At 52.2% G+C, this 57,671-nt stretch carries 54 protein-coding genes and 1 other annotated feature (2 of these 55 cut by a window edge); of the genes, 22 read left to right on the forward strand and 32 right to left on the reverse strand.

The genetic code is table 11. The annotated features are described in order from the left end of the window. The 5 genes in view from surA to apaH are tightly spaced (at most 14 nt apart) and all read left to right on the forward strand, a layout consistent with a single transcriptional unit that may run on beyond the window. A protein-coding gene (gene surA / locus DDT52_RS05570) for a peptidylprolyl isomerase SurA (RefSeq protein WP_136155479.1) crosses the window boundary here: on the forward strand, positions 1-408 show its 3' portion. Its footprint begins 885 nt before the window's first position; the window shows 408 of its 1,293 coding nt (coding positions 886-1,293); the start codon falls outside the window, past its left edge; the stop codon is at positions 406-408. After that, entirely contained in the window at positions 408-1,409 is a 1,002-nt protein-coding gene (gene pdxA, locus DDT52_RS05575; RefSeq protein ID WP_136155480.1) for a 4-hydroxythreonine-4-phosphate dehydrogenase PdxA, read from the forward strand. Before surA ends, pdxA begins: the two co-directional genes overlap by 1 nt. Beyond that, on the forward strand, positions 1,402-2,220 hold the full coding sequence (gene rsmA, locus DDT52_RS05580) for a 16S rRNA (adenine(1518)-N(6)/adenine(1519)-N(6))-dimethyltransferase RsmA (protein ID WP_136155481.1): 819 nt from the start codon (positions 1,402-1,404) through the stop codon (positions 2,218-2,220). Before pdxA ends, rsmA begins: the two co-directional genes overlap by 8 nt. 14 nt (positions 2,221-2,234) lie before the next feature. Continuing rightward, positions 2,235-2,612, forward strand: coding sequence for a Co2+/Mg2+ efflux protein ApaG (gene apaG / locus DDT52_RS05585; protein ID WP_136155482.1), 378 nt, complete (start codon positions 2,235-2,237; stop codon positions 2,610-2,612). 2 nt (positions 2,613-2,614) lie between these two features. Next, a complete protein-coding gene (gene apaH / locus DDT52_RS05590; protein ID WP_136155483.1) occupies positions 2,615-3,433 on the forward strand; it encodes a bis(5'-nucleosyl)-tetraphosphatase (symmetrical) ApaH in 819 nt (272 codons plus the stop codon). 73 nt (positions 3,434-3,506) lie between these two features. Here apaH and DDT52_RS05595 read toward each other — a convergent pair whose 3' ends face one another. From DDT52_RS05595 to DDT52_RS05610, 4 genes are all read right to left on the reverse strand, one after another. Further along, positions 3,507-3,692, reverse strand: a complete 186-nt coding sequence (locus tag DDT52_RS05595) for a hypothetical protein (RefSeq protein ID WP_136155484.1) — start codon at positions 3,690-3,692, stop codon at positions 3,507-3,509. Positions 3,693-3,915: 223 nt separating this feature from the next. After that, complete coding sequence (folA, locus tag DDT52_RS05600) at positions 3,916-4,398, reverse strand: type 3 dihydrofolate reductase (RefSeq protein WP_136155485.1); 483 nt, start codon at positions 4,396-4,398, stop codon at positions 3,916-3,918. Between the two features lie 107 nt (positions 4,399-4,505). Further along, positions 4,506-4,979, reverse strand: a complete 474-nt coding sequence (locus DDT52_RS05605; protein ID WP_136155486.1) for a threonine/serine exporter — start codon at positions 4,977-4,979, stop codon at positions 4,506-4,508. Beyond that, complete coding sequence (locus DDT52_RS05610; protein WP_136155487.1) at positions 4,967-5,746, reverse strand: threonine/serine exporter family protein; 780 nt, start codon at positions 5,744-5,746, stop codon at positions 4,967-4,969. The genes DDT52_RS05605 and DDT52_RS05610 overlap by 13 nt, the downstream gene beginning before the upstream one ends. Positions 5,747-5,910: 164 nt before the next feature. Between DDT52_RS05610 and DDT52_RS05615 the strand changes: the two genes are divergently transcribed. After that, positions 5,911-6,525: a LysE family transporter gene (locus DDT52_RS05615; RefSeq protein ID WP_136155488.1), complete on the forward strand. Its 615-nt coding sequence runs from the start codon at positions 5,911-5,913 to the stop codon at positions 6,523-6,525. Between the two features lie 188 nt (positions 6,526-6,713). Here the strand turns inward: DDT52_RS05615 and carB are convergent, their stop codons facing one another. The 8 genes from carB to ribF form a co-directional block, all read right to left on the reverse strand. Next, positions 6,714-9,938 carry a carbamoyl-phosphate synthase large subunit gene (gene carB / locus DDT52_RS05620; RefSeq protein WP_136155489.1) on the reverse strand — a complete coding sequence of 1,075 codons (3,225 nt, stop codon included), beginning with the start codon at positions 9,936-9,938 and terminating at the stop codon, positions 6,714-6,716. A gap of 14 nt (positions 9,939-9,952) precedes the next feature. Beyond that, positions 9,953-11,101: a glutamine-hydrolyzing carbamoyl-phosphate synthase small subunit gene (gene carA, locus DDT52_RS05625; protein ID WP_136155490.1), complete on the reverse strand. Its 1,149-nt coding sequence runs from the start codon at positions 11,099-11,101 to the stop codon at positions 9,953-9,955. Between the two features lie 447 nt (positions 11,102-11,548). Beyond that, the gene (dapB, locus tag DDT52_RS05630) at positions 11,549-12,370 is read right to left on the reverse strand and encodes a 4-hydroxy-tetrahydrodipicolinate reductase (RefSeq protein WP_136155491.1); all 822 of its coding nucleotides are present in this window, start codon (positions 12,368-12,370) and stop codon (positions 11,549-11,551) included. 336 nt (positions 12,371-12,706) lie between these two features. Then, complete coding sequence (ispH, locus tag DDT52_RS05635; protein ID WP_136155492.1) at positions 12,707-13,657, reverse strand: 4-hydroxy-3-methylbut-2-enyl diphosphate reductase; 951 nt, start codon at positions 13,655-13,657, stop codon at positions 12,707-12,709. Then, positions 13,638-14,111: an FKBP-type peptidyl-prolyl cis-trans isomerase gene (gene fkpB, locus DDT52_RS05640; RefSeq protein ID WP_136155493.1), complete on the reverse strand. Its 474-nt coding sequence runs from the start codon at positions 14,109-14,111 to the stop codon at positions 13,638-13,640. The genes ispH and fkpB overlap by 20 nt, the downstream gene beginning before the upstream one ends. Next, entirely contained in the window at positions 14,111-14,620 is a 510-nt protein-coding gene (gene lspA / locus DDT52_RS05645; protein WP_136155494.1) for a signal peptidase II, read from the reverse strand. Before lspA ends, fkpB begins: the two co-directional genes overlap by 1 nt. Further along, entirely contained in the window at positions 14,620-17,460 is a 2,841-nt protein-coding gene (gene ileS / locus DDT52_RS05650) for an isoleucine--tRNA ligase (RefSeq protein WP_136155495.1), read from the reverse strand. Before ileS ends, lspA begins: the two co-directional genes overlap by 1 nt. A gap of 32 nt (positions 17,461-17,492) precedes the next feature. Beyond that, positions 17,493-18,434, reverse strand: coding sequence for a bifunctional riboflavin kinase/FAD synthetase (ribF, locus tag DDT52_RS05655; protein WP_109052418.1), 942 nt, complete (start codon positions 18,432-18,434; stop codon positions 17,493-17,495). A 528-nt stretch (positions 18,435-18,962) separates the two neighbouring features. Between ribF and rpsT the strand changes: the two genes are divergently transcribed. Next, the gene (rpsT, locus tag DDT52_RS05660) at positions 18,963-19,226 is read left to right on the forward strand and encodes a 30S ribosomal protein S20 (protein ID WP_109052417.1); all 264 of its coding nucleotides are present in this window, start codon (positions 18,963-18,965) and stop codon (positions 19,224-19,226) included. Positions 19,227-19,409: 183 nt separating this feature from the next. On the opposite strand, the gene dnaJ is transcribed toward rpsT, so the two are convergent. From dnaJ to DDT52_RS21370, 3 genes are all read right to left on the reverse strand, one after another. After that, positions 19,410-20,534, reverse strand: coding sequence for a molecular chaperone DnaJ (gene dnaJ / locus DDT52_RS05665; RefSeq protein WP_136155496.1), 1,125 nt, complete (start codon positions 20,532-20,534; stop codon positions 19,410-19,412). Positions 20,535-20,645: 111 nt separating this feature from the next. Further along, complete coding sequence (dnaK, locus tag DDT52_RS05670) at positions 20,646-22,559, reverse strand: molecular chaperone DnaK (RefSeq protein WP_136155497.1); 1,914 nt, start codon at positions 22,557-22,559, stop codon at positions 20,646-20,648. Between the two features lie 260 nt (positions 22,560-22,819). After that, positions 22,820-22,948, reverse strand: a complete 129-nt coding sequence (locus tag DDT52_RS21370; protein ID WP_281728900.1) for a hypothetical protein — start codon at positions 22,946-22,948, stop codon at positions 22,820-22,822. Between the two features lie 84 nt (positions 22,949-23,032). On the opposite strand from DDT52_RS21370, the gene satP reads away from it, so the two are divergent. After that, positions 23,033-23,605, forward strand: coding sequence for an acetate uptake transporter (gene satP, locus DDT52_RS05675; RefSeq protein ID WP_136155498.1), 573 nt, complete (start codon positions 23,033-23,035; stop codon positions 23,603-23,605). A gap of 73 nt (positions 23,606-23,678) precedes the next feature. On the opposite strand, the gene DDT52_RS05680 is transcribed toward satP, so the two are convergent. Next, on the reverse strand, positions 23,679-25,025 hold the full coding sequence (locus tag DDT52_RS05680; protein WP_136155499.1) for an MFS transporter: 1,347 nt from the start codon (positions 25,023-25,025) through the stop codon (positions 23,679-23,681). A gap of 127 nt (positions 25,026-25,152) precedes the next feature. After that, positions 25,153-25,740 carry a molybdopterin adenylyltransferase gene (gene mog / locus DDT52_RS05685; RefSeq protein WP_136155500.1) on the reverse strand — a complete coding sequence of 196 codons (588 nt, stop codon included), beginning with the start codon at positions 25,738-25,740 and terminating at the stop codon, positions 25,153-25,155. A 406-nt stretch (positions 25,741-26,146) separates the two neighbouring features. Here mog and DDT52_RS05690 point away from each other — a divergent pair, with 406 nt between their 5' ends. After that, the gene (locus tag DDT52_RS05690) at positions 26,147-27,238 is read left to right on the forward strand and encodes a GGDEF domain-containing protein (protein ID WP_136155501.1); all 1,092 of its coding nucleotides are present in this window, start codon (positions 26,147-26,149) and stop codon (positions 27,236-27,238) included. Positions 27,239-27,346: 108 nt separating this feature from the next. On the opposite strand, the gene tal is transcribed toward DDT52_RS05690, so the two are convergent. Beyond that, positions 27,347-28,300, reverse strand: coding sequence for a transaldolase (gene tal / locus DDT52_RS05695; RefSeq protein WP_136155502.1), 954 nt, complete (start codon positions 28,298-28,300; stop codon positions 27,347-27,349). 254 nt (positions 28,301-28,554) lie between these two features. Between tal and yaaA the strand changes: the two genes are divergently transcribed. Next, positions 28,555-29,328, forward strand: coding sequence for a peroxide stress protein YaaA (gene yaaA / locus DDT52_RS05700; protein WP_136155503.1), 774 nt, complete (start codon positions 28,555-28,557; stop codon positions 29,326-29,328). 53 nt (positions 29,329-29,381) lie between these two features. Here yaaA and thrC read toward each other — a convergent pair whose 3' ends face one another. The 5 genes from thrC to DDT52_RS05725 all read right to left on the reverse strand — a co-directional run bounded on the left by thrC (position 29,382) and on the right by DDT52_RS05725 (position 35,112). Beyond that, positions 29,382-30,671, reverse strand: a complete 1,290-nt coding sequence (gene thrC, locus DDT52_RS05705; protein WP_136155504.1) for a threonine synthase — start codon at positions 30,669-30,671, stop codon at positions 29,382-29,384. Between the two features lie 3 nt (positions 30,672-30,674). Beyond that, positions 30,675-31,604: a homoserine kinase gene (gene thrB / locus DDT52_RS05710; protein WP_136155505.1), complete on the reverse strand. Its 930-nt coding sequence runs from the start codon at positions 31,602-31,604 to the stop codon at positions 30,675-30,677. Between the two features lie 2 nt (positions 31,605-31,606). Further along, entirely contained in the window at positions 31,607-34,066 is a 2,460-nt protein-coding gene (gene thrA, locus DDT52_RS05715; protein WP_136155506.1) for a bifunctional aspartate kinase/homoserine dehydrogenase I, read from the reverse strand. Positions 34,067-34,093: 27 nt separating this feature from the next. Beyond that, positions 34,094-34,208: a sequence feature (Thr leader region), on the reverse strand. Then, positions 34,147-34,215, reverse strand: coding sequence for a thr operon leader peptide (thrL, locus tag DDT52_RS21465; RefSeq protein WP_014916714.1), 69 nt, complete (start codon positions 34,213-34,215; stop codon positions 34,147-34,149). It overlaps the preceding feature by 62 nt. A gap of 195 nt (positions 34,216-34,410) precedes the next feature. Continuing rightward, positions 34,411-35,112 (reverse strand): tRNA/rRNA methyltransferase, encoded by a 702-nt coding sequence (locus DDT52_RS05725; protein ID WP_136155507.1) that lies wholly within the window; start codon positions 35,110-35,112, stop codon positions 34,411-34,413. Positions 35,113-35,761: 649 nt separating this feature from the next. Here DDT52_RS05725 and arcA point away from each other — a divergent pair. Continuing rightward, complete coding sequence (gene arcA, locus DDT52_RS05730) at positions 35,762-36,478, forward strand: two-component system response regulator ArcA (protein WP_109052404.1); 717 nt, start codon at positions 35,762-35,764, stop codon at positions 36,476-36,478. Positions 36,479-36,559: 81 nt separating this feature from the next. Here the strand turns inward: arcA and creA are convergent, their stop codons facing one another. Beyond that, positions 36,560-37,030: a protein CreA gene (gene creA / locus DDT52_RS05735; protein ID WP_425591536.1), complete on the reverse strand. Its 471-nt coding sequence runs from the start codon at positions 37,028-37,030 to the stop codon at positions 36,560-36,562. Positions 37,031-37,253: 223 nt separating this feature from the next. Here creA and robA point away from each other — a divergent pair, with 223 nt between their 5' ends. After that, complete coding sequence (gene robA, locus DDT52_RS05740; RefSeq protein ID WP_136155509.1) at positions 37,254-38,141, forward strand: MDR efflux pump AcrAB transcriptional activator RobA; 888 nt, start codon at positions 37,254-37,256, stop codon at positions 38,139-38,141. On the opposite strand, the gene gpmB is transcribed toward robA, so the two are convergent. Then, on the reverse strand, positions 38,130-38,780 hold the full coding sequence (gpmB, locus tag DDT52_RS05745) for a 2,3-diphosphoglycerate-dependent phosphoglycerate mutase GpmB (protein ID WP_136155510.1): 651 nt from the start codon (positions 38,778-38,780) through the stop codon (positions 38,130-38,132). The two genes, robA and gpmB, sit on opposite strands and share 12 nt — an antisense overlap. Positions 38,781-38,831: 51 nt before the next feature. Between gpmB and yjjX the strand changes: the two genes are divergently transcribed. Then, positions 38,832-39,368: an inosine/xanthosine triphosphatase gene (gene yjjX / locus DDT52_RS05750; RefSeq protein ID WP_109052400.1), complete on the forward strand. Its 537-nt coding sequence runs from the start codon at positions 38,832-38,834 to the stop codon at positions 39,366-39,368. Here yjjX and trpR read toward each other — a convergent pair. Beyond that, entirely contained in the window at positions 39,365-39,718 is a 354-nt protein-coding gene (gene trpR / locus DDT52_RS05755; RefSeq protein ID WP_136155511.1) for a trp operon repressor, read from the reverse strand. The two genes, yjjX and trpR, sit on opposite strands and share 4 nt — an antisense overlap. A gap of 72 nt (positions 39,719-39,790) precedes the next feature. After that, on the reverse strand, positions 39,791-41,719 hold the full coding sequence (gene sltY, locus DDT52_RS05760) for a murein transglycosylase (protein ID WP_168709738.1): 1,929 nt from the start codon (positions 41,717-41,719) through the stop codon (positions 39,791-39,793). A gap of 449 nt (positions 41,720-42,168) precedes the next feature. Between sltY and ettA the strand changes: the two genes are divergently transcribed. After that, positions 42,169-43,836 carry an energy-dependent translational throttle protein EttA gene (gene ettA, locus DDT52_RS05765; RefSeq protein ID WP_136155512.1) on the forward strand — a complete coding sequence of 556 codons (1,668 nt, stop codon included), beginning with the start codon at positions 42,169-42,171 and terminating at the stop codon, positions 43,834-43,836. Positions 43,837-43,958: 122 nt separating this feature from the next. Here the strand turns inward: ettA and serA are convergent, their stop codons facing one another. Together serA and rpiA are read right to left on the reverse strand one after the other, a co-directional pair. Continuing rightward, positions 43,959-45,191 (reverse strand): phosphoglycerate dehydrogenase, encoded by a 1,233-nt coding sequence (serA, locus tag DDT52_RS05770; protein WP_136155513.1) that lies wholly within the window; start codon positions 45,189-45,191, stop codon positions 43,959-43,961. 294 nt (positions 45,192-45,485) lie between these two features. Then, on the reverse strand, positions 45,486-46,145 hold the full coding sequence (rpiA, locus tag DDT52_RS05775; protein WP_136155514.1) for a ribose-5-phosphate isomerase RpiA: 660 nt from the start codon (positions 46,143-46,145) through the stop codon (positions 45,486-45,488). A 215-nt stretch (positions 46,146-46,360) separates the two neighbouring features. Between rpiA and DDT52_RS05780 the strand changes: the two genes are divergently transcribed. Continuing rightward, positions 46,361-47,254, forward strand: a complete 894-nt coding sequence (locus DDT52_RS05780) for a LysR family transcriptional regulator ArgP (RefSeq protein WP_109052393.1) — start codon at positions 46,361-46,363, stop codon at positions 47,252-47,254. Between the two features lie 30 nt (positions 47,255-47,284). On the opposite strand, the gene DDT52_RS05785 is transcribed toward DDT52_RS05780, so the two are convergent. The 3 genes from DDT52_RS05785 to DDT52_RS05795 all read right to left on the reverse strand — a co-directional run bounded on the left by DDT52_RS05785 (position 47,285) and on the right by DDT52_RS05795 (position 49,823). Further along, the gene (locus DDT52_RS05785; RefSeq protein ID WP_136155515.1) at positions 47,285-48,010 is read right to left on the reverse strand and encodes an oxidative stress defense protein; all 726 of its coding nucleotides are present in this window, start codon (positions 48,008-48,010) and stop codon (positions 47,285-47,287) included. A gap of 225 nt (positions 48,011-48,235) precedes the next feature. Beyond that, positions 48,236-48,847, reverse strand: coding sequence for an arginine exporter ArgO (gene argO / locus DDT52_RS05790; protein ID WP_136155516.1), 612 nt, complete (start codon positions 48,845-48,847; stop codon positions 48,236-48,238). Positions 48,848-49,004: 157 nt separating this feature from the next. Further along, positions 49,005-49,823, reverse strand: coding sequence for an IclR family transcriptional regulator (locus tag DDT52_RS05795; RefSeq protein ID WP_136155517.1), 819 nt, complete (start codon positions 49,821-49,823; stop codon positions 49,005-49,007). A 431-nt stretch (positions 49,824-50,254) separates the two neighbouring features. On the opposite strand from DDT52_RS05795, the gene DDT52_RS05800 reads away from it, so the two are divergent. The 7 genes from DDT52_RS05800 to DDT52_RS05830 all read left to right on the forward strand — a co-directional run. Continuing rightward, positions 50,255-51,784: a sugar ABC transporter ATP-binding protein gene (locus DDT52_RS05800; RefSeq protein ID WP_136155518.1), complete on the forward strand. Its 1,530-nt coding sequence runs from the start codon at positions 50,255-50,257 to the stop codon at positions 51,782-51,784. 137 nt (positions 51,785-51,921) lie between these two features. Then, positions 51,922-53,019 (forward strand): ABC transporter permease, encoded by a 1,098-nt coding sequence (locus tag DDT52_RS05805; RefSeq protein WP_109052388.1) that lies wholly within the window; start codon positions 51,922-51,924, stop codon positions 53,017-53,019. 141 nt (positions 53,020-53,160) lie between these two features. Next, entirely contained in the window at positions 53,161-54,261 is a 1,101-nt protein-coding gene (locus DDT52_RS05810) for an ABC transporter substrate-binding protein (RefSeq protein WP_136155519.1), read from the forward strand. A gap of 13 nt (positions 54,262-54,274) precedes the next feature. Continuing rightward, positions 54,275-55,117: an SMP-30/gluconolactonase/LRE family protein gene (locus DDT52_RS05815; protein ID WP_136155520.1), complete on the forward strand. Its 843-nt coding sequence runs from the start codon at positions 54,275-54,277 to the stop codon at positions 55,115-55,117. Between the two features lie 282 nt (positions 55,118-55,399). Further along, positions 55,400-56,398, forward strand: coding sequence for a 3-dehydro-L-gulonate 2-dehydrogenase (gene yiaK, locus DDT52_RS05820; protein WP_136155521.1), 999 nt, complete (start codon positions 55,400-55,402; stop codon positions 56,396-56,398). Positions 56,399-56,430: 32 nt separating this feature from the next. Further along, the gene (locus tag DDT52_RS05825; RefSeq protein ID WP_136155522.1) at positions 56,431-56,904 is read left to right on the forward strand and encodes a NanQ anomerase/TabA/YiaL family protein; all 474 of its coding nucleotides are present in this window, start codon (positions 56,431-56,433) and stop codon (positions 56,902-56,904) included. A gap of 242 nt (positions 56,905-57,146) precedes the next feature. Beyond that, on the forward strand, positions 57,147-57,671 hold the 5' end (the start) of the coding sequence (locus tag DDT52_RS05830) for an FGGY-family carbohydrate kinase (protein WP_136155579.1). Its footprint extends 954 nt past the window's final position; 525 of the gene's 1,479 nt are visible here — the first part of the coding sequence; it begins with the start codon at positions 57,147-57,149; its stop codon lies off the right edge, out of view.

Raw genomic sequence — 57,671 nt, forward strand, 5'->3', positions numbered from 1 at the left:
GTTGTAATGACCGACAGCCAGGCACAAGCCAGACTGGAAGAGGTTGCACAGCAGATTAAGAATGGGACGACGGATTTCGCTACCCAGGCCAGACAGCTTTCACAGGATCCCGGTTCGGCCAATCAGGGCGGCGATCTCGGCTGGGCGTCTCCGGATATGTACGATCCCGCATTCCGTGATGCCTTGTTGAAACTGAAAAAAGGCGAAGTCAGCCAACCTATTCATTCTTCTTTTGGCTGGCATCTGATCCAATTGCTGGATACCCGTCAGGTTGATAAAACCGATGCGGCGCAGAAAGAACAGGCATACCGTATGATCTTTAACCGTAAATTCGCCGAAGAGGCGCAAACCTGGATGCAGGAACAGCGTGCCGCGTCTTACGTGAAAGTCATCAATGGCGCAGACTGATGCAGACTGAGAGCGGTATCCCGCGCATTGCGATCACCCCCGGCGAACCCGCCGGGATTGGTCCCGATTTGGTCATTGCGCTGGCGCAACAGTCATGGCCGGTTGAACTGGTGGTGTGCGCCGATCCCGATCTGTTGTTGAGCCGCGCGCTACGGTTGAATTTGCCGTTAACCTTACGCCACTACCAGCAACAACAACCGGCGAAGCCACAACAGGCGGGAAGTTTAACCGTTCTGCCCGTTACGACGCCGGCAACGGTGATGGCAGGCCAGCTTAATGTCAGCAATAGCGCTTATGTTATCGAGACGCTGGCGCGGGCATGCGACGGCTGCCTGAGCGGAGAATTTGCCGCGCTGGTTACCGGCCCTGTGCATAAAGGCATTATTAACGATGCCGGCGTTCCCTTCAGCGGCCATACCGAATTTTTCGCCGACCGTAGCGCTTGCGATCGGGTTGTCATGATGTTGGCAACAGAAGAGTTGCGGGTAGCGTTGGCCACCACCCATCTGCCGTTATCTGAAGTAGCAGGCGCGATCACCCGGCAAAGTCTGCATGAAGTCATCACGATTTTGCATCGCGATCTACAGACCAGGTTTGGACTCGCCCAGCCGCAGATCTACGTTTGCGGCTTGAATCCGCATGCCGGCGAAGGCGGTCATATGGGCCGGGAAGAACTGGATATCATTACGCCGGCGTTGGACGAACTGCGCCAGCAAGGTATTACGCTGGTTGGCCCGCTGCCTGCGGATACGCTCTTCCAGCCCAAGTATTTGCAACACGCTGATGCGGTACTGGCGATGTATCACGATCAGGGCCTGCCGGTGCTGAAATATCAGGGATTTGGGCGTGCGGTCAATATCACGTTGGGGCTGCCGTTTATCCGAACGTCGGTCGATCATGGTACAGCCCTGGAGCTGGCGGCGACCGGCCGTGCCGATCACGGCAGCTTTATCACGGCATTAAATCTTGCCATTAAAATGACACAACACATTAATGAATAATCGAGTACACCAAGGTCACTTCGCCCGTAAACGCTTTGGGCAAAACTTTTTAAGCGATCATTTCGTGATCGACAGTATTGTTTCAGCCATTCATCCGCAATCCGGACAGGCGATTGTCGAGATCGGTCCCGGCCTTGGCGCGCTGACGGCTCCGGTTGGCGAACGTATCGATCGCTTTACGGTGATCGAACTGGACAGGGATCTGGCGGCCAGACTAGAAACGCATCCGACGCTGAAAGACAAGCTGACCATCATTCAACAGGACGCGATGACGATTGATTTTTCGGTTCTGGCGGAGCAAGCTGGACAGCCGCTGCGGGTATTTGGCAATTTACCGTATAATATTTCAACGCCGCTGATGTTCCATCTGTTCAGCTATACTCAGTCTATCCGTGACATGCATTTTATGTTACAGAAAGAAGTGGTTAACCGTCTGGTTGCCGGGCCTAACAGCAAGGCTTACGGTCGTCTGAGCGTGATGGCGCAATATTACTGTCAGATCATTCCGGTGCTGGAAGTACCGCCTACGGCGTTCAAGCCGGCGCCCAAAGTGGATTCCGCCGTGGTGCGTCTGGTTCCTCACGCTCTGGTTCCTCATCCGGTGAACGACATTCGCGTGTTAAGCCGCATCACGACAGAAGCCTTTAATCAACGTCGTAAAACACTGCGTAACAGCCTGGGTAATCTCTTTACTCCGGAACAGCTGACTGAACTGGGCGTTGATCCGGGCTGCCGGGCGGAAAACGTTACCGTTGAGCAATATTGCCGGTTGGCAAACTGGCTGACCGAGCATCCTGCAACACAGGAATAACTGGAGTCGTTGTGATGATTAATGCGCCCCGAGTTTGTGTACAGGTCCAAAGTTTCTACGTCGAGTCACAGTCACAGCCTGATGAAGAACGTTTTATCTTTGCCTATACGATTACCGTCCGCAATCTGGGGCGACATCCGGTGCGCTTGCTTGGCCGCTACTGGCTCATTACCAACGCCAACGGCCGTCAGACGGAAGTTCAAGGCGAAGGCGTGGTCGGCGAGCAGCCCCTGATACAACCCGGCGGTGAATTCCAGTATACCAGCGGTACGGTGCTGGAAACCCCGCTGGGAACCATGGAAGGTCACTACCAGATGATCGATCATCAAGGCGATACATTTCAGGTCAGCATCCCTGTATTTCGTCTGGCAATTCCCTCACTGATACATTAATTATGTCTACCTATTTAGTTGGCGATGTTCACGGCTGTTTAGTTGAACTTCAGGCGCTATTGGCGCAAGTTTCTTTTCATCCCGAGCAAGACACGCTGTGGTTGACCGGCGATCTGGTGGCACGCGGACCGGATTCGCTGGGCGTGTTGCGTTTTGTCCGTTCACTTGGCCCTGCCGTCCGTCTTGTTCTGGGTAATCACGATCTGCATTTACTGGCCGTGTATGCCGGGATCAGCCGCAGTAAGCCGAAAGATCGCCTGGCGCCATTGCTGGCCGCGCCGGATGCGGACGTACTGATTAACTGGCTGCGTAAACAACCGCTCTTGCAGATTGATGAAGATTTAAAGCTGGTGATGGCGCATGCCGGCATTACCCCACAGTGGGATCTGGCTACCGCGAAAATGTGTGCCCGTGAAGTCGAATCCATTCTGAGTAGCGATAGCTACCCTTTGTTTCTGGATGCTATGTATGGCGATATGCCAAATCACTGGCTCCCTGAGCTCAGCGGTCTCCCTCGCTTACGCTTCAGTACCAATGTCTTTACCCGCATGCGCTATTGCTTCTCTGGCGGCCAGTTGGACATGCTCTGCAAAGAGCCTCCCGGTCAGGCCCCTTCCCTGCTGAAACCCTGGTTTGACCTACCGGGGAAAATCGCCGGAGAATACGCCATCGCTTTCGGACACTGGGCCTCGCTGGAAGGGAAAGGTACGCCAGAGAACATCTATGCGCTGGATACCGGATGTTGCTGGGGAGGCGAACTGACCATGTTGCGCTGGGAAGACAAACGCTACTTCACGCAAAAATCCGTCATAGCCGAATAGATGTTGAAAAACGCTCCCGGCGTTTTTTATGGCGGGCTATCCTGACCGCCACCCTTCAGGCCCTGCAATTAATTCATTGCGGCGGCGTGGGGGAATCGACCTTACATTGCTTATCCTGCCCGCCGTTATCCACCGGGACAGACCAGATACCGCCAAGCATGCCTGCCAGACCCGCTATTTCCACGCCGCCAGCCGGTAATTCCCGACGCCTGGGTTCAATCAGGCGATCGGCATTTAAATTGTGATTCCTGTTGGTCATCAGTGCCGCTTCCTCGGTTAAAAATTCAGGTTCTGTAGATCCATCGCTTGAATGCGCATATTACCGATGTGGTATGACGATATTGTGACTTGTCGAACCGTAGCGGGTCCGGGAATGAGCGAGCCACAATAAGCCGATCAGAAAAGAGAGGTCAGACATGACAAGAGACAAAAAACCCGCCATCAATAGCGGGTTCAAACATCAGTGCGGGGAAAACCAGAGACTAGCGGCGCTCTAAAATCTCAAAACAGTAGCTGTGTGAATTACGTTCATCGGCATCATGGAACTCGCTGAAAGTGGATAGCCACTCGTCAGGCTCGTAATCGGGGAAATGCGTATCGCCTTCCACTTCGGCATCAATGTGGGTCAGATACAGACGATTGGCCCTGGGAAGCATCTGCTGGTAGATACTGCCGCCGCCAATGACCATCACCTCTTCCACCTCGCCTGCCGCGGTCAAGGCTTCCTCCAGCGAAGAAACCCAGGTCACACGGTCGTCATCGCCAGGGTGTTTACTGACGACGATATTATGTCTGCCCGGCAACGGCTGGCCAATAGAGCGGAAAGTATTGCGCCCCATGACGATCGGCTTATCTAATGTATTGCGCTTAAACCACGCCAAATCGGCCGGTAAATGCCACGGCATGGCATTTTCCATGCCGATAACGCGATCTACTGCCAATGCAGCAATCAAACTAATAACCATGGTGAAACCCTGTAGGTCGGAAAATTGCTGACACTATACGGAAAGCCCTTTCACTCGTCGATACAGATACTCGCCGGATCCACAATATAAGAGAGCTCCGATTCAGGCTAGACGCCCGGGCGTTTGCGATACAGCCATATCCCCGGCAACGACAGCCCGATAGACAGCGCCCCCACAATGAAGCTGGCCTTCAGGAAATTGGTCATCATGACGCGCATCAGTTCTTCGCTATAGCCAAGATGCGAAATTTCCACGACCGAGATCATCGCCGTATAGGCCGAAATACCAGGAAACATCGGGATCACCGCGGCAACCGTAAATACTTTCGGGTGCGCCAATAGCCATCGCGACCAGCGAATACCGATGATGCCGATCATGATCGCCGCCAGAAATGACGCCCACTCAATATTCATACCGAAATGGATCGCCAGAAAACGCACGCCATGCCCCAACGCCCCAAGCAGCGCGCAATAACGTAGCGCTTTGATCGGCACATTAAACACCATGGCAAACCCCAGAGCGGGAACCGCAGCCAGCGCCATATCCTGCAACAGCGCCCACAACAGACTTAATGAGCCCATCCGCGTAGCCCCCACAGCGACAGCGCCATTATCACGCCGATACAGGTCGACAGCGTCAACAGGCTGGCGACCGTCCAACGGGCCAGACCGGTGTTCACATGGCCCTTAAACATATCGGCAACCGCGTTAATTAATGGAAACCCCGGTACCAGCAGCAAGACGCTCGCCGCCATCGCAACGCCGGAGGTATGCTGAAACACAGGCAGCCGCATCAACAGCCCGGAAGCCGATGTGGCGACAAATGCCGTAATACAAAAGTTAATCAATGGGTTGAGGTGCCGGGCGGTAAACACCTGCCGGACGTACATCGCCAGACCGCTGGCAATCATCGTCACAACAAAAGCATCCCATCCGCCACCGTTCAATCGGCTGAAACAACCGCAGGAAAGCGCAACGATAGACACCATCAGCCAGCGCGGGTAGCGGAGCGGCCTGATATGCGAAAGCCTTTTCTCGACCCCTTCAACATCCAGCAATTTATGCTCGGCCATGATCACCGCATGCTGCACCTCAATGACCACATGCATATTGATGCCGCGATCCACATTCTTACGCGTAGATGTCAGGCAATGCCCTTGCATAATGGTTGTCAGCACAATGGCATTCGCCGAGATCGAACTTTCAACGCTATCTGCGCCCAATGCCACCCCCAGGCGGGAAGATAGCTGCTCCACAACCATACTTTCGGCGCCGTGCTGTAACAGTAAAAGCGCACACTGAATACACAGCCGGGTAATTTCCCGTTGCTGTGTTGTTTCACTCACCATGATGTTATCCCAACCCCAACCCAAGAAAAAACGACCACAAGTAAAGAAAGGAAACTTGTTAGCACATTGCGAACGAATAGCCAACAATGAAGATGCCAATTAATGATTCTGGCGTTATCATTCTACCCGGTTATTCCTTCTATTTTCTCCATCTGGAACACATCATGTTAGAAACGTCGTTATTTGTCGCTACGATTGCCACGCTGGGTATGCTTTCTCCCGGCCCTGACTTTTTTCTGGTAATCAAAAATGCTGCCCGCTATCCACGCATCGAGGCGCTGATGACAGCATGCGGCGTTATCTGCGGGGTGGCCACGCACATGGCTTACTGCGTGGCAGGGTTGGCGGTGGTGATTACCACTACGCCGTGGCTGTTCAACTTGCTGAAGTATGCCGGTGCGGCCTATCTGATCTGGATAGGTATTCAGGCCCTGTTGTCCCGTGGCGGGAGTAAAATGGATGTCTCAAATTTAGCGAAACAGCGCGTCAGCATGAAGAAGGCCTTTTGGCAGGGTTACTTATGCAATCTGCTGAACCCGAAGGCAACGCTGTTCTTTCTGGCGATGTTCACCCAGGTGCTGAGCGTTAACTCCGGCGTCGGTGAAAAGCTGTGGTATGCCATGATTATCTGGGTCTTAGCCGTAATCTGGTGGCCGCTGCTGGTGATTATTTTCCAGAGCGGCCCGGTACGTCAGGTGCTGGCGAAAATTCAGAAGCTGGTGGATAAACTGCTGGGAACCGTTTTGATCGCACTGGGCATCAAAGTTGCGCTGGGATAACCCTTCCCGGAGCGTTGTTTACCCCATTGAGTAAACGCGGCGTTCTACCCGGTTTCTGGCATGGAGATTCTGCTCAATCTTTCTCCGTAAGCGCATCTCAGGCTAAGTACAAAAAAGAAAAAAGCCAGCGTTTGTGATAAACGCTGGCTTTTACTATGGGCCCTGCCGTAATGCTACAACGGCGTGAATCAGCCTTTAATCATGGCATGCATTTCCTGTACGGACGTCACTCGCTCCGTCGGATCCGCCGTCAGGGACATTGCCGTGGCAAAGCCGCCGTTCATGGTCGTATCGTAGTGGACCTTGTACTGCAACGCGCTGCGGCGAATCAGTTTGGAATCCTCAATCGCCTGACGTCCTGCCGTGGTGTTGACGATATAGGTATATTCACCATTTTTGATACGATCCTGAATGTGTGGACGGCCTTCATGAACCTTGTTCACCAGACGAGGATTAATACCTGCTTCACCCAGCTCAACCGCCGTGCCGTGCGTCGCATCCAGTTCAAAACCGTGCTTCAGCAATTTAGCGGCCAAATCCACCACCCGCGCTTTGTCGCCTTCACGCACCGACAGCAGCGCACGACCGGATTTCTTCATCTGCGAATTGCTGCCCAGCATCGCTTTGGCAAAGGCTTCGGCAAAGGTACGGCCTACACCCATCACTTCACCGGTCGAACGCATCTCTGGCCCCAGGATTGGGTCAACGCCAGGGAATTTGTTAAACGGCAGCACCACTTCTTTCACCGAATAATACGGCGGGATGACTTCTTGCGTTACGCCTTGCTCAGCCAGCGTTTGTCCTGCCATCACGCGAGCCGCCACTTTCGCCAACGGCACGCCCGTCGCTTTAGAGACAAACGGAACGGTACGCGCCGCACGCGGGTTAACTTCAATCAGATAGACTTCATTGTTTTTGACCGCGAACTGTACGTTCATCAGACCACGCACGCCAAGCTCGAATGCCAGCTTTTCAACCTGCTGACGCATCACATCCTGAATTTCCTTGCTCAACGTATAGGCTGGCAGAGAACAGGCTGAATCGCCGGAGTGAACGCCCGCCTGCTCAATGTGCTCCATAATGCCGCCAATCAATACGCGCTCACCGTCACAGATGGCATCCACATCGACTTCAATCGCGTCATCAAGGAAACGGTCCAGCAATACCGGCGCATCGTTGGAGACGCTGACGGCGGTCTGGAAATAACGGCGCAGGTCGATTTCGTCGTAAACGATTTCCATGGCGCGGCCGCCCAGTACATAAGAAGGACGCACCACCAACGGATAACCGATATCGCGCGCTTTTTCCACCGCCTGTTCAATCGCCGCCACGGTGGCGTTCGCCGGTTGTTTCAACCCCAGACGGTTTACCGCCTGTTGGAAACGCTCACGGTCTTCAGCGCGGTCAATCGCATCCGGACTGGTGCCAATCACCGGGACCCCCGCCGCTTCAAGCGCACGGGCCAGCTTCAGCGGCGTCTGACCGCCGTACTGTACGATCACGCCTTTCGGTTTTTCGATCCGAACGATTTCCAGCACGTCTTCCAGCGTCACTGGTTCAAAGTACAGGCGATCGGACGTATCGTAGTCGGTGGATACGGTTTCGGGGTTACAGTTAACCATGATGGTTTCATAACCGTCTTCACGCAGCGCCAGCGAGGCATGTACACAGCAGTAATCGAATTCAATACCCTGACCGATACGGTTTGGACCGCCGCCCAGCACCATAATCTTGTCACGATCCTGGTTCGGATTGGCTTCACACTCATCTTCATAAGTGGAATACATATAGGCGGTATCGGTGGCAAATTCAGCCGCACAGGTATCCACACGCTTGTAAACCGGATGCAGGTCAAACTTGTCGCGCAGCTTACGAATTTCACTTTCGGCGACGCCGGCCAGCTGCGCCAGACGCGCATCGGCAAAGCCTTTACGCTTCAGCAGACGCAGGAAGTCAGCATCCAGCGCGGTCACGCCTTTTTCCGCTACCTGCTCTTCCAGACGCACCAGTTCTTCAATCTGCACCAGGAACCAGCGATCAATATTCGTAAGGTTAAACACGCCATCGACAGACATTCCCGCACGGAATGCATCGGCGATATACCAGATACGCTCGGCGCCAGCGTCTTTCAGTTCACGACGGATTTTAGTCAGCGCTTCCGGATCGTCCAGATCGACTTTCGGATCAAAACCGGTAGCGCCGACTTCCAGCCCGCGCAGCGCTTTCTGTAATGACTCCTGCTGCGTGCGGCCAATCGCCATCACTTCGCCCACGGATTTCATCTGCGTGGTCAAACGGTCATTGGCACCGGCGAATTTCTCGAAGTTAAAACGCGGGATCTTCGTCACGACATAGTCGATGGACGGTTCAAACGACGCCGGGGTACGACCGCCGGTGATGTCATTCATCAGTTCATCGAGCGTATACCCCACCGCCAGCTTGGCGGCGATTTTTGCAATCGGGAAACCCGTTGCTTTAGAAGCCAGTGCGGAAGAACGAGAAACACGCGGGTTCATTTCGATAACGATCAGGCGACCATTTTTCGGGTTCACCGAGAACTGGACGTTCGAACCGCCGGTTTCCACCCCGATTTCACGCAGTACCGCCATCGAGGCGTTACGCATGATTTGATATTCTTTGTCAGTCAGGGTTTGCGCCGGCGCAACCGTAATGGAGTCACCGGTATGAATCCCCATGGCGTCGAAGTTCTCGATGGAACAGACGATGATACAGTTGTCGTTCTTGTCGCGAACCACTTCCATTTCATACTCTTTCCAACCAATCAGGGATTCGTCGATCAGCAGTTCTTTGGTGGGGGAAAGATCCAGACCGCGCTCGCAAATCTCTTCAAACTCTTCACGGTTGTAAGCAATACCGCCACCGGTGCCGCCCATGGTAAAGGAGGGACGGATAATACAAGGGAAGCCCACGTCTGCCGCCACGGCCAGCGCTTCTTCCATATTATGTGCAATACCGGAGCGCGCCGTATCCAGGCCAATTTTCTTCATCGCGACGTCAAAACGACGGCGGTCTTCGGCTTTATCGATCGCATCCGCGGTCGCGCCAATCATCGTGACGCCAAATTCGGCCAGTACGCCCTGACGTTCCAGCTCCAGCGCGCAGTTAAGCGCCGTCTGACCGCCCATGGTCGGCAGCACCGCATCCGGACGCTCTTTCTCGATGATTTTACGCACCACTTCCCAATGAATCGGCTCAATGTAGGTCGCATCGGCCATTTCCGGGTCGGTCATAATGGTGGCCGGGTTGGAGTTCACCAGAATGACGCGGTATCCCTCTTCACGCAGCGCTTTACACGCCTGTGCGCCAGAGTAGTCAAATTCACACGCCTGACCGATAACAATCGGACCGGCGCCCAGAATCAGGATGCTTTTAATATCTGTACGTTTTGGCATTTTCTCGCTCCTGATTATTTCGCTGAAGAACGGTAAGTCTGAATCAATTCAATAAAGTGGTCGAAAAAGGGCGCCGCATCGTGCGGGCCGGGGCTGGCTTCCGGGTGCCCCTGAAAACTGAACGCCGGTTTATCGGTGCGATGAATACCCTGAACCGTATGGTCAAATAATGATTTGTGCGTCACGCGCAGCGTGTCAGGCAGGTTATTTTCATCAACCGCAAAACCGTGGTTCTGCGCGGTAATCATCACGCGATTGTTATCCAGATCTTTTACCGGGTGGTTGCCGCCGTGGTGACCCAGTTTCATTTTAATCGTCTGTGCGCCGCTCGCTAACGCCAGCAGTTGGTGACCCAGGCAGATACCGAAGACCGGAATGTCCGTATCCAGGAAGGTTTTAATCGCGCGGATCGCATAATCACAAGGCGCCGGATCCCCCGGACCGTTAGACAGGAAAATGCCGTCCGGGTTAAGTTTCAGCACGTCTTCCGCGGAGGTTTGCGCCGGAACGACCGTCAGACGGCATCCTCTGTCCACCAGCAGACGCAGGATATTGCGCTTCACGCCATAGTCATAAGCGACCACGTGGAAAGGCAGTTCGCTTTCCTGCCTGGCGGCGGGTAAATCTCCCTCCAACGTCCAGCTACCTTGCAACCAGCTATAGCTTTCCGCCGTGGTGACCTCTTTTGCCAAATCCATATCTTTCAGCCCGGGAAACGCCCTGGCTTTTTCCAGCGCCAGTGCCGCATCCGGCGTATCGCCCGCGATAATGCAGCCGTTCTGAGCGCCTTTTTCACGCAGTAAACGGGTCAGCTTGCGGGTATCGATATCGGCGATGGCCACGATATTGTTGCGCTTGAGGTAATCGGACAGGGTTTCTTCACTACGGTAATTACTGGCAATCAGCGGCAGGTCACGAATAACAAGGCCCTGAGCATGTACGGAAGGTGATTCTTCGTCGCTGGCATTAGTGCCGACATTACCAATATGGGGATAAGTGAGAGTGACAATCTGGCGGGAATAGGAAGGATCAGTAAGGATTTCTTGATAACCGGTCATCGACGTATTGAAGACCACTTCCCCCACTGCCGTTCCTTCCGCCCCGATGGCCCGACCGTGGAATTGGGTTCCGTCTTCCAGAACCAATAGCGCTGACTTAATCAAAACACCCTCCAAGGAATAAACAATCATGTTATTTGCATATTAATTCAGATTCACCGATCTAAATCAATGCAAAAACCACCTGTAAGGTAAATTTTTGGCAAATTGGGCGCATTTTAATGATGGCCTGCCAACTTGTCTACTCCAACCGTCTTTTTTCTCACCTTTTTATGCTTTCTACCGTGAATAACCGCTCACGACCTTAAAAAGAGATATCAACTAGGCTAAGTAAACGGTTGCTAACCGACATTGTTAAAACATGGGTGATAATCAACCAACATAGTCTGTTTGTTGGTTCAGACCGGGTAAATCAGGCATGAAAAACGAATAAAATCAGATAAAAAAGCAACTATAGCACGATGCTAAATCAATAACCCGATTAATAAAAGCAACGATAAAAATCGTTACTTTTATCATTAGGTTATGAATTATAAAAAATAAAAAATTTTATTATAAATCATCAATGGAAAGCACATCCCTCATATCAAAAAGACCATTTTTTACATTACTTATCCAAATAGCCGCCCTTACCGCACCATTTGCAAAAGTCATGCGACTGGATGCCTTATGGGTAATCTCGATGCGTTCACCGATATCAGCAAACATTGCCGTATGCTCGCCAACAATATCGCCCGCCCGGACAGAGGCAAAACCAATACTTTTTGGATCGCGTTCGCCGGTATGGCCTTCGCGCGCATACACCGCGCACGTTTTCAGATCGCGCCCCAACGCACCGGCAATCACCTCGCCCATCGCCAGCGCCGTACCTGAAGGCGCATCCACTTTATGCCGATGGTGCGCTTCAACGATCTCAATATCGGTGTAGTCGCCCATGACTTTGGCCGCTTTCTCCAACAGCTTCAGCATAACGTTGACACCCACGCTGAAGTTGGCCGCGAAAACAATGCCGATATCCTGAGATGCCTGTGCAATAGCCGCTTTACCTTCATCATCGAAGCCCGTTGTGCCGATAATCATGGCCTTACGATGCTGACGACAAAAGGCCAGATGCGCCAGCGTGCCTTCTGGACGAGTAAAATCGATCAAAATATCAAAGTCATCACGGACGGCCTCCAGACTATCGTTGACCAACACGCCCGTTTTTCCCAATCCGGCCAGTTCACCTGCATCAGTCCCGACCAGGGATGAGCCGGCTCGCTCCAGCGCTGCGCCCAATACCGCGCCTTCAGTTTGATCAACCGCCTGAATCAGCTGACGCCCCATACGGCCACCTGAGCCCGCAATCGCGATACGAATGGATGAATCCTTCATAATGTCTCTCTCTGTAATACTTCCAACGAATCATGTCAGGTTAACGGGCGTGAAGCGCTATCGCCAGCGGATTTATGGTCAGATTAGAAAATTATGTGAGAAGAGAGATAAAATCAGTAAAACTACCCGATCAATATCCTGAAAAACCGTGGCTAAAAACGTAAGCGGCAACAAAGGTACTCGCAGGATAAGTCGCCGCGCCGAAAGCCACTTAATGTAGTAACGCATAAACATGCATTTTTATCACATCGTTATCAGTGGTGAATCGTACAATTCGCAGACAAAAGAAGACGCAAATGGAGAGGACGGCGGTGCAGACCGCACCGCCGTCAGTAATTAATCGATCTGTTTTACTTCTACACGCAGCTCTTTCGGTACTTCAAAAACGATATTCTCTTCACGTCCCTGCATTTCAACGGCAATCTTGCCGCCTAACGCCCGCAAACGTTTAATGACCTGCTGAACCAGAATATCCGGTGCTGATGCGCCGGCGGTGACGCCGACCTGTGACACGCCAGTCAACCAGCTTTCCTGAATGTCTTCTGCCGCATCAATCAGGTAGGCGGCTTTGCCCGCCCGCTGAGCCAGTTCAGCCAAACGATTGGAGTTGGAAGAGTTCTTGGAACCCACCACCAGCACCACGTCCGCTTCTGCCGCCAGATTACGTACCGCTTCCTGACGGTTCGTGGTGGCATAACAGATATCATCTTTGCGCGGACCAACAATTTTCGGGAAACGCGCGCGCAGCGCGTCAATCACCGCCGACGTATCATCAACCGACAACGTCGTCTGTGTCATAAAGCAGAGGTCGGTTTCATCCTTCACCTGCAATTGCCAGACATCCTCGGGCGACTCGACCAGATACATTCCGCCCCTGACGTTATTGTACTGCCCCATCGTGCCTTCCACTTCCGGGTGGCCCGCATGCCCAATCAGAATCGCTTCGGTCCCTTTACGGCTGGCGCGGGCCACTTCCATATGCACCTTGGTCACCAGAGGACAGGTGGCATCAAACACTGTCAGGTCGCGGCTTTTTGCCTCGGCACGCACCGCCTGTGACACGCCATGCGCAGAGAAAATCAGAATCGAACCATCCGGTACTTCATTAATCTGCTCAATGAATATCGCCCCGCGTTCACGTAATCCGTTAACCACATAGCGATTATGAACCACTTCGTGACGAACGTAGATTGGCGTACCGTATATCTCCAGCGCGCGTTCAACAATGCTGATAGCCCGATCGACCCCCGCACAAAAACCGCGTGGGTTAGCCAGCAAGATTTGCATGAGGAACCTCCTGCCGTAAGGGATCGATCTCCAACACTTCCAGATCGAACGTAATAGCCTGGCCTGCCAGCGGGTGATTGAAATCCACGGTGATGGACTCTTCCGCCACTTCGCGGATAATTCCGGGCATATCATTACCGCCCATGCCGCTGAACAACATAATCGTGCCCACATCCGGCACGCCGGTCCCGGCGAAATCACGACGCAGGAAGAACTGAATCAGATCGGGATTGGTCAGCCCAAACGCAGATTCCGGCGGTAACGTGAACTTACGCCTGTCGCCGCGCCTGAGCCCCAGCAGGTTCTGTTCCAACTCATTGGACAAACTGCCATCCCCCAGGCGGAACAACGCGGGCTTACCGCTTTCGCGGGTAGACTCCGCCGCAGAACCATCCGCCAACGTCAGGATAAAGTGCACCAGCACCTCGCTGTTGCTCTGTACAGTCTCAGACATCAGTGACCCTTTTGTTTGACGGTATCATCATGCGTATTGAAAAAACCTTCCAGTACGATCAGCGCCGCGCCAACACAGATCGCGCTGTCTGCCAGATTAAAGGTGGCGAAGTGCCAGTCCCCCATATAGAAGTCGATGAAGTCCACAACAAATCCATGCCATGTCCGGTCAAACAGATTGCCTAACGCACCGCCGATGATCAGCGCGTAAGCAATGTTATTTAACTTTTGCCGCGCACTGCCGCGATACATCATCACCAGCAAGGCGACCACAATCGTTACCGCAATACCCGCAAAGAACCAGCGCTGCCAGCCGCCTTTATCTGCCAGAAAACTGAATGCCGCACCATAATTCCGCGCATAGTGCAGATTCAGAGAAGGAAACAGAGGCTGCGTCTCCCCCAGCGCAAAGTGAGTGAGAATCCACTGTTTGCTGCCAAGGTCGATAACCAAAACCAGTAGCGCCAGCCAAAGCCAGCGCAATCCGCTCGAACAGATCGATTTATTCATCAGACAAATTTACGCTCTTCTCCATTGCCGCCGACGTTAGTTGCACAGCGACCACAAATGTCAGGATAATCGGCGTTAATGCCGATATCTGGCTCATAGTGCCAGCAGCGAGGACACTTGTGCCCTTCCGCCTTGCTTAAGGCAATTTTCAGTCCGGAGAGTTCCGTAGCTTGCGCATCGGCAGGCGCGTCTTCATAACGCGCAACCAGCGCTTTCGAGGTCAACAGCGCAAAATGCAGTTCCTGATGCAGTCGATTCAATTTACCCGCCAGATTGGCATCGGCATAAAGGGTGACGGAGGCTTCCAGCGATCCGCCGATACGCTTGTCATTACGCGCCTGCTCAATCACTTTGTTTACTTCACTGCGCACTTTCAGGATGTCCGCCCAGAAAGCGTCATTCATGGTCTCGGCCGAATCCAGGCCGAACAAGCCGTCATACCACTCCTCGGTAAAGACATACTGAGCGCGAGCGCCCGGCAGGTAGCCCCAGATTTCGTCTGCGGTGAATGACAGAATCGGCGCCATCCAGCGAACCAACGCTTCACAGATATGATACAGCGCCGTCTGACAGCTGCGACGGGCAACGCTGTCGCCTTTCGCGGTGTATTGACGGTCCTTGATGATATCAAGATAGAACGAGCCCATTTCAATGGAGCAGAACTGCATCAGCCGTTGTACGACACGGTGAAAATCATAGCTCTCGTAGGCTTCGATAATTTCTTCCTGCGCCGCTTTCGCACAGCCGACCGCCCAGCGATCCAGCACCACCATTTCTTCGGGTTTCACCATATGCTGCTGCGGATCAAATCCGTTCAGGTTAGCCAGCAGGAAACGTGCGGTGTTACGAATACGACGATAAGCATCGGCCGAACGTTTCAGAATCTCATCAGAAACGGCGATCTCGCCCGAATAATCAGTTGAACCGATCCACAGACGCAGAATATCGGCCCCCAGTTTATCCATCACGTCCTGCGGGCTGACGGTATTGCCGATCGACTTGGACATCTTGCGCCCCTGACCATCAACGGTGAAACCGTGAGTCAGAACCTGACGATAAGGTGCTTTACCTTTGATCGCGGTAGAGATCATCAGTGAAGACATAAACCAGCCGCGATGCTGATCGGAACCTTCAAGGTACATATCCGCGGAATGACCGCCAAACTCAGGGCGAACATCAACCACCGAAGCATGCGTTGACCCGGAGTCGAACCATACGTCCAGCGTATCCGGCACCTTAACGTAATGCTCGGCATCGGCTCCCAATACATCGGCCGGATCAAGATCCCACCATGCCTGAATACCATCCTGCTCAACGCGTTTGGCAACGGCCTCAATCAGTTCGCTGGTGCGCGGATGCAGTTCTTCCGTTTCTTTGTGAACGAACAGCGACATCGGTACGCCCCAGGTACGCTGACGGGAAATACACCAGTCGGGACGGTTAGCGACCATCGCTTCAATACGTGCCTGACCCCAGTCAGGGATCCACTGCACGCCTTTGATTTCAGCCAGAGACTGCTGACGCAGACCTTTCTGATCCATGCTGACAAACCACTGCGGGGTGGCACGGAAGATGATAGGCGTTTTGTGACGCCAGCAGCACGGATAGCTGTGCAGCAGTTTTTCCACGTGCAGCAGAGCGCCCTTTTCACGCAGAATCTCAACAATGAGATCATTGGCTTTAAAGACAAACTTACCGTCCAGTCCAGGATAAGTTCCGCTCAGGTAGCAGCCGTTCGGCCCCACCGGATTGGCGACTTCCAACCCATACTGCTGACCGATGACATAATCGTCCGGACCATGCCCCGGCGCGGTATGCACCGCACCGGTGCCCGCGTCCAGCGTCACGTGTTCGCCCAGAATAACCGGAACGTCAAAGCCCATGAACGGGTGTTGGAAACGCAACAGTTCCAACTCGCTGCCTTTTACCTTATTTTCGGTTAATTCAATAAACGTCGCGTCGCCGTTAGCATCTCCCGCGATACGCTGGGCGACAGCGGCGGCTAATCCATCCGCAACAATAATGTTTTTCCCCGCCACCTGAAGCAGGACATACTCAAAATCAGCATTAAGCGCAATCGCCCGGTTGGCAGGCAATGTCCAGGGCGTAGTCGTCCAAATGACCAGCGAGACATCGCCTTGCACCGCATCAGCAGACAGACCGAATTTCGCCAGCACCGCATCGCGATCAACGGCATTGAACGCAACATCGATGGAAGGCGAGGTTTTATCGTAATATTCCACTTCGGCTTCGGCCAGCGCAGAACCACAGTCGGCGCACCAGTGAACCGGTTTCGCCCCTTTATGCAGGTGGCCGTTTTCAATAATACGGCCCAGCGCCCGAATAATGTTCGCTTCGGTCTGGAAATCCATCGTCAGATAAGGATGTTCCCAGTCACCTAATACGCCCAGGCGAATAAAGTCTTTCTTCTGACCTGCGACCTGTTCGGCTGCGTATTTACGGCACTCGGCGCGGAATTCCGCCGCGCTCACCTTCTCTCCCGGCTTACCGATCAACTGTTCGACTTTCAGTTCGATAGGCAGGCCATGGCAGTCCCAGCCCGGCACATAAGGAGAGTCATAGCCAGACAGGCTTTTAGACTTAACGATAATATCTTTAAGAATTTTGTTAACCGAGTGACCAATATGAATGCTGCCATTCGCATATGGGGGGCCATCATGCAGAATGAAGGTTTTTTTACCTTTTTTGGCATTACGAATAATCCCGTACAGATCCTGCTCATACCAACGTTTCAGCATGTCAGGTTCACGCTTGGCCAAATCGCCACGCATCGGGAACCCTGTTTCCGGCAAATTCAGGGTAGTCTTATAGTCACTCATTAGATTCTCGATTTCGTCTTCGGCTAGAAAAATTAAACCGGTGTCTTTAACCCAAAAAATATCCGGGCCGTCACCACATCATCGGCGATTTGCTGCTTTAAGGCTTCAAGCGAGGCAAAACGCTGTTCATTACGTATCTTTTTACGCAGTACCACTTCAATATGACGACCATACAGATCCATCGTCACGTCCAGTAGATGCACTTCAAGCTGCTGGCGCCTGTCTCCCGTTACCGTCGGACGAGTGCCGATATTGGCAACGCCCGGCAACGGTTCATCGCCCAGACCATATACACTGACAGCATAAACGCCGCTGACTGGCGAAACCTGACGTTTTAACGGCAGATTGGCGGTCGGAAAACCGATGGTCCGCCCTAATTCATTTCCATGCACTACGCGCCCGGAAATACTGTAGGGATGGCCCAACAGGTTTTCCGCCAGCGCGAGATCATCATGGCTGAGCGCTTCGCGAACGGCCGTGCTGCTCACCCGTTTACCGCTATTACAGAATGAGTCGGTACTGATGACATCAAACCCGGCCTTAAGCCCGGCATCTTGTAATAACAGGAAATCGCCCTGCCGACCAGCCCCGAAACGAAAGTCGTCTCCGACCACCAGAAACCGGACGCCCAGTTTTTCCACCAACAGCGTGGATACAAACGTTTGGGCATGATTGGCGGCAAAATGCGCATCAAACTTCACGCACAATAGGTAATCTACCCCCGCCTTCGCCAGATAATTCACTTTATCGCGCAGGCGAGTCAAACGCGCAGGCGCTTTTTCGGCAGAAAATAATTCCAGCGGCTGCGGTTCAAAGATCATCACCATAACGGGCAAACCGCGCGCCTGTCCTTCCTGCTTCAAGCGCTCCAGCAACATTTGATGTCCGCGGTGCACGCCGTCAAAATTACCAATAGTGAGCACACAGCCATAATGGTGTGCCCGAAGATTGTGTATACCGCGAATTAGCTGCATGGCTGGCTCAGAACAAATGGGTTAAATAATGGAAATCGGCGGATTATACCTTGTACAGCGAGTAAGGTTAACCCGCGATTCACGCCTTTTGCTGCCGCAATGCCCGATACGTTCTCCATTTCTGCTATTTTTGGCTGAATCGTCGGTAGATCGCCGCAACATACCGGATATTCAGACCGGGTTTTATATGATGAATTGTTTCATCACGCGCGCGCCATTGGGGGATATCCAGGTGCGGTAAAGTGACAATCAAATGAATCATCAGGAACTTGGTTAACGCGATGGCCTGCGTCACGAGGAAGCGCCAACACGATCGCAAACTGAAAGATGACAGGTATAATCAATTTATGATGCGAAAAGCTGTATTCCGGCGCGTGAAGCTGTTAAAATCCTGCGCCATCACAACGTAACAAGCGTCGACGTACAAACGGCGCTTATTTGCACAAATCCATTGACAAACGAAGGCTAAAAGGGCATATTCCTCGGCCTTTGAATTGTCCTCGATAGAATATATTTGGGAGTTGGACCTTGGCTAATATCAAATCAGCTAAGAAACGCGCCGTACAATCTGAGAAGCGCCGTAAGCATAACGCAAGCCGTCGTTCCATGATGCGTACTTTCATCAAGAAAGTATACGCGGCGATCGCTACTGGCGATAAAGAAGCGGCACAGAATGCGTTTAATGATATGCAACCGATCGTGGATCGTCAGGCTGGTAAAGGCCTGATCCACAAAAATAAAGCTGCACGTCATAAATCCAATCTGGTTGCGCGCATTAACGCTATGCAATAATCGCGTTTCGCGTATTGTATTGTTGTTAAAAAAACCGGCTCAGGCCGGTTTTTTTGCGTCTTCAGCAGGAAATATTTTTCCCCTGTTATTCACGGTATAGCCGATCCCGACGCAGGCAGGATATGCAATCCGGCTGGTAGCAACACCAGCCGGATTCTTGTTTTGCCCAAAGCCAACTTCAGATTAGATCAGATCGTCAAAAAACTTCTTCACACCATCGAAAAAGCTCTTGGAACGCGGGCTGTTTCTTTCCCCTGATGGGCCGCCAAAGCTTTCTTCCAGTTCTTGCAGCAGTTGCTTTTGACGCTCGTTCAGGTTAACCGGCGTTTCCACCACAACCCGACACAACAAATCGCCCTGAACGCCGCCGCGAACAGATTTCACGCCCTTGCCGCGCATACGGAACAGTTTCCCGGTTTGCGTTTCCGCAGGGACTTTCAGCTTAACCCGGCCATCCAGCGTCGGCACTTCAATTTCCCCGCCCAGCGCCGCCATGGCAAAATTAATCGGCACTTCACAGTACAGATTGTTTTCTTCACGCTGGAAAATCGGATGCGGTCTCACCTGAACCTGAACGTACAAATCGCCGGCTGGTGCGCCGTGTTCCCCCGCTTCCCCTTCTCCTGACAAACGGATGCGATCGCCCGTATCCACTCCGGCAGGGATCTTCACCGACAGCGTTTTGCTCTTTTCTACGCGGCCATGACCGTGACATTTCGTGCAGGGATCTTTAATGATCTTCCCACGGCCATGACAGTGCGGACAGGCTTGTTGAACGGTGAAAAAGCCCTGACGCATCTGTACCTGACCGTTACCATGACAGGTCGGACAGGTGACGGGCGAGCTGCCAGGCTTAGCCCCGCTGCCATGGCAAACATCGCACTCTTCCAGCGTAGGGATACGGATCTCTTTGGAAACCCCGCGGACAGCCTCTTCCAGCGACAGATCCATGTTATAGCGTAAATCGGCGCCGCGACTCGCGCGCTGGCGACGACCGCCGCCAAAAATATCACCGAAGACGTCGCCAAAAATATCACCAAAATCGGCTCCGCCGCCAAAACCACCGCCTCCCATACCACCTTGTTCAAATGCAGCATGGCCGTACTGATCGTAGGCGGCACGTTTCTGTGAGTCGGTGAGGATCTCGTAGGCTTCCTTAATCTCTTTAAATCGTGCTTCGGCTTCTTTATCACCAGAATTACGATCCGGGTGATACTTCATCGCCAGACGCTTATAAGCCTTCTTGATCTCACGCTCTTCCGCACCTTTAGCAACGCCTAAAATCTCGTAATAGTCTTGCTTCGCCATTCTTTTTTTCCTGCCCTCAACATGCGTGCACGGGCGCAGAGTTTCCTCAACGCCCGTGCTGGTTGCCAGCAACAGTTAATAGTTACCGTTACTGCGCCCGCTCAAGGGCGATTATTTTTTATCTTTTACTTCTTCAAATTCGGCATCAACTACGTCGTCGTCTTTACGAGCGGAAGTATCACCGGCCGCACTTTCAGTACCCGCCTGAGCCTGCGGCTGAGACGCTTCCAGCAGCTTACCGGAAGCCTGAACCAGCGCCTGGATTTTCGCTTCGATATCCGCTTTGTCTTCACCTTTCAGCGCGCTTTCCAATGCTTTCAAGGCGTCTTCAACAGCGGTTTTATCATCAGCAGCCAGATTATCACCCACTTCTTCCAGCTGCTTGCGAGTGCTATGCAACAGGTGATCGCCCTGGTTACGGGTCTGAACCAGTTCTTCAAACTTACGGTCAGATTCCGCGTTCGCCTCGGCATCGCGAACCATTTTCTGGATCTCGTCCTCATTCAGACCAGAGGACGCCTTGATAGTGATTTTCTGCTCACGACCGCTGTTCTTATCTTTCGCGGAAACATGCAGGATACCATCCGCATCGATATCAAAGGTCACTTCGATCTGCGGCATACCGCGCGGCGCAGGCTGGATACCATCCAGATTGAATTGGCCCAGAGACTTGTTGTCATGCGCACGTTTACGTTCACCTTGCAACACATGGATGGTTACCGCAGACTGGTTATCTTCCGCTGTCGAGAATACCTGGCTGTGCTTGGTCGGGATAGTGGTGTTTTTGGCAATCAGCGCCGTCATCACGCCACCCATGGTTTCGATACCCAGAGACAACGGGGTCACGTCCAGCAGCAGCACGTCTTTCACATCACCCGACAGAACGCCGCCCTGAACCGCAGCACCAATAGCAACGGCTTCATCCGGGTTCACGTCTTTACGTGGTTCTTTACCGAAGAAGTCAGCCACTTTCTTCTGTACCAGTGGCATACGAGTCTGACCACCCACCAGAATCACGTCCTGGATTTCAGACACGGACAGTCCGGCATCCTGCAAAGCAACTTTCAGCGGCTCCAGAGAACGATTCACCAGATCTTCTACCAACGACTCCAATTTGGCGCGCGTCACTTTGATGTTCAGGTGCTTCGGCCCCGTTGCATCCGCGGTGATGTACGGCAGATTCACGTCAGTTTGTTGTGCAGAAGACAGTTCAATCTTGGCTTTTTCTGCGGCTTCTTTCAGACGCTGCATAGCCAGCGGATCGTTACGCAGATCGAAACCCTGATCTTTCTTGAATTCATCAACCAGATAATTAATCAGACGGCTATCGAAATCTTCACCACCCAGGTGGGTATCACCGTTGGTTGCCAGAACTTCGAAGGTTTTTTCGCCATCAACCTCATCGATTTCGATGATAGAAATATCGAAAGTACCGCCACCCAGGTCATATACCGCAATGGTGCGGTTACCCACTTCTTTATCCAAACCATACGCCAGCGCCGCCGCCGTCGGTTCGTTAATGATACGTTTTACTTCCAGACCTGCGATACGTCCCGCATCTTTGGTTGCCTGACGCTGAGCATCGTTGAAGTAGGCCGGAACGGTAATCACCGCTTCAGTGACCGCTTCACCCAGATAATCTTCAGCCGTTTTCTTCATTTTCTTCAGCACTTCAGCTGAAATCTGCGGCGGAGCCATTTTCTGGTCTTTCACTTCCAACCAGGCATCACCATTATCGGCCGCAATGATTTTGTACGGCATAATATTGGTGTCGCGCTGTACCTCTTCGTCTTTAAAACGACGACCAATCAGACGCTTAATCGCAAACAGGGTATTTTTCGGGTTAGTAACCGCCTGACGTTTAGCCGGTTGGCCAACCAGAGTTTCACCGTCCTGCGTATAAGCAATGATTGAAGGTGTCGTGCGATCGCCTTCGCTGTTTTCCAGTACTTTAACCTGCGTACCGTCCATAATCGCTACACAAGAGTTGGTCGTACCCAGGTCGATACCAATAATCTTACCCATCTAAACATCTCCACTAATAAAGTCATATTCGGTGTGGTAGTTCAACCTACTATGCGGGCGGTATGTCGTTTTTCAACGTCATGACCTCGTTTTTCTTTTGCATCGCCGTCTATTTAGAGATGGCGATACAAATTTAACGATCCCACATAAACCTTTCTGGCATGGTCAAACTGTTTTGGTTGGAAATAAGATGGGGTCAACAATTCTATCATCAAGGGGGGACATGAAAAAAAATGACCGTTATCCCCTGTGGGATCAAACTATTCTTTCTTCGCCATGTTGTGTCCGTTCAACGCGCCCGATATGATGCCGCGCTCGCTGTAAAAAATAATTTTCAGGAAAAATTTTGACGTTGCGCCGCAACGTCCCGTCAGGGGATTGCCAGCCACAAAAAAGGGAAATCCCCGGCGTTATGGCGGGCAATAACACCTTAAACAACACCTATTTTGATGATCTGTTATTGCAGAGGATTTATGCATACGAACACGTTGGCGAATCCCGGTCCGTTAGGACTGATGGGCTTCGGGATGACAACTATTTTACTGAACTTGCACAACGCAGGCTTTTTCCCGCTTTCTTCTATTATTCTCAGCGTGGGCATTTTTTACGGCGGTATTGCCCAAATTCTGGCAGGACTACTGGAATACAAAAAAGGGAATACCTTCGGCATGACCGCGTTCACCTCTTACGGCGCGTTCTGGCTGACACTGGTCGCTATTATCATGCTGCCTAAAATGGGTCTGGCAGACGCCAGCGATGCCCAGTTCCTGGGGGTATTTCTTGGTCTGTGGGGCGTTTTCACGCTGTTTATGTTCTTTGGAACATTGCGTGCCAACCGCGCGCTGCAATTTGTTTTTGCCAGCCTCACCGTTCTGTTTGCCTTGCTGGCAATCGGTAATTTCACCGGAAACCATGCACTGCTGACTTTTGCCGGTTTCGAAGGCATTATCTGCGGTGCAAGTGCGATTTATCTCGCGATGGCCGAAGTGCTGAACGAGCAATATGGCCGTACCGTTCTGCCAATTGGCGCGCGCGGTACACACTGAGTTTCACGATTATTCAGTGATAAAAGAAGCCCGGTCAAAATGACCGGGCTTTTTACAGTTACAGGCAACCGCCTTAAATACTGACGGGTGAACGGGAATCCTCTTCCCCCGCCAGTTTGTCGCGCTGTTCGCTATTCAAATCACGATGCAAATAAATCCCCAACAGCAGACCGACGCCGGATAGCGTCAGCACATAAAATGCCGGAGCCAGCGGCGTTACCTTCATAATCAACGTGACAAAGATCGGCGTTAAGCCGCCGAAGATCGCATAGGAAACATTATAAGAAAACGAGATCCCCGAGAAACGGACTTCCGCCGGGAAAGCGCGCACCATCACATAAGGAACCGCGCCAACAACGCCGACGCTTAAGCCGACAATCGCGTAGCCGATAAAAAGCAGATCCGGATTGCCCGCCGCCGTGCTGTAAAAGAACCAACTGCATACGGCCAGCGACAAACTGCCCAGGATAAACATTTTACTGGCGCCGAAGCGGTCAACAAACAGGCCGGCGCCGATGCAGCCCACCATCAGCATAATCGTCGCCAGACAGTTTGCCTGTAATGCGAGTGCGGCAGAAATGCCATGTACTTTTTGCAGATACGTCGGCGCCATAAGAATCACCACGACAATGCAAGCGGACAGCATCCAGGTCAGCAGCATGGAAACCACCACCGCTTTCCGGTGATTCACCACCACCGATTTCAACGGTAACTCTTCCGCCAATTTCTTTTGGGCCTGCATTTCCATAAAGATCGGCGTCTCCTGCAACCAACGGCGTAAATACATCGCCACCAGCCCAAAGATCCCGCCAATAAAGAACGGCAAACGCCAGCCGCCGGCCAACATCTGATCGGAAGTCAGTACCGTATTCAGCAAGGTGGCCACCAGCGACCCCAACAAAATCCCCATGGTCAGCCCTGCGGTCAGGATGCCGCAGGCAAAACCGATGCGCGAGCGTGGAACATGCTCTGAGACGAATACCCATGCCCCGGGCACTTCACCGCCAATTGCCGCGCCTTGCAGCACTCGCATCAATAGCAGAAGCAGCGGTGCCGCGATGCCGATAGCCTCATAGGTCGGCAGCATCCCCATGGCCAGCGTGGGCAAAGCCATCAGCAAGATGCTCAGGCTGAACATCTTTTTACGCCCGACCAGATCGCCAAAGTGGGCCATGACAATGCCCCCCAGCGGACGCGCGAGATAACCGGCGGCAAAGATGCCAAAGGTCTGAACCTGACGCAGCCACTCGGGAATATCCGACGGGAAAAAGAGATCGCCAATGACGGCAGCGAAAAAAACGAAAATGATGAAATCATAAAACTCCAGCGCGCCACCCAGCGCAGCCAGAGACAGCGTTTTATAATCCTGCCGATTTAATCGGCGATGTTGTGAATGAAGGTGAAGATGCTCGTTCGCCATAAGTTACCGTGCAGTGCAAGAGTGAGATCAATAAAATTCCGCCGCTTTATGTAAAGCAAAAATTACTATAGCGGCAAAATTATGATACACCAGCAAAGCTGAATCTTATGTTTGAAATCGCCTAACTTCAGTTTTTTATTTCACGTATGGCATTTTTAGGACGAAAAGCTGCTACCACCTTCGGATCGGTCTCGATATAAGGGCCTTCCAGTAACTGAATGCAATAAGGCACGCTGGCAAAAATTCCCGCCATCACCACTTTGCCGTGCTCATCTTTCAGTCCTTCCAGCGTTTCTTTAATCGATTTGGGTTGTCCCGGCAAATTGAGAATCAACGCCTGTTTACGAATGACGCCAACCTGTCTCGACAGAATGGCTGTAGGAACGAATTGCAGGCTAATCTGCCGCATCTGCTCCCCAAACCCTGGCATTTCGCGATCGGCTATCGCCAGCGTTGCATCGGGCGTCACATCGCGGCGGGCTGGCCCAGTGCCTCCCGTGGTCAACACCAGATGGCAGCCGCGTTCATCCACCAGTTCACACAGCGTTTGTTCAATCAGAGTCTGTTCATCGGGCACCAGGCGGGTTTCAATCTCAAAGGGCGTGGTCAGGGCGCTGGACAACCATTCTTTCAGTGCGGGGATTCCTTTATCCTGATAAACACCGCTGGATGCCCGGTCAGAAATAGATACCAGACCAATACACAATCTGTTCATAAACACCTCGCTGAAAACCTAGTCTTATCAGAATATTATCTGATTTACGCCACCAAACCATCATGCAGACAAGAAATTTGTGCAACCGAAGCTTTTCTGGCTGTTCTCTCCATACTGCTTACATGATAATAGTTATTAAATAGCATCTCGAAAATACGACAAAACTGGCCAGTCAATAACTAACTGAAACAGAAAATGAAAATTAGATAATGGAAATATAATGAGGAACCTTTTCAAAGGCAGAGTCCAATCTCTGATGTTTATGTAATAAAACATCACGTATGGAGAGGAAAAATAACGAGATAGGCTATGATTAATCATAACCTGCATTTAAATCATATGATAAAATCAACGCGCTTTTGCAGTACCTTGAGAAATAGAAAAAGCCACACCAAGGAAGTACCCTATGAGCACAATTAAGTATAAGATATTAAATATATTTTCCCATCCAATCCCTGCTTTCTTTCTGTTCGGCACGCTGGCTTTTTTTATCACCGTTGCTTTTATGCATGAATCAGACAAAAACGTCTGGAAGATTGAAAAACACAATCTTGATACAACCATTAAAGCCTATTCATCTTATAGTTCCGGGGCGGAAGTTAAAGATAGTGACGTTACCCATCAAACGGGGAGCTATGTTTCCGCCCGCATCAGAACCTTTGCTTTTAATACCGGCGATACGCGCAGTGAATGTATTGGCCGGCTCTCAGAGACAGAGCTGCATTTTAATGATATGTCGATCATCAGAATCTGTCAGAATAAATTACCGTCTATCGGTGAATATGCCGGGAAGGATACGTTAACAAGCATTTTTCCCATTTTATCGCCTACGGATGAGCTGCTGGGCATTCGCATAAGAACCAATTCGGAAACGCCGCCCCCTTCGCTATTCGATACGTTTAATTCGTTGTCCGGCATCATCGGCATACTGAGCATTGTTCTGATTTCCGCTATTTTAGGTAGTCTTCTGTCTGTATTAGCCAAAAAGTACCTGATCGAATTACCCACCATCGCCAGATATGACGATCTAACGGGATATCTGCGGCGAGATGCCTTCTTTATGGCGGCGAATAAAGCCCTGAACATTTCCGATTTTACCAAACATCCCGTTTGCATGATTTTAATTGATATCGATCACTTCAAGAAGGTGAATGATACATTTGGCCATAGCGCGGGGGATTACGCCTTGAAGTTTGTCGCCGATATTTTAAAAAGATCATTTCGTCGTGAAGATATTTTTGGGCGTATTGGCGGCGATGAGTTCGCCATTGTTTTACCCAATATTGGCCTGGATGATGCTTACATGGTGGTGGAGCGGGCCAGAGCCCGGATCAACGATAGCCATTACGAGACGCCAAATGGAGATAGAATAAATCTGACGGTCAGCATCGGGTTGGTTGAATACAATATTGCCAAAGAAGGGTTAATAGACATCATGAAGCGTGCTGACGAAAATCTTTATATTGCCAAAAAAAACCGCAATACCGTTGCCAAATAATCATCATCATCTATTTAAATACCAAGTGAACGAATAGCAAACGCGCCCGCAGCGCAAAAAAATAGCCGGACATCATTCTCATCCGGCTATTTCAACACTCAGGAACAATTACAGTAAGTCAGCGATCATTTTTTCAAGTTTCACCTGGTCAACAGCAAATTTGCGGATACCGTCAGCCAACTTATCAACAGCCATGGGATCCTGATTATGCTGCCAGTAGAACTGCGCTTCAGTCATCTTCGCCGGACGCGCCTTCACATCACCGGTATAAGAAAGCTTGCGGACAACGTCGCCTTCGCTTTCAGACAGCTCTTTCAGCAGCGCCGGGGCGATAGTCAGACGGTCACAGCCAGCCAGTTCCAGAATTTCGCCTACGTTACGGAAGCTGGCGCCCATAACCACAGTTTCATAGCCATGTTCTTTGTAGTAACTGTAGATTTCACTAACAGAAACAACGCCTGGATCCTCGTCTGGCGCAAAATCTTTTTTATCGCCATTGGCTTTATACCAATCCAGGATACGACCTACAAACGGGGAAATCAGGAAAACGCCCGCTTCAGCACACGCCCGAGCCTGAGCAAAAGAGAACAATAACGTCAGGTTACAGTTGATCCCTTCTTTTTCTAACTGCTCGGCTGCGCGAATACCCTGCCAGGTAGAAGCCAGCTTGATCAGAATACGGTCATTACTGATGCCGGCATCGTTATACAACTTAATCAGGTGTTTTGCTTTCGCAACGCTGGCTTCCGTATCGTAAGACAGGCGAGCATCGACTTCCGTAGAAATACGGCCCGGGATCAGTTTTAAAATCTCAAGACCAATGTTTACCGCCAGCTTATCGGTGGCATCCACCACCTGCTGCTCACGGTTGCTGCTCTGCAAACGGGCCCAGGCGATCGCTTCATCAATCAGTTTGCGATATTCAGGAATCTGAGCCGCATTCAGAATCAGTGAAGGATTAGTGGTCGCATCTTGCGGCTGATACAATTTCATGGCCGCGATATCGCCGGTGTCAGCCACAACCGTCGTCAATTGGCGTAGGGAAGTCAGTTTATCCGTCATGTTGGCATTTCTCGTTGTTTGTACAGGATTGTTTGTACATGGATTGTTAGTGCATGAATACTGAGTGCATGAACTGGTGGCATCATGTTTTAGCCAGAATCTGATAATAACACGCACGCCCCCCCACGCAAGCCAGCCTTTTCACCTCATACCGCGGTTCTGACGATTGCCCTTTCCTGTTATAACCATCGCCGCTTTCTTGCTGGATATTTGCTACAGTAAAACAACAAAATCGGACCTACAGGACATGGCGCATGCTGATAACCCTTTCACCCGCAAAAACCCTTGACTACACCAGTCCTTTAGCAACACAACGCTATACCCAGCCGGAACTATTGGACTATTCCAGCCAGTTGATTTCTGTTTGCAAAACTCTGACCCCCGCACAAATCGCTTCGCTCATGAGTATCAGCGACAAGCTGGCCGGTTTGAATGCCGCACGTTTCAATGACTGGCACCCTGACTTTACCCCCGATAATGCGCGTCAGGCGCTATTAGCGTTTAAGGGAGATGTCTATACGGGTTTGGCGGCGGAAAACTTCAGCGAAGATGATTTTGATTTTGCCCAGAAGCATTTACGTATGCTGTCCGGCTTATACGGCGTTCTGCGACCGCTGGATCTGATGCAACCCTACCGGTTGGAAATGGGCACCAAACTCAACAATAAAGCGGGTAAGGATCTGTATAGTTTCTGGGGCAGCATCATAACCGAAAAGCTGAATCAGGCCCTGCGCGAACAAGGTGACGACATCCTGGTCAATCTGGCTTCCGACGAATATTTCAAAGCGGTGCAACCGAAAAAGCTGCAAGCGACGCTGATCAAACCCGTATTTTTAGATGAAAAAAACGGCAAATTTAAAGTCATCAGCTTCTATGCCAAAAAAGCGCGCGGGCTGATGAGCCGCTTTATTATCCAGAATCGCCTGACACAGCCGGAACAACTGAAAGACTTTAATCTGGAAGGTTACTTTTTCGAAGAAGAGGAATCATCCGTTCACGAACTGGTGTTTAAACGCCACCAGCAATAAAGCGAATCACCCGACAAGGGCGGAGCACTCCGCCCTTGAAGATTGAAAAGAAGTTATTGCGGCAACGTCATCAGGAACTGACGCAACGCCGCGAAATCATTCGGGAAATGATGAGACAGCAAAGCCAGATCGGCGCGTTTCGCCAACGCTTCAGGCAGTTCCAGTTCTTTACCCAGAATAGCCTCTACGCTTTCCTTGAATTTTGCCGGGTGGGCGGTTCCCAGGAATAAGCCGAATTCACCGGGCTGGAGCTGATCGCGCAACAGACGATAAGCAATTGCAGCGTGTGGCTCAGAGGTATAGCCCAGCGCTTCAAGCTCATGCAGGGTTTCTTTGGTGGTGTCATCGCTCACCGCACCAAAGCCCAGCGTTTTCAACTGCCAGTTTTTACGGCGGAACAATTCCTCCACTCGCGGCCAGTTATTCGGCTGGCTCACGTCCATGGCGTTGGACAGCGTTGCGACCGTTTTATTGGGTTCCCAGGCTCCGCTGCTCAGGAAACGCGGTACCGTATCGTTTGCATTGGTTGCCGCGATAAAACGTTTAATCGGCAGCCCCAGTGATTTGGCCAACAGACCGGCAGTCAGGTCGCCAAAGTTACCACTCGGTACGGAGACGACCAGTTGATTACGCGCTTCCTGCGGCAACTGGGCGACCGCTTCAAAGTAATAGCAGATTTGCGCCAGCAGGCGGCTGATGTTGATGGAGTTGGCTGAATTCAGACCAATCGTCTTTTTCAGCTCTTCATCGTCGAAAGCCTGTTTAACCAGAGCCTGACAGGCGTCAAAATCACTATCGACCGCGATAGTATGAATATTTCCCCCCAGCGTACAGAACAGCTTTTCCTGTAATGGGCTGATTTTGCCACGCGGATAAAGGATTACCACACGGACATTGTCCAGACCATAAAACGCATGAGCGACTGCCGCACCGGTATCGCCGGAGGTCGCAGTCAGAATCGTAATCTTGTCGTCACCGGAGACTTCCGTCAGCATCTGCGCCATAAAACGGCCGCCAAAATCTTTGAATGCCAGAGTCGGACCGTGGAACAGTTCCAGCGCGGCAATGTCTTCTGTGACGGGCGCGACCGGCGCCGGGAACGCGAAAGCCGCTTTCACACGCTGAAATACCGTCTCCGCCGGTATTTCATCACCGATATAGGCAGACAGAATACGGCTGCTGCGGGTGACAAAATCCAGCTTCAGCAGCGCATCGATTTCAGTACGCTCAAACTCAGGCAGTTCCAGAGGAAAGAACAGCCCTTGCTGGCTTCCCAGACCTTGCTTGATGGCCTGAGCAAAGCTGACCTGCTCGTTATGATCTTTAAGGTTGTACAGTTTCATGCATTATCCCAGTTGTCGTGCGCCTGTTGTATCCAGACGGCAAATATGAACAAAACCTTCATCGTTCTGCAAATAGTTATCCCGTAGCCAGTGGGCCAGGTGCTGTGCGCTGTCCATATCATTGCACACGGAAAAGAGTGTCGGCCCTGAACCGGAAATACCACAGGCCAGCGCGCCGATATCTTCCGCGGCTTTACGTGCTGCGGCAAAACCGGGCAGTAGTTTGGTGCGATAAGGTTCTGCTATGACGTCTTTCATCAATTTGGCCGCCAGCGACGCTTGCCCGGTATGACAGGCGTGAATAAAACCGGCCAGATAACGGCCATGGCTGACACAATCCTGACGACGATATTGCGCGGGTAAAATCGCCCGCGCTTCGGCCGTTGACACCTTGATGCCCGGATACGCCATCACCCATAGCCAGTCGTCAAAATCCGGTACCGGCTGGCTGATGATGCCCTCTTCTTCCAGCATCAGTTGGATGCCGCCGAGGAAGCAAGGGGCTACATTATCATAATGCACGCTGCCGGAAATACGGCCTTCCAGCTCGCCCATCAGGGTCAACAGACGGACGTCATCCAGTGGTTTACCACAGAACTCGTTCATTCCCATCAAACCAGCGACCACCGAACAGGCGCTGGAGCCCAGACCGGATCCGATCGGCATGTTTTTTTCGAGCGTCATGGCAACCGGTACGGTTTTACCAATCTCCTGACAAAAACGTTCCCAGCATTGATAAACAATGTTTTGCTTTGGATCGTCTGGCAATTTGCTGACGAATCGGCCTTCACTACGCAAACTGAATCGATCCGCAGCGACAACAGAGACACAGTCCCCCAGCAGTGAGCCGTCTACCGGAGAAACAGCCGCACCCAGCACATCAAACCCGACGCTGACGTTGCCAATCGATGCCGGTGCATAAACCTTAACCATAATTAAGCTCCCAACTTCCATGACAGGGTACGCAGCAAATCTGCAAATACACCAGCGGCGGTAACATCATTACCGGCGCCATACCCTCTTAATACCAACGGCAGCGGCTGATAGTAACGACTGTAGAATGCCAGCGCGTTCTCGCCATCTTTGACTTTGAATAACGGATCGTTGCCACCCACTGCGCTGATCTGCACTTTACAGCGCCCTTCTTCGATCATGCCGACATAGCGTAACACTTTACCTTCATCCCGCGCCTGCGCGATACGGCTGGCGAACTCATCATCGACTGACGGCAAACGGCGCATGAAGCTATCCACATCACCAGAGGCATCAAAACCGGTTGGCAGGACAGACTCGACTTCAATATCATCCAGCTCCAGTTTATACCCTGCTTCACGCGCCAGAATCAGCAGCTTACGCGCGACATCCATACCGGACAAATCGTCACGGGGATCGGGCTCGGTATAACCTTTCTCTTTGGCCTGCGCCGTCGCTTCGGATAAAGACATGCCTTCGTCCAGCTTACCGAAAATGAAGGATAGCGAACCCGACAGAATACCGGTGAAGCGAATCAGTTCGTCCCCTGCGTTCAGCAAGTTCTGAAGGTTTTCAATGACTGGCAGACCGGCGCCTACGTTAGTGTCGTACAGGAAGCGGCGGCGTGATTTCGCAGCGGCGCTGCGCAGCAATTGGTAGTAGCTCATGGGACCGGTATTGGCTTTCTTATTCGGCGTAACCACATGGAAGCCGTCCGCCAGAAAGTCTGCATACTGATCGGCGACGGCCTGATTCGACGTACAATCGACAATCACCGGATTCAGCAAGTGATACTCTTTTACCAGACGAATCAAACGGCCCAAATTGAAAGGTTCGCGGGCTTTTGCCAGTTCATCACGCCAGGTGTCCATCGGAATACCGTTGATATTGGTCAACAGCGCCCGGGAGTTGGCAATCCCGACAACCCGCAGGTCGATATGCTTCTGTTTAAGCCACGGTTGCTGGCGGTGAATCTGCTCCAACAACGCGCCGCCGACGCCCCCCACGCCGATGACGAATACATCGATCACCTGATCGGTATTAAACAACATCTGGTGAGCGACACGGACGCCGGTTGTCGCCATATCATTGCTGACCACAACCGAAATGGAACGTTCGGATGACCCCTGAGCGATGGCGACGATGTTGATATTGGCGCTCGCCAGCGCGGAGAACAGGCGGGCAGACAGGCCACGCAGCGTACGCATGCCATCACCCACCACGGAAATGATAGCCAGACGCTCCATGACATCCAGCGGTTCGAGCACGCCCTCTTTCAGTTCCAGATAGAATTCATCTTCCAGCGTCTTTTTGGCACGCGCCAATTCGCTCTGCGAGACGCAGAAACTGATGCTGTATTCAGACGATGACTGAGTAATCAGCACCACCGAGATACCCGCGCGAGACATCGCCGCAAACACGCGCGCCGCCATACCGACCATGCCTTTCATGCCTGGTCCGGAGACGTTAAACATCGCCATATTATTCAGGTTGGTGATGCCCTTGACCGGATATTGCGTATCAGTGCTGTCCATGCCGATCAGCGTGCCGGGAGCCTGGGGATTTTCGGTGTTTTTGATAAGGCAGGGAATCTGGAACTGGGCGATGGGAGCGATGGTTCTGGGGTGGAGGACTTTGGCGCCGAAATAGGATAACTCCATCGCCTCCTGATAGGACATCGACTTCAGCAATCTGGCATCCGGCACCTGACGCGGATCGCAGGTATAAACACCGTCGACATCCGTCCAGATTTCACAACAGTCGGCGCGCAGACAAGCGGCCAGCACCGCGGCAGAATAATCAGAACCATTACGGCCCAGCACCACCAGTTCGCCTTTATCATTACCCGCGGTGAAACCCGCCATCAGGATCACATGGTCTTGCGGAATGGCGCTTTCGGCGATACGGCGAGTAGATTCGTTGATATCAACGGTGGATTCAAGATAGTGGCCCTGAGCCAGCAGCTTTTCCACCGGATTAATGACGGAAACCGCATAACCACGCGCCTGGAATACCGCTTCCATAATGGCGATAGACAGCTTTTCGCCGCGACAAATGATAGCGGCATTCACGCTGTCAGGACACTGCCCCAACAGCGCGATACCATGCAGAACCTGTTTTAACTGGGCAAATTCCTGATCCACCAGCGACTTAAGGCGTGCCAGTTCAAAACCGGGCTGGGACTCGGCAAGACCTTGCAGCAAAGAAGAGAAGATAGCTTCAGCGTCGTTAAGGTTAGGCAGTAAATCCTGTCCGGCGACCGTTTTTTCGATCATCGCGACCAGATGGTTGGTAATTTTTGCCGGGGCTGACAGTACGGTGGCAACCTGTCCCTGGCGCGCATTGCTTTCGATAATGTCGGCAACGCGCATAAAGCGTTCCGCATTTGCCACCGAAGTCCCGCCAAATTTCAACACTCGCATTTTTATTTTTCTCCTGAATTTCTGCCATAAAAAAAAGCCCGCACTGTTCGGTGCGGGCTTTTTCGGATTCGTTGTATGCGTCAGCCCGCACCGTTACTGGTTGTATCGGTGATGGTAATAATCGTGGTGATCAGGCTGATAGTACGCATGAAAAAACTTGTCTCGGTAAATTTAAAAAATTCTGCCCTATTAGTTAGGGCAATCGCCTCTTGAAGTCAATGGATTTCTTTTTTTTCATCCCATCGACCGATACGCGAAAAACGTCAAATCAACTACAAGACAGAGAATAAACCAGAGGATTATTTATTAAAAACCATAAATCAACATGTTTTACTGCAAAAAAATCACTTGTCGCTATCTTCTTTGGATAGCATTTTCTCAACATCATGCAGCAAAGTATGCAGCATTGCCGTGTCGCGATGTTCTAAACGCCCCAGCCGTTGATGGATCCAGTCTCGCAGTTTTTCATCCTCACTAACGCCCAGCGTCATAAGCAACCGTTCCAGACGCTGTCGCAGTGCCGACAACGATCCAACTGGCGGCAGGCTCGCCTTATCCGGTTGGATCTGCATTAATTCCGCCAGTTGATAGCAGTACACCATCACCGCCTGTCCCAGATTAAGAGACGGATAGTCAGCCTTCATCGGCACGCCGGTCAACACATCGGCCAGCTCAAGCTCTTCATTGGTCAGCCCGGAATCTTCACGCCCAAACACCAGCGCGGCAGAGCCGACCCAATGTGCCTTTTCCTGCATAACCCCCAGCAACTCGATCGGCGTGCAGTAATAACGAAAGCGGGCGCGGCTACGCGCAGTCGTCGCAATGGTAAAATCCACATCGGCCAGCGCCTCTTGCAGGGTGGAAAACATCGCGGCCGCGCCAAGAATATCTCCCGAACCGTGCGCAACCCAGCCCGCCGCAGGTTCCTGATGGGCGGTGCTGCCCACAATACGCAAACTACTGAATCCCATGGTTTTCATCGCTCGAGCTGCCGCACCCACGTTCTCGGCGCGCGCGGGGTTAACCAAAATAATATGAAACTGCATAGATATCCTCTATGGCGTAAAAATACGCCGGCGAAAACGTTTCCAATGGGGCAAAAACCGAACCGTCACCACGCGAAAAATTAACAACAACACAACAAAATGCCGGGCATCATTCTGCCGCTGAAAAGAAACGGGGATTGTTTGAAGAAACGCCGTCTTAATTGATTATTTCCAATAAAAATTAGATAATTAATTTCAGCGCCTATCCTTCAGGTTATGAATTTTCAGCCAAACTATCTTATTGCTGTCATCAGCATTTGCTATGCTGAATCGTGTATAAAAGATGCTAAATTGTGACTTAAACTAGCAATCTTGTAAGTCTTTTTCACAAAATAGTTAACGTGCTACAATGAAGTTTGATATATGTCAACGGAACCGTAAATTTGTCAGCAAGCAAAATCAGTGCTTACTGTTATGTTGCTGTTAATAAGGTTAAACTGTGCACCACATTTTGAGCGCTGTCAGATCCGCTCTGCCGTCACCTAATTGCCATTCCTCTGGCCGGTGAAATGTGCACCAGGAACGTATTTACGTACTTTAGTCTAATGTTGAGTGAGATGGTGACCTTTACCTCATATAGCTCCAATGATAACAGCGACTTCTGTACTTCCGATTTCTATATTTTAGTTGGCAATTTTAGGTAGCAAACATGCAGACGCCGCACATTCTTATTGTTGAAGACGAGTTGGTAACTCGTAATACCCTCAAAAGTATTTTTGAGGCAGAAGGTTACATCGTTCACGAAGCCACAGATGGCGCAGAAATGCACCATATTCTGTCGGAAAACGACATCAATCTGGTCATCATGGATATCAACCTGCCGGGTAAAAATGGCTTGTTGCTGGCGCGTGAATTACGTGAGCAGGCCAGTGTTGCATTGATGTTCCTCACTGGCCGTGATAACGAAGTCGATAAAATCCTTGGTTTGGAAATTGGTGCTGATGACTATATTACCAAGCCGTTCAATCCGCGTGAATTGACAATTCGGGCGCGCAACCTGTTGTCCCGCACCATGAATCTGGGCGGTGGCACAGAAGAACGTCGCCTGGTTGAAAGCTACCGCTTCAATGGCTGGGAGCTGGACATCAACAGTCGTTCACTGGTCAGCCCGGCCGGCGAGCAATACAAACTGCCGCGCAGCGAGTTCCGGGCCATGCTGCATTTTTGTGAGAATCCTGGGAAAATCCAGTCTCGCGCAGAATTGCTGAAGAAAATGACCGGACGCGAGTTGAAGCCTCATGACCGCACCGTTGACGTGACGATCCGCCGTATCCGTAAACATTTCGAGTCAACGGCTGATACGCCGGAAATCATCGCCACCATCCATGGTGAAGGCTATCGCTTTTGTGGCGACCTGGAAGACTGAGATCACCCAGCCGAAGCAGTTTGCTGCTTCGGCTCTTTCAGTAGCGTTCCATATCGAATAACGCTACCCGCTTTTCTATTCTCAGTTAGCTGCTTTTTCCCATGGCATCACGGGTACCGCGCTCAAGGCGTTCTTTGGTGACCCATCAACCAGACGATCCGAATAGGTCAAATAGATCAGCGAATTACGCTTCCGATCGTAAAACCGCACAACCTGGAGTTTCTTGAAAACCAGCGATGTCCGTTTCTGGAAAACCACTTCTCCCCGATCGCCAGCGCTCTTGATTTTATCCGTCAACGTAATCGGTCCGACCTGCTGGCAGGAAATCGCCGCATCAGCGGTATCCTCCGCCAGTCCCAACCCGCCCTTGATACCGCCGGTTTTTGCCCGGCTGATATAGCAGGTGACATTATCCACCCCGGGATCGTCAAATGCTTCCACCACAATTTTATGATCCGGCCCCAGCAGTTTAAACACCGTGTCAACGGAACCTATCTGCTCTGCTCGCACTACGCTCGCCGCCGATAACATCAACAAGCCGATACCTGTCATTAACTTTTTGCTCATATTCCAGATTCTCTGATTATCCGTCATAAATTATCCGTCATTGCGTCACCGGGAAGCGCACCATCAAATACATCGCCTTCGTCAGCCATGTTACCCAAATTGCCGGCTGAATACTTTCAAGAATCTTAAGCGGTGACAATGTCAAAAAATTGCTATGATGCAGGATCTCAATACGTTCAGTGCTCAATGTGTTTGACGAGGAAGATCTATGGATCAAGCCGGTATTATACGTGATCTGCTTAACTGGCTGGAAAGCCATCTCGACCAGCCTTTATCACTCGATAATGTAGCGGCGAAAGCGGGTTATTCAAAATGGCATCTACAACGAATGTTCAAAGATGTCACAGGCCATGCTATTGGTTCATATATTCGCGCACGACGGCTTACCAAAGCTGCGGTCGCCCTTTGCCTGACCAGTAGACCCATCCTGGATATTGCTCTGCAATATCGCTTTGATTCCCAGCAAACGTTCACCCGGGCATTCAAAAAGCAGTTTGCCCAGACGCCGGCTTCCTATCGTCGTTCCGATAACTGGAATACCTTCGGCATCCATCCGCCGATTCGATTAGGCGAATTCACCTTGCCCCAGCCCCGGTTCGTCACGCTGCCGGAAACAAAGTTGCTCGGCCTGACGCAAACCTATAACTGCCCTCTGGAACAGATTTGTAATTTCAGAACTGAAATCCGTATTCACTACTGGCGTCAGTTCCTGGGAGAGACTAAAACGATCCCACCAGTACTGTACGGGCTGCATCATTCGCAGCCGAGCAAGGAAAAAGACGACGAGCATGAAGTGCTTTACACCACCGCGCTGGAGCCACAATACCTGCCGGACGACGTGCATACCGGCGAGCCGATCATCTTACCGGGTGGCGATTACGCCATGTTTGTCTATGAGGGGGCGGCTGACGGGCTACAGGATTTTATCATCACGTTGTATGACACCTGTCTGCCGACATTCCAGATCACTCGTCGGAAGGGGTTTGACGCAGAGCGTTTTCACCCCAATTCCGAACAGGGTGAGGATATCCCCAAAATCATTCGCTGCGAATATTTTATCCCCATCCAGCACCCCGAGAATCAATCAGCGCTGTAGCTCATCCAATGCGGGTATATCCAGGTGCGAAATATCTCCGGCGGTTTCCACTACCCAGCCAGGAGCCAGCCACGGGCTTTGCTGATAATCAATGCGCGACAGGGAGCAGTTGCGCAAGCGCAGTCGTCGCTCCGCCGAGGCGGGTAATCCCAGTATCGTGCTCAGCAAGCATCCCAGCGCCATCCCATGGCTGACCAACAACGGCTGGCTGCCTTTCGGCAACGTCAGGCAACGCGCCAACACGCGATGCATGCGTTCGGCCAGTTCGCTCATCGACTCCCCTTCGGGGATCCGACCGTTCGGCGTACCATCCACCAGCTGTTTACGCCAGGCTTCTTCTTGCAGACTCAAGGTGTCAATATCACGTTCTTCAAGAACGCCCATATGCAATTCGCGTAACCCCGGCTCCACGACGATCTGGCAGTCAGCGCAGACGCTGGCGATAATTTCCGTCGTCTGACGTGTGCGCCCCAAATCGCTGGTAAAAATGTGCGTAATGCCCAATGTTCTGATACGTTCAGCCGTCTGATAAGCCTGCTTCTCGCCTCGCGGTGTTAGCGCACTGTCGGATTGACCTTGAATACGCCGCGCCACATTCCATTCTGTTTCGCCGTGGCGAACAAGATATACCTGTAACATGGTTATTTTCCGTTATACTGCGTCAAATTAACTAAAGAGTTCGAAACCGTTATGTATCATGTTGTCGCTGCAACTACCAACCCGGCAAAAATTAAGGCTATTACTTTAGCATTCGCGGATGTCTTTGGTGCAGAACATTGCCGCATCGAAGGTGTTGACGTCGACAGCGGCGTCCCACGCCAGCCTCTCGGTTCGTTAGAAACCCGTACGGGTGCCAGAAATCGCGTAATGATGGCCCGTCAGGTCCGTCCTGAAGCTGATTTTTGGGTCGGCGTTGAAGCAGGGATTGAAGAATGCATGACCTTTGCCTGGATGGTGGTGGAAAACGCCCATCTGCGTGGCGAGTCTCGCTCTGCAAGCCTGGTCCTACCCGAAAGTATATTACACGGCATTCGTGAAGGAAGGGAGTTGGGTGATGAAATGGAACGCCTGACAGGTGTACAGAATATTAAACACAAAGGCGGCGCAATTGGCGTCTTCACGGACGGAAAACTGTCGCGCACCAGCGTTTATCATCAGGCGCTGCTGCTGGCGTTGGTTCCGTTCCATAACCCGATCTATCAGACTCCGGTACAGACCGCCAACTAGCGCCCTCTTTTCTCCGCAGGGGCTTGATCCGCAGACAGCAACTGCGCCTCCAGCCAGCGCTTCAGCGCGGGAGGCGCGGCTTTCAAACTGTTGGAACCACGGGTAATCGTGGCGATTCCGGCGCCAAGCTCGCTTTTCAACTCACGCTGACTCAGCTTTCCACGCATCAGTTCCTGAATAATCCGCACTCGCGTTCCCAGCGCCGTCCGCTCATCTGGCGTCAACAACAACTGCAATAACGGCTGTTGCAGATCTTCATTCACAGACTGTTGCAGCAATGTCACGAAGCGTAGCCAGTTTTCATTGTCTTGTTCAGATAGTGTCGGATCGGTAAGGAATGACGAATTCATCGCAGGCTGCCATACTATTTAACTAGTACAGCAGCATAGCACAAATTGTAGAAAATGATCGCGCGAACCAGACTAATAGCGACGCTGCCACTCCGCATCAGTCAAAACACGCGCCGGCTGATGTAGGAAATAACGGTAAAAGACATCATAGGCCAGCACATTTTTAACGTAGCCACGCGTTTCAGAGAAGGGAATACTTTCAATAAACGCGACGGAGTCAATGCGCCCTGCGCTGTTTTTCAGCCAGGTATTTACGCGGGATGGCCCGGCATTGTATGCCGCTGAAGCCAGGATACGGTTGCGGCCAAACATCTGATAGACATATTCCAGATAGTAGGTACCCAACAGAATATTGGTTTGCGGATCAAACAGCTGGCTGCTGTTCATGTAGGTCGTGATATTACTCATTTGCGCCGTATGCTGTGCGGTAGCGGGCATCAGCTGCATCAAACCAGATGCGCCAACGGGTGAACGCGCCTTGGGATTCCAGGCGCTTTCCTGTCGGGCGATCGCCATCGCATAGCTCTGGCTGATGCCTTTACCCTGCGTGGCGCGTCGGAATTCATCGTTCCAGGCAAGCGGGAAACGCTCCTCCAGATGATCCCACAACTTGCCGACAATCGTGGCCTGTACGCTTAAATCCGGCCAGCGTTGTTCAAACGCGTAGCGAGCCAACGCCTCCTGCTGCGGTTTACTGCTATTGGCGACCAGTCCCACCCACTCACTGCGCGCCAGATTATCCATCTGCCAGAACATCAGCTCCCTTACGCGGGCCATTTCAGGCAACTGTGATAATGAACGGTCAGGTTTAACCGCCGTCATAACGGTGACAGGATAGTTCTCATTAAGCTTTTGTGCCGCCGCCATCGGATAAAAGCCGCGCTCCTTCATCAGTTCACGCAGCAGCGTCTCGCCCTCCTGGCGTTTCCCCTGCTCCAGCATCACCGACGCTCGCCAATAACGCCATTCGTCTTTTTGCAGAACATCCGCCGGCAAACGCGCCATCCAGTTGATCAATCCCTGTCGATCGCCAGCCCCCAGCGCCATTCGCACGCGACGTTCGATCAAGGTTGTCGACGTACTGCGTTGTACCACGCCGTCCCGCCAAAGCGCCTGCTCAGACGTGGCGTCATTCCCCATCAATCGCCAGGCAATGATCTCTTCCATTTCCTGACGTTCGGACGAACTCATTTTTTGCAGACGAACAATCACCGGCAACATTGAGCGGGCGTTCTCGACGTCCTGACGCGCCACGCGACTGAATGCCGATAATGTGACTTTGCGGGTGAAATCCGTTGGTCCGATGGCGCGGGCAAAGCTTTCCAGCGTATTCGGTTCATTCTGTAATTTTATCAATGCATCACTGATCGTCTTGTAATCAGCAGGTAATTGTTTAGCCAGATAATTCACCAGCCCGGTGCTGCCTTCAGCCATTGCTAGACGAATACGCTCCAGCGTCGTCAGCGGAGTTTGTTCCCCCGCCGCTTGCCAGACAGAAAATAGTTTGTCACAGACGGAAGGCAAAGAACGCCCGGTCAGCCAGATATCGCGAGTCGCGTCCCATACCCCCTGACGCTGCCCCGCCACCCATTGGGCATAATAGAAGTTACAGCGCGCGCTGACCGGCTTGGGCGGCTGCGGGCTGAACGCCAATAATCCCTGCCAATCCTGTCGGCGGGCCAGTTCGTTGACAAAGCTGGTATTCAGATTACGCGCTGGCGGTAAAGTCGGGTGGGTGGCAACGAATTGCCTGACCTGAGCGGCGCTGACCTGAGTCAGGTCTTGTGTTAGCGAGCGATATTCAAGATAGGGATATAGTGGGTAGTTGCGTAGCGTCGGCATCAGTTGAGCGACCGTATCCAACTGGTTGCTATCCCATGCCTGTTTAACCTGTTGATAGCGCTGACGTTGTTCATCCAGAGAATCCGCCAGCACATGTCCCGAAGCCCCTGCCAGACAGATTGCCGCAATAGCGTACCGCCAATAACCCGCTTTAACCATAACCTGCACTACCCTCATTCGTTATCGATTCTGCTACCGATACCTTCCACTATACAGGCATCATCAAACCGTGCCGGTCAAAACGCCTGTACTATCATTTTCATCCGGCACGGCCCCATCAAGTGTGGCACATCATGCCGTACAACGATACGCCAATCGGGGGAGACAGGCTGAACCAACCATGCCTTTTTGCCGCCAGGTCTGTTCACTTCGCATCCTGACAACCTCAAATCGCCGGATAGCTGGGATCAGACACCGAAACCAGCTACACTCCGTTATCAGCATTACCGATCCGCCGAAGAGGGTTTTATCGCCATTCATATGGTCGCTATCTTCGGCAATAAGCCCCAACATGGCCACCCGGCGTGGCACAGAAACAATGATGTCAATTACAATTTATCGATAACAATTATCGACAACAACCAGACAGAAAGAGGCGAAGTCGCAACGTGGCTCAATATGTTTATACCATGCATCGCGTCGGTAAAGTCGTTCCGCCGAAGCGTCATATTCTGAAAAACATCTCCCTCAGTTTCTTCCCTGGCGCCAAGATTGGCGTATTGGGCCTGAACGGAGCCGGTAAATCTACGCTGCTGCGCATTATGGCCGGCATTGATAAGGACATTGAAGGCGAAGCGCGCCCGCAACCCGGTATTAAAATTGGCTACCTGCCGCAGGAACCGCAGTTGAACCCGGAACATACCGTTCGTGAATCGGTTGAAGAAGCCGTTTCTGAGGTGGTTAGCGCGTTGAAACGTCTGGACGAAGTGTACGCGCTGTACGCCGAGCCTGATGCGGATTTCGACAAGCTGGCGGCAGAGCAGGGCAAACTGGAAGAGATCATCCAGGCCCATGACGGTCATAACCTGAACAACCAACTGGAACGTGCGGCAGATGCCCTGCGTCTGCCGGAATGGGAGGCGAAAATCGCCAACCTTTCCGGTGGCGAACGTCGCCGCGTCGCGCTGTGCCGCCTGCTGCTGGAAAAACCGGACATGCTGCTGCTCGATGAACCGACCAACCACCTGGATGCGGAATCCGTGGCCTGGCTGGAACGTTTCCTGCACGACTTCGAAGGTACCGTGGTAGCCATCACCCATGACCGTTACTTCCTTGATAACGTCGCGGGCTGGATTCTGGAGCTGGACCGCGGCGAAGGCATTCCGTGGGAAGGCAACTACTCTTCCTGGCTGGAGCAGAAAGATCAGCGTCTGGCTCAGGAAGCGTCTCAGGAAGCGGCACGCCGCAAATCTATCGAGAAAGAGCTGGAGTGGGTGCGTCAGGGGGCCAAAGGCCGCCAGTCTAAAGGTAAGGCGCGTCTGGCTCGCTTCGAGGAGCTGAATAACACGGAATACCAGAAACGTAACGAAACCAACGAACTGTTTATTCCACCCGGCGCCCGTCTTGGCGACAAGGTGATTGAAGTCACCAACCTGAGTAAATCCTATGGCGAACGTCAGTTGATCGACAGTCTGTCGTTCTCCGTGCCTAAAGGGGCGATTGTCGGGATCATCGGTCCGAACGGCGCGGGTAAATCAACGCTGTTCCGCATGATGTCAGGTCAGGAACAGCCGGATAGTGGCAGCATAGAGCTGGGCGAAACGGTGAAATTGGCGTCGGTTGATCAGTTCCGCGATGCGATGGACAACAGCAAAACCGTGTGGGAAGAAGTTTCCGGCGGGCAGGATATCATGCGTATCGGCAACACCGAAATGCCAAGCCGCGCCTATGTGGGCCGTTTCAACTTCAAAGGCGTTGATCAGGGCAAGCGCGTCGGCGAGCTGTCCGGTGGTGAACGCGGCCGTCTGCATCTGGCGAAACTGTTGCAGGTTGGCGGCAACGTCCTGCTGCTTGACGAACCCACCAACGATCTGGATATAGAAACGCTGCGTGCGTTGGAAAACGCCCTGTTGGAGTTCCCAGGCTGTGCCATGGTTATCTCGCATGACCGCTGGTTCCTGGACCGTATCGCGACCCACATTCTGGATTATCAGGATGAAGGGAAGGTGGAATTCTTCGAAGGTAACTTCACCGAATATGAAGAATACAAAAAACGGACTCTCGGCGCCGACGCACTAGAACCACACCGCATCAAATACAAAAAAATGACCAAGTAACACCATACAAAATGACCCGCTTGTGCGGGTCATTTTATGTCTAACGAAATACCACATCCGATTGGTTCACGACGATTCCCAATAAAACCAGCCCCCTTTCAGGGGCCGGATAATACCGCCAATCAGTACAGCAGACGGGCACGAATAGTACCGGGGATCGCCTTCATCAGTTGCAACGCGGTATGCGCGCCGTCGGTCTCAACGTCAATCACCACATAACCAATTTCGGACGTCGTTTGCAGATACTGGGCCGCAATGTTGATACCCTGTTCGGCAAAAATCTGGTTAAGCTGCGTCAAAACGCCCGGGCGATTTTCATGGATATGCAGCAGCCGGCTGGCACGTTCACCATGCACGGGCAGTGAAACTTCAGGGAAGTTGACTGCGGACAGCGTAGAACCGTTATCCGAGTATTTAGCCAGCTTACCGGCCACTTCACCACCGATGTTTTCCTGCGCTTCCTGCGTTGAACCACCGATATGCGGGGTCAGCAGCACATTATCAAACTCACATAGCGGCGACAGGAACGGATCGCTGTTTGTCGCAGGCTCTTGTGGGAAGACGTCAATCGCCGCCCCGGAAAGGTGTTTGCTGCCCAGCGCATCGCACAGGGCAGGAATGTCCACCACCGTACCGCGAGACGCATTAATAAAAATAGCACCCGGCTTCATCAGCGAAAATTCTTCGGCGCTCATCATATTCTGGGTGCTCTCGGTTTCCGGCACATGCAGACTGACGACGTCACTCATATTCAGCAGATCGGAAAGGTGGCGAACCTGCTGCGCATTGCCAAGCGGCAATTTACTTTCAATATCATAAAAATAAACGTGCATCCCCAGCCCTTCGGCCAGAATGCCCAATTGGATACCGATATGACCGTAACCAATGATGCCCAGCTTCTTGCCGCGCGCTTCGAAGGAGCCGACAGCCAGTTTATTCCAGACACCGCGGTGTGCTTTCGCATTCGCTGCCGGAATACCGCGCAGCAGCAACAGCATTTCACCGAGTACCATTTCCGCAACGGAACGGGTATTGGAAAAAGGTGCGTTGAATACCGGAATGCCGCGTTTCGTCGCAGCCGATAGTTCAACCTGGTTAGTTCCGATACAGAAGCAGCCAACCGCAATCAGTTTTTCAGCGGCAGCGAAAATCTCTTCTGTCAGATGGGTACGCGAGCGGATACCAATAAAATGCGCATCACGAATGGATGCTTTCAGGGATTCCGAATCCAGTGCCCCTTTATGGTATTCAATGTTGGTGTAACCAGCTGCACGCAGGTTCTCCAGCGCGCTCTGATGCACACCTTCCACTAACAGAAACTTAATTTTATCTTTTTCCAGTGATACCTTTGCCATTTCCCGACCTTATTTTCAGACTTCAGATGCGACAGTTTGTTAAACAGCCCCTGTCAACATAACAAAAATTACGCAGTCAGCAATACAAACGATTGCCTTGCTGGTATAGCAAGCGCGAGGCGACGAAAAGATTTCTGGCGAAAAATATTGCCAAAGATGCGCATTGCCATATCGACAATACACAAAATAAGAAAAAGTGATATTAAGTACCAAAAATGAGCCGTTAAATAAATTTTTTTTTATAAAAAAATTTTCAGGCACGAGGAGAGTCCCGCGCCCGAAATCATCAGCAACTCATTTCAACACGGTTTTTACGCCGTCGGCGGTGCCAATCAAGGCGACGTCAGCGCCACGATTGGCAAACAGTCCGACGGTCACCACTCCCGCAATGCCATTAATATGATTTTCCACAGCCACGGCATCCATGATGTTCAGATTGTGAACATCCAGAATAATGTTGCCATTATCCGTCACCACACCCTGGCGGTATTCCGGCTGAGCGCCCATTTTCGCCAGTTCCCGGGCCACATAAGCTCTGGCCATCGGGATCACTTCAACCGGCAGTGGGAATCTGCCCAGCACATCCACCTGTTTTGACGCATCGACAATACAGATAAACTTACGGGAAATTGCCGCAATGATTTTTTCCCGGGTGAGCGCCGCGCCCCCGCCTTTAATCATTTGCATATGCCCGTTAATCTCATCCGCGCCGTCCACATACACATCCAGTGAATCAACATCGTTGCAGTCAAAAACCGGAATGCCCAGGCTTTTAAGCTTTGCCGTTGAAGCATCGGAGCTGGATACCGCACCATTAATCTGGTGCTTTATCGAACCCAGCGCATCAATAAAATGGGCTGCGGTAGAGCCAGTCCCCACGCCGACAATCGTATCGGGACGAACATAATCCAGTGCCGCCCACCCTACCGCTTTTTTCAGTTCATCTTGTGTCATAGTCTGTCTGCTTTAGGTCCGTAAATACAAAAAACATGTGCGTATTATAGAACATGCCTTTGGCTAAATAGCGCAAATTTGTCTGCTGTTCATTATTTCACGGATAGCCGCCGCATTCATAAACAGAAAACCAGGAAATAAGATTTCTGCATGGTATAGCGGCAAAATGTGGCATAGTGAAAAAACAGACTTCATTCAGAGGAATGCTTACTTTAATGAAACGCCCGGACTATCGAACGCTTCAGGCTCTGGATGCCGTAATACGTGAGCGTGGTTTTGAACGCGCCGCACAGAAATTATGCATTACTCAATCCGCCGTATCACAGCGTATTAAACAGTTGGAAAACCTGTTCGGTCAGCCACTGCTCGTCAGGACGATTCCACCACGGCCAACCGAACAGGGCCAGAAGTTACTGGCGTTGTTACATCAGGTTGAACTGTTGGAAGAAGAATGGCTGGGTGATGAAACCAGTAATGACATTCCGTTACTTTTGTCGTTGGCGGTCAATGCCGACAGCCTTGCCACCTGGCTTCTGCCCGCGCTGCAACCCGTTTTGGTTGATTCCCCCATTCGTCTGAACCTGCAAGTGGAGGATGAAACGCGAACGCAGGAAAGACTGCGCCGTGGTGAAGTGGTCGGAGCCGTGAGTATTCAACCACAGCCGCTGCCAAGTTGTCTGGTGGATAAACTGGGCGCGCTGGATTATCTGTTTGTCGCATCGCCTGCGTTTGCAGCCCGCTATTTCCCGAACGGCGTCACGCGTTCGGCGCTGTTGCGCGCACCGGCAGTCGCGTTCGATCACCTTGATGACATGCATCAGGCTTTTCTACAGCAAAATTTTGATCTCTCGCCGGGCAGCGTGCCGTGCCACATCGTGAATTCATCCGAAGCGTTTGTACAGCTGGCGCGTCAGGGAACCACCTGCTGTATGATCCCGCATCTGCAGATTGAGAAAGAACTGGCCAGTAACGAACTGATTGACCTGACTCCCGGATTGTTTCAACGCCGCATGCTCTATTGGCACCGTTTCGCCCCGGAAAGCAGGATGATGAGAAAAGTCACTGATGCCCTGCTCGCGCATGGACATCAGGTACTGAGACAGTCTTAAATCTCGTCGATGAGCCTATCTCATCAGGCTCTATGGATTACGCTGTAGTTCAAATACCACATCAACCTGATCGTCAAAGTGAATGGTTTGCTGCTCATAGGTTTGAGCGGCTTCACTTTGCACCGCGGCGTCTGCGGTTTTAAACATTCTGGCCATTGGCACAGGTTGATAGTTGGCGACATGGTAGCGAATGCTGTAGATCGGCCCCAGTTTGGCATTAAACCCTTGCGCCAAAGACTGGGCCTGCGTCGTTGCCTGTTCTATCGCTTTTTTACGGGCTTCATCACGATAGTTTTCTGGATTCGCTACGCCCAAATCAACGGTGCGGATTTCATTCAGCCCCGCTTTCAACGCCCCATCCAGCAACTCGTTCAGCTTATCCAACTGACGCAGCGTCACTTCCACCTGACGTACGGCGCGATACCCTTTCAGAACGGAACCACCGGTTTTCAGATAATCATATTCAGGCTGTGTGCGTAAGTTGGCAGCATTGATATCTTTTTTCTCGATACCATTCTTGCCAAGAAAATCAAAATATTGAGCGACTCGTTCATCGACCTGTTTTTTCGCATCGGCGGCATCTTTTGATGACACGCTCACTTCGATGGCCAAACGGGCCATATCCGGCGTTGCGTCAACGCTGGCGGTGCCCGACGTTACGATATGCGGGCCATTCGGCAATTCCGCGGCTTGCGTCGCCAGCGGTAACGTGCCTAACCCCATCATCGCAGCTAATGCCAATACTTTTAGCTTCACAGTTTCTCCTTTATTTATCTCTTATCGCCAAGGCCGGGTAGCCTATCAGCGCAGTGCAGACGCCGCCAATATCGCGACATTGTCGTCAGCAGTCTGTTTTCCACATGGATAGAAAACAGGTTATACCGGCTACCATATCGCATTGCCGACACAACAAAATATAGGTGAATTTCTGAAACTGGGGGAGGAAAACTCGGCGGGAAAGGCGCCGGGCAGGTTTATCGATTACCAGCCATGGCGTGCCAACTGTATGGCAATAGCCCACATCACTATCCCCACAAACAGATTGATAATGCGTTGTGAACGAGGCGTATTCAGCCACGGCGCCAGCCAGGCGGCCAGCAGCGCCAGCGCAAAAAACCAGATAAACGATGCGGTAATGGTTCCGATGGCGAACCAGCCGCGCGCCCCTTCGCTAAACTGGCTCCCCACGCTGCCGAGCACAACAAACGTATCCAGATACACATGTGGATTGAGCCAGGTCACCGCCAGCATCGTGACAATAATGCGCCAACGGCTCTGCTGCATAATCTCCGCGCCAGCGAGCGTCAGATCCCGGCTGAACGCCGTCTTCAACGCGCCCCAGCCATACCACAGCAGAAATGCGACGCCTCCCCACGTCACTAACGTCATCAGTAACGAAGATTGGCTAAGCAACGCACTTCCGCCGAAAATACCGGCGCAGATCAGCACCACATCGCTTAATGCGCACAGCAGTGCGATCATCAAATGATACTGACGACGAATCCCCTGATTCATCACAAAGGCATTCTGTGGCCCCAGAGGCAAAATCATTGCCGCGCCAAGCGCAAAGCCTTGCAGAAAGACAGCTAACATATCGTTATTGCTCCTCGTATAAAAAACGCCGGCAGCGTTTTTCAACGTCGCTTGCGACGACCTGACGAACCCATCCGGTCCAGATGCCAGCATCATACGAAGAGAAAATTATTAGGTGAAATGGATATTTCTAATCATCCATTAGCAACATTAATGGTCAATCATGGATGACAAAACCCAATTCCTGAGAAATCCGCTGTGCCGTCGCCAGTACCGGTTTGATCAAGGCCTTGACGCCGATCTGTTGCAGCTTGGCGGTCGGCAGCGACACGGATACCGCATAGGGTACGCGCTGTTGAATATCAAAAACCGGTGCCGCAATACAGGAAACGCCCAACTCGTTTTCTTCACGATCCATCGCCATGCCACGCTGCCGGATATCTGCCAGTTCTTCATGCATTTTTGGCAACTCGGTGATGGTATTGCGCGTTAAGGTTTGAATTTCATCCTGATGGGTTTTCCAGTAGTGATCCGGATAGTCGCTTTTACCATACGCCATGAAAATCTTGCCCATCGCCGAGCAATAAAGCGGCATATGCTGGCCGATGTAGGCACGCGTGCGCATCATGCCCGTGGTGGGTTCCAGCTTGTAGATCAGAATGACGTGATCGTCTTCGCGGCTGGAAAAGTTGACCGTCTCGCCCACTTCCAGATTTAACTGCACCAGGTGAGGTGACGCGACATGAATGATATTCAGTGAAGAGAGCGCTTTCTGGCCGATGGAGATGAACTTGGTCGTCAGGCGATAACTACCGGGAGAAGGCGCCTGGGTGACATATCCGCTGGTATACAGCCCCTGCAACAGGCGATGTACGGTACTTTTATTCATTCCCGCCAGTTCAGAAAGGTGCGCCAACGGACAACCGTTGGGGAAGTTGCTTAAAATTTCAATAAGCTGCAAACCACGAAACAAACTCTGGCTGCCCAGGGGTTTCTCTTTTTGATTGTTTTTCTCATCAACCGCTTTCAGGCTCATAGCAAAATCTCTCCAGTGTCAGGCTGCCAGGCAATACATCGTGGTTACCAGCATAGACATAATCGGCATCCCCGTTTTGGGAATGTTACCGCAAGGCCCGCGTCAGGTGAAGTGGAACGCCGTTTCATTGTCGACAGGCGCATTAAAGCACGCAACATTTTGCTAACTTCAGAAGTGAGCAGTGCGTCACAAATCCATAAAATTATAAATAACATATTGTTTAATATGAGCATTTAAAATGCTCCGGGCTTTGCTTTAGCGCAACATTCAGCATATTATTTTTGAAATCAGATTTCGTATATTGAAATTTAAAGTTGATTTAAACGCCGTTCTGCACGATGTCGCATTTCATGACAGGCGTTTCCCTGGCATGACGTTTCTACAATAGGGTATTGCGCCAATCGCGCATGCCGGACATAAGGGCGCATCACATGAATCAGATTAACGATGAGCAACCCATATTAACGCTCAGCCATATTGTTAAACGCTTCGGTGGCAACGTGGCCGTCAACGACGTCAGCTTGCAGGTGCTGCCGGGAGAAGTGCTGGCCTTGCTGGGAGAAAACGGTGCGGGTAAATCGACCTTGATCAAGGTCCTCGCAGGCGTTTATCCACGCGACGGCGGCGATATCCGGTTTCAGGGCGCCAGCATAGCCTCCGCCGCCGCAATAAAAAGTGACAGCCGCCAGCCTATTGCTTTTATTCATCAGGATCTCGGTCTGATCGAATGGATGACCGTCGCGGAAAACATGGCGCTGGTGATGGGATTTCCACGTCGATTCGGCCTGATCGATTGGCGGGCGATCCGCCGTCGCGCCAGTCAGGCCTTACAGGATGTAGGGATCGAGTTGGATCCTGATGCTCGCGTATTCGAACTGTCGCGCACGGAGAAATCACTGCTGGCCATTGCCCGCGCCGTTGCGGTCAACGCCGAACTGCTGGTACTGGATGAACCTACCGCATCATTACCCGCCAACGACGTCCGGCACCTGTTTTCCGTGATCAATCGCCTGCGGGATAAAAAAGTCGGCATGATTTACGTGACCCACCGACTGGATGAAGTGATCGAAATCGCCGACCGGGTTTGCATCATGCGCGATGGGCGCTACGTGGCCGGCGGCAATACCGCCGACTACTCGCTGCGCGATCTGGTGCAGTTGATCGTCGGTGAAGCCATGCCTGGCGATCAGCGTGCGCCTTTGCCGGCACAACAGCCTCCCGTACTGACCGTCAGCGATGTCACCGTCGGCGATATCGGGCCGGTCAGCTTCACCCTGCAACCGGGGGAAATGCTGGCGCTGGCCGGATTACGCGGCGCCGGACAGGAGGAGCTTGGCCGTTTGCTGTTCGGTTTGCGTAAACGCGATAGCGGAGCGATTCAATTTCGCAATGCGCCCTATCACGCAGATTCTCCACAGCAAGCGATGGCCCTCGGTGTTTCACTGGTTGCTGGCGACCGTACCAATGAAAGTCTGGTCATGTCGATGAGCGTGCGCGAAAACCTGTTTATCAACCCGTGCGCCAGCGGCCATCGGCTTTTTTCCGCCTATAGCCGCCGTGAGGAAATCGGCGCCAGCTGGTGGAAAGTCCAGTTATTCGATGTCAGGCCAAAGGACGTCAACATCGACATCAGCGCCCTATCGGGGGGTAACCAGCAAAAAGTCGTGATGGCCCGCTGGATGCATCTGGGCGCACCGTTACTGATCCTTGAAGATCCCACGGCAGGCGTCGATGTCGGCGCCCGTGCCGAAATCTATCACCTATTAAATAAATCCCTGGCAGAAGGCGTCGCCGTATTGGTTATCTCCAATGATTTTGAAGAGATAGCCCATATCTGTAATCGCGCCTTGGTCTTCAACCGGGGAAAAGTTGTCGGCGAATTAAAAAATCAGCAGGTCTCGTTCGCCAATTTATTGGAACTGGCCTCCGCCAGCACCGGGGAAACGGCTACCACAGCCTAATCAGCAATAGGGAACGGACACAGACAGCCTGGGGGCGTAGACGCGTTACCCCAATCGTATTCACCGTACGTGACGGTTGCCGTTAATACTCAGGCCACAGTGTCAGATAGCGCAGCCTATTGGAAGGAAAGAAAGTTATGTCTAATAAAACGTCAGTAAAATCAACGGCACTAGAGCAAAGAGTCAGCCTGGCGCAAGATGGAACCGGCCCATGGCTGATGCAAATTCTCACCCGCTATGGTCTGTTGTTGCTTTGCATCGCATTAGTCATTCTGTTTTCTCTGACAACACCGTCATTCGCTTCCATGCTGACGTTGCAGGCCATTCTGTCCAGTAAGGCGAAGATCGCTCTGCTGGCGTTGGCGGCAACCATTCCGATGATTGTCGGCAAAATCGATCTTAATGTCGGTTTCGGGATTGTGCTCTGGCATATTCTGGCCATCACGCTACAGGTTGAATATGGCTTCTCGTGGCAGATGGCGGTACTCGCCGTACTGGCCATTTCAGCCTTGTATGGCTTGCTTAACGGTATTCTGGTGGCGCTGGCAGATATCGACAGTTTTGTTGCCACGCTGGGCTCCGGCACCGTGCTTTACGCCGTGGCGCTATGGCACTCCGGCGGCCGCCAAATCGTCGGCGACCTGCCTGATGCCTTCATTGCCCTGCATCACACTGAAATCGCAGGTATTCCCATCGTCGCATTTTATATCCTGCTGGTTGCCATCGTGCTATGGCTCATCACCGAACATACCCCGCTCGGCCGCTGTATGTACGCCGTCGGCGGCAACCCCGCAGCCGCGCGTCTGAACGGTATTTCCGTCAACCGTTTCACCATCGGCGCCTTTATCGCTTCCAGCGTTCTGACCGGTTTCAGCGGCGTACTGATCGCGGCGGAACAGGGCGTCGGACAGGCAAGCGTAGGTATGGATTACCTGTTGCCTGCGCTGGTCGGCGCTTTCCTTGGCAGTACCACCATTCGTCCGGGCCGGGTCAACGTCTGGGGAACGGTGGTCGGCATCGCGATCCTCGCGATCGGCATTGCCGGTATCCAGCAGTTCGGCGGCGAATTCTGGGTCGAACCGCTGTTTAACGGCGCAACATTACTGCTGTCGATCACGCTGGCCGGCTATGCCCAGCGCCGCAGGTTACTGAATCAAAAAGCGATACAACGCAGTCAGGCTAATAAAGCCGAAAATAACCATCAGGAAAAAAATAACCAGAACGCTATACCCTAAATAATTCGGGTTGCAGGAAGGCGGCAAGGGAAGGAATCCCGATGAGCTTACTCAAGTAAGTGATTCGGGTGACGGAGCGTAGCCAACGCACATGCAACTTGAAGTATGACGGGTATATACCCTAATCAGGAGCACAACCCTATGAAACGTTTTTGGATGTTACCGGGACTCACCACACTGTTACTGGTCAGTACGCCAACGTGGGCGGACGATTATCTTGAACAGGCGACCGCTGCCGTGGCGAAAGCCACCACCAGCGCCACACAGTGGGATGGCCCGACCGATGGTCCACAATTACAACCGAATAAAAAGATCATTTTCATTGCCTCTGATATGAAAAATGGTGGTGTTCAAGGCGTACAGCAGGGACTCAGTGAAGCGGCGAAAGCGGCGGGCTGGAAGCTGGATACGCTGGATGGCGGCGGCTCGGTGAAGGATCAGCTGGCATCGCTCAATCAGGCGATTGCCCAGAAACCGGACGGTATCGTCATCGGCGGCTGGAATCCAAACGTGGCAAAGATCCCGCTGAAGAAAGCCATTCAGCAAGGCATTGTTCTGACCGCCTGGCATGCCGTACCAGAACCGGGGCCGATTCCCAGCTACGACATTTTCTATAATGTCACCTCTGATTCCAATGATGTCGCGCGTATCGCCGCACAGTATGCGGTGGTGAAATCCGGCGGTAAGGCCAACGTACTGATTTTTACCGACTCGCTGTACCAAATTGCCCTGGATAAAGCCAATGTGATGAAAGAGGAAATCGGTAAGTGCAGTGGTTGTAAGGTGCTGGAATTCATTGATACGCCGCTGGCGGATACCGCGAACCGGATGCCGGCCATGACCTTCAGCCTGTTGCAGAAATACGGCGACACGTTCCAATACTCGTTGGCAATCAACGATCTGTATTTTGACTTTATGGCGCCGTCGTTGAAAACCGCAGGGAAAGGCGGCAAAAACGCCCCTTATAACATCTCCGCCGGAGACGGTTCCATTTCGGCTTACCAACGCATCCGTTCCGGCGATAGTCAGTCAGCAACCGTACCGGAACCGCTGAAGCTGCACGGTTGGCAACTGCTTGATGAATTCAATCGCGCCTTTACCAAACAGCCACCTTCAGGCTATGTCACCCCTGCCCATCTCGTCACCGCCGAGAACATTGGCAGCGACGGCGGGGCCAATAACCTGTACGACCCTCAGAATGGTTACCAGGATCATTACAAAGCGATCTGGGGCGTGAAGTAAGCGAGGACGTGACATGAGCGCACAGCAACTTGAGCAACTGTGTTCGCCGGCTATCTGGGCCGAAGGTCCGGTATGGCTGCCGCAGCAGGATGCCGTGATATTCAGCGATGTGAAAGGCAATCGTATGTTCCGCTGGTCGCGTAATGGGGAGCTGAGCCTGTGGCGCTCCCCTTCCCACTATGCCAACGGCAATGCGGTTGATGCACAAGGACGCCTGGTGAGCTGCGAACACGGACGGCGCTGTATCAGCCGTAGCGAAAGCAATGGCGACATTACCGTGCTGGTTGACAGAATAGATGGCAAACGTTTCAACTCGCCGAACGACCTGGTGGTGCGATCCGACGGTACTATCTGGTTCACCGATCCTCCTTACGGCATCACGAGTGACGAGGAGGGATATAAATCGGAAAGTCAGGTGATCGGCTGCTATCTCTACTGCTTCGATCCGCAAACAGGCTCGCTGGAGATTGCCGCCAGCGACCTGCAAAGGCCAAACGGTCTGGCGTTTTCACCCGATGAAACGCTGATGTATGTCGCCGATATGTCGATTGTCGATTTCCCTACTCTCGGCCGCAGTGAACTTCGGGTTTATCCGGTCGAAGGACATCGGCTGGGGACGGGTAAACACTTTGCTCCCGTTTATCCCGGTTTTCCAGACGGCTTTTGCGTGGATAAGGCGGGTAACCTGTTTTGCAGCTGTGCGGACGGTGTACTCATCTTTAATCCTCAGGGCGAACGGATCGGCAAAATCAACGTACCGGAGCGGGTTTCCAACTGCACGCTGGGTGGTTCGGCAGGAAATGAACTGTACATCACGGCAACCACGTCGCTATACCGTTTGCGGTTAGACGGATGACGATCTCGCCAGCAAACGTCACTTTGTGACAGAGCGGATTCGCAGGACGGGCTATGCAATGTAGCCGGTTCTGCTGCGCCCGAAACGCATCCACGCGGCAAAATGCGGCATGGGTCACAAAGTAACGAGATTAATTTAATCATTTGTTTTACAAGAATAATTTTATTTGGTCGTGCTTTGACTTCACTTCTGCTCAGGTATAGGATTTATTTGAAACGCAATTCCGTATATTGAAATTTAAAGAACACAAAGCACACTAACACGCTACAACGGAGACCCGTCATGAGGGTGAGCTACAACGATCTAAAACAGGAATTCAAACGCGTGTTGCTGGCACGAAATGTCGCGGAGCACACCGCTGAAGCCTGCGCCGAAATGTTTGCCGAAACCTCTGCAAGCGGCGTCTACTCACATGGCGTCAACCGCTTCCCGCGTTTTATTCAGCAACTGGATGCCGGGGATATCATTCCCGATGCGGAACCAGGCAAATTGCTTTCACTCGGCGCTATCGAACAGTGGGATGCGCATCAGGGCATCGGTAATCTCACGGCGCGCAAAATGATGGATCGCGCCATGGCGCTGGCTGACGATCATGGCATCGGACTGGTTGCACTGCGTAATGCCAACCACTGGATGCGTGGCGGCGGCTACGGCTGGCAGGCCGCGGAAAAAGGCTATATCGGTATTTGCTGGACCAACTCGATAGCCGTTATGCCGCCGTGGGGCTCCAAAGAATGCCGTATCGGCACTAACCCCTTGATCGTCGCCGTTCCGGGCAATCCAATCACCATGGTGGATATGTCGATGTCGATGTTCTCCTATGGCGCGCTGGAAATAAACCGGCTGGCAGGTAAATCGCTGCCGGTAGACGGAGGTTTCGACAACGATGGCAACCTGACGCGCGATCCCGCGATTATCGAAAAGAACCGCCGCATCCTGCCGATGGGCTACTGGAAAGGTTCCGCGCTCTCAATCGTGCTGGATATGATCGCCACACTGCTTTCCGGCGGCGCTTCTGTTGCGGACGTTACCGAAGATAACCGCGATGAATACGGTATTTCACAAGTTTTCATTGCGATTGATATTGAACGGGTGATTGACGGGAAAACCCGTGACGAAAAGCTGCAACGCATTATGGATTATGTCACCAGTGCGGAACGCGCCAACCCGGATGTCGCCATCAGGCTGCCGGGTCACAAATTCCCACGCATCCATGCTGAAAACATGCGCGATGGTATCCCGGTCGATGAGCGGGTATGGGCAAAAATTCAGGCGCTTTGATACATCCAGATGTCCTGGCTAAGGAGAAGTTCATGATTTTCGGTCATATCGACAATACGTTTTCCGCACAGCATCCCGAACCGATCGCTCGCGCTATCGCGTATCTGCAACGCACCGACTTCACCGCCATGCCGACTGGACGCCATATCGATGAGGAAACCGGTTATGTAGTACAGGTGCTGGACTTGCACACCCAGCCCAAAAACGACCTGCACCCTGAAGTACATCGTAAAAACATTGACGTGCAATTTTTGATTAGCGGAACTGAATGCATTGGCGTGGCGGCGGATAACGGTAACAACGTTATTCAGGAAGACTTGCTTGAACAGCGCGATATCCTTTTTTATCAGGATGTTGACGACGAATCCTGGCTGACCATGCGGCCAGGCAATTTCGCCGTGTTTTTCCCTCAGGATGTGCATCGCCCGGCCTGCATCGACCAGCAGCCCTGCGCGATCCGTAAAGTGGTGGTGAAAATACCGATGACACTATTTAACGTCCAATAATCCATCAATCCCGCTGTGTCAACCAACAGCAACACATGTCCTCGGGCATGTGCGGGGGCTTCTACGCGCCGCAAAAAGACCAACAGGGAAACCGCGGCCCCCGGAACGTGAAGACGAAGGGCATAGCTTATTGAAAGGTATAGCGATATGAATACAGCCTCTGTTTCTGCCATTGTGGCGCTCGCCGCCATTCTCTCCATGCTGCCACCGCCGCACAGCAACCAACTCGCGGAGACAGCATGATGGAATATTGGCTGGGACTGGACTGCGGCGGCACCTTCATCAAAGCCGGCCTGTATGACCGCACTGGTGCGGAGTTGGGTATCGCCCGAAAAAATCTCGACATTATCGCACCGCAGCCGGGATGGGCGGAACGTGATATGCCTGCGCTATGGCAAACCGCTGCCAGCGTCATCCGCGATCTACTTGGCATCACGGGCGTCAGCGCCTCCGCTATCGTCGCCGTGGGCATTTCCGCTCAGGGAAAAGGATTGTTTCTGTTGGATAAACAGGGACTACCGCTGGGTCACGCCATACTGTCTTCCGATCAGCGTGCATTGGCGTTGGTGCAAAGCTGGCAGCAGGCAGGAATGCCACAGGCGCTCTATCCACAAACCCGTCAAACGCTGTGGACGGGCCATCCGGTATCGCTGCTGCGCTGGATAAAACTGCACCAGCCGGAACGCTATCAGCGGACAGGCAGCGTATTAATGGCCCACGACTACCTGCGCTATTGCCTGACCGGAGAGCTGGCCTGCGAAGAAACC

The organism is Brenneria roseae subsp. roseae (assembly GCF_003115845.1).
In the GTDB taxonomy this organism is placed as follows: Bacteria; Pseudomonadota; Gammaproteobacteria; order Enterobacterales; family Enterobacteriaceae; genus Brenneria; species Brenneria roseae.

Bases quoted from the DNA above. Each gene is read 5' to 3' on its own strand.
- pdxA (WP_136155480.1), top strand. From the start codon at position 408: ATGCAGACTGAGAGCGGTATCCCGCGCATTGCGATCACCCCCGGCGAA.
- rsmA (WP_136155481.1), top strand. From the start codon at position 1,402: ATGAATAATCGAGTACACCAAGGTCACTTCGCCCGTAAACGCTTTGGG.
- apaG (WP_136155482.1), top strand. From the start codon at position 2,235: ATGATTAATGCGCCCCGAGTTTGTGTACAGGTCCAAAGTTTCTACGTC.
- apaH (WP_136155483.1), top strand. From the start codon at position 2,615: ATGTCTACCTATTTAGTTGGCGATGTTCACGGCTGTTTAGTTGAACTT.
- DDT52_RS05595 (WP_136155484.1), bottom strand. From the start codon at position 3,692: ATGACCAACAGGAATCACAATTTAAATGCCGATCGCCTGATTGAACCC.
- folA (WP_136155485.1), bottom strand. From the start codon at position 4,398: ATGGTTATTAGTTTGATTGCTGCATTGGCAGTAGATCGCGTTATCGGC.
- DDT52_RS05605 (WP_136155486.1), bottom strand. From the start codon at position 4,979: ATGGGCTCATTAAGTCTGTTGTGGGCGCTGTTGCAGGATATGGCGCTG.
- DDT52_RS05610 (WP_136155487.1), bottom strand. From the start codon at position 5,746: ATGGTGAGTGAAACAACACAGCAACGGGAAATTACCCGGCTGTGTATT.
- DDT52_RS05615 (WP_136155488.1), top strand. From the start codon at position 5,911: ATGTTAGAAACGTCGTTATTTGTCGCTACGATTGCCACGCTGGGTATG.
- carB (WP_136155489.1), bottom strand. From the start codon at position 9,938: ATGCCAAAACGTACAGATATTAAAAGCATCCTGATTCTGGGCGCCGGT.
- dapB (WP_136155491.1), bottom strand. From the start codon at position 12,370: ATGAAGGATTCATCCATTCGTATCGCGATTGCGGGCTCAGGTGGCCGT.
- ispH (WP_136155492.1), bottom strand. From the start codon at position 13,657: ATGCAAATCTTGCTGGCTAACCCACGCGGTTTTTGTGCGGGGGTCGAT.
- fkpB (WP_136155493.1), bottom strand. From the start codon at position 14,111: ATGTCTGAGACTGTACAGAGCAACAGCGAGGTGCTGGTGCACTTTATC.
- lspA (WP_136155494.1), bottom strand. From the start codon at position 14,620: ATGAATAAATCGATCTGTTCGAGCGGATTGCGCTGGCTTTGGCTGGCG.
- ileS (WP_136155495.1), bottom strand. From the start codon at position 17,460: ATGAGTGACTATAAGACTACCCTGAATTTGCCGGAAACAGGGTTCCCG.
- ribF (WP_109052418.1), bottom strand. From the start codon at position 18,434: ATGCAGCTAATTCGCGGTATACACAATCTTCGGGCACACCATTATGGC.
- dnaJ (WP_136155496.1), bottom strand. From the start codon at position 20,534: ATGGCGAAGCAAGACTATTACGAGATTTTAGGCGTTGCTAAAGGTGCG.
- dnaK (WP_136155497.1), bottom strand. From the start codon at position 22,559: ATGGGTAAGATTATTGGTATCGACCTGGGTACGACCAACTCTTGTGTA.
- satP (WP_136155498.1), top strand. From the start codon at position 23,033: ATGCATACGAACACGTTGGCGAATCCCGGTCCGTTAGGACTGATGGGC.
- DDT52_RS05680 (WP_136155499.1), bottom strand. From the start codon at position 25,025: ATGGCGAACGAGCATCTTCACCTTCATTCACAACATCGCCGATTAAAT.
- mog (WP_136155500.1), bottom strand. From the start codon at position 25,740: ATGAACAGATTGTGTATTGGTCTGGTATCTATTTCTGACCGGGCATCC.
- DDT52_RS05690 (WP_136155501.1), top strand. From the start codon at position 26,147: ATGAGCACAATTAAGTATAAGATATTAAATATATTTTCCCATCCAATC.
- tal (WP_136155502.1), bottom strand. From the start codon at position 28,300: ATGACGGATAAACTGACTTCCCTACGCCAATTGACGACGGTTGTGGCT.
- yaaA (WP_136155503.1), top strand. From the start codon at position 28,555: ATGCTGATAACCCTTTCACCCGCAAAAACCCTTGACTACACCAGTCCT.
- thrC (WP_136155504.1), bottom strand. From the start codon at position 30,671: ATGAAACTGTACAACCTTAAAGATCATAACGAGCAGGTCAGCTTTGCT.
- thrB (WP_136155505.1), bottom strand. From the start codon at position 31,604: ATGGTTAAGGTTTATGCACCGGCATCGATTGGCAACGTCAGCGTCGGG.
- thrA (WP_136155506.1), bottom strand. From the start codon at position 34,066: ATGCGAGTGTTGAAATTTGGCGGGACTTCGGTGGCAAATGCGGAACGC.
- DDT52_RS05725 (WP_136155507.1), bottom strand. From the start codon at position 35,112: ATGCAGTTTCATATTATTTTGGTTAACCCCGCGCGCGCCGAGAACGTG.
- arcA (WP_109052404.1), top strand. From the start codon at position 35,762: ATGCAGACGCCGCACATTCTTATTGTTGAAGACGAGTTGGTAACTCGT.
- creA (WP_425591536.1), bottom strand. From the start codon at position 37,030: ATGACAGGTATCGGCTTGTTGATGTTATCGGCGGCGAGCGTAGTGCGA.
- robA (WP_136155509.1), top strand. From the start codon at position 37,254: ATGGATCAAGCCGGTATTATACGTGATCTGCTTAACTGGCTGGAAAGC.
- gpmB (WP_136155510.1), bottom strand. From the start codon at position 38,780: ATGTTACAGGTATATCTTGTTCGCCACGGCGAAACAGAATGGAATGTG.
- yjjX (WP_109052400.1), top strand. From the start codon at position 38,832: ATGTATCATGTTGTCGCTGCAACTACCAACCCGGCAAAAATTAAGGCT.
- trpR (WP_136155511.1), bottom strand. From the start codon at position 39,718: ATGAATTCGTCATTCCTTACCGATCCGACACTATCTGAACAAGACAAT.
- sltY (WP_168709738.1), bottom strand. From the start codon at position 41,719: ATGGTTAAAGCGGGTTATTGGCGGTACGCTATTGCGGCAATCTGTCTG.
- serA (WP_136155513.1), bottom strand. From the start codon at position 45,191: ATGGCAAAGGTATCACTGGAAAAAGATAAAATTAAGTTTCTGTTAGTG.
- rpiA (WP_136155514.1), bottom strand. From the start codon at position 46,145: ATGACACAAGATGAACTGAAAAAAGCGGTAGGGTGGGCGGCACTGGAT.
- DDT52_RS05780 (WP_109052393.1), top strand. From the start codon at position 46,361: ATGAAACGCCCGGACTATCGAACGCTTCAGGCTCTGGATGCCGTAATA.
- argO (WP_136155516.1), bottom strand. From the start codon at position 48,847: ATGTTAGCTGTCTTTCTGCAAGGCTTTGCGCTTGGCGCGGCAATGATT.
- DDT52_RS05795 (WP_136155517.1), bottom strand. From the start codon at position 49,823: ATGAGCCTGAAAGCGGTTGATGAGAAAAACAATCAAAAAGAGAAACCC.
- DDT52_RS05800 (WP_136155518.1), top strand. From the start codon at position 50,255: ATGAATCAGATTAACGATGAGCAACCCATATTAACGCTCAGCCATATT.
- DDT52_RS05805 (WP_109052388.1), top strand. From the start codon at position 51,922: ATGTCTAATAAAACGTCAGTAAAATCAACGGCACTAGAGCAAAGAGTC.
- DDT52_RS05810 (WP_136155519.1), top strand. From the start codon at position 53,161: ATGAAACGTTTTTGGATGTTACCGGGACTCACCACACTGTTACTGGTC.
- DDT52_RS05815 (WP_136155520.1), top strand. From the start codon at position 54,275: ATGAGCGCACAGCAACTTGAGCAACTGTGTTCGCCGGCTATCTGGGCC.
- yiaK (WP_136155521.1), top strand. From the start codon at position 55,400: ATGAGGGTGAGCTACAACGATCTAAAACAGGAATTCAAACGCGTGTTG.
- DDT52_RS05825 (WP_136155522.1), top strand. From the start codon at position 56,431: ATGATTTTCGGTCATATCGACAATACGTTTTCCGCACAGCATCCCGAA.